Below are 41,505 nucleotides of genomic sequence, written 5' to 3'. Positions count from 1 at the left end.
TTATACCCGGAACCACTTCAAACTCTATGCCATGCTGTGCCAAAAAGAGGGCTTCCTCTCCACCCCTTCCAAAGACGAAGGGGTCTCCACCTTTTAGCCTTACTACTACCTCTTTGCTATATGCATACTCAAGCAAAAGCTCGTTTATCCTTTCCTGCTCTATGAGATGTTTTCCATCCTCCTTTCCCACATAGACAAGCTCGCAGTCAGGCTTTGCGAGTAAAAGCACTTCTGGGTTTACGAGCCTGTCGTATAGGATAACATCTGCAGACCTTATGAGCCTGTAGGCTTTAAGTGTTAAAAGCTCCAAGTCTCCAGGTCCTGCCCCTACGAGATAGACCTTACCCATGGTTAATACCTCTGTTTATGAGGTTTATTGCCACCAAGAGCAGGAGGAAGGATATTAGAAATCTTATAGGCTTTGGATTTATCTTCCTTGTTAGGTAGGTGCCAAGCCACACACCAAGAAGACCACCAAAAGACATGGGAATAAAAACCTCTGGGTTTATGTTACTCCCAAGGAAGTGGAAAAGACTACCAAAAGAAGAACAAGCTAAGCCGAAAGCTATATCCACACCCACAGCCCTTGAAGGCTCAAGCCTTGTAAAGTAAAGGAGTAAGACCATGCCAAGGGCACCAGCACCCGCTGATGTAAAACCTACCTCAAGCCCGATGAAAAAGCAGGCAAAGGGCAAAAGGAATCTATACCTTGTAAGGTCAAGCCTTTTATTTCTCAAGGTGGTAAAAAGGTTAAGGGCTATGCTAAGAAGGATAGTAAAGCCTATAATAAGGAAGAGGACATTTTTCAGACCCTTTTCATGAGAAAGGAAAGATAGTAGAAAGGAGCCAAGAAGGACACCAGGCACACCGCCAGAAAGCATAAGGAAAAGGGTTTTGTAATCTATATTTTTATAGAGGGCATGAAAGACAAAGGCTGGAAACTTCACAAAAGCTGAAAAACTGAGGGCTGAGCCAACCGCCTTTGCCGGGTCAAGCCCCAGAAGGATTAAAAGCGGTGCGGTAAGCGTTCCAGCTCCTACACCTGTCAAGCCTATGGCTAAGGCTATAAAAAAGCCAGAGAGTGCATACTCAAACATTAGAACCTCCAAGTCTTATAGGTATTGTGAAGCCAAGAGCTTCAGATAACTCTTTTACCTCCTCCTGAAGCCTTCTCATGCCTTCCCTGTGAAGCTTTGAGTCTTCTTCGGAAGGTAGGGATATAAAACATGGCTTTTCTTCAAGTAAGGCTAACCAAAGGTATGAGCCAAGATCTTTTATCATGGCAGGCTTTTTGTTAAAACTGCCTTCCTTCCAGCCTCTTTTCTCAAGCTCCTCTTTGAGCAGGTTTATATCCACAACCTCAAGAACCCTTATCGCCATCTCTTGCCTCCCTTAAGAGTTTGTCCGCAATCTTTTCAAAGCCTCCCGTTTCTATACTGCAGTGCATTCCACACTCCTTTGGTGCGTCCTTTTCCCACCACCACCTTCCAGCCCTTGGGTCTTCAAAGGGTGCAACAGCCTTCGTACAAGGCTCACAACCTATGCTTCTATAACCCTTCTCGTAAAGTCTGTTGTAAGGAACATAGTTTCTCTTTATGTATTCCCAAACATCCCTTTCTGTCCAGTCAGCAAGGGGGTTTATCTTCACTATCTGCCCGTGGTCATGGTCCATCTCAATCTTCATTATGTTGTGCCTGCTTGCCCACTGCTCGCGCCTGAGACCCGTTATCCAAGCATCTACGCAGGACAAAGCTCTGATTAGAGGTCTTACCTTCCTCACATGACAGCAGAGGTGCCTCAACTCAACGGATTTATAAAAGCAGTTAATACCATGCTCACCCACGAGCTTCTCCACATCTTCCGCCTTAGGGAAATAAACCTCTATACTTATGCAGTACCTCTCCTCCACCTCTTGGGCAAGCCTGTAAGTCTCTTCGTGGAGCCTGCCCGTATCCACCATAAAGACCCTCACCTCCGGGTTTATCCTCCAAGCCATATCTAAAAGCACCATATCCTCAACCTGACCGCTCCAAGCTATATAAAGCCTTGGATGGAAGTTTTCCAAAGCCCAGGCTATAAGTTCCTGAGGTGTCTTGTCCTCAAAGTCTATGGCAAGCTCGTGAAGCTCAAGCTCATCAAAGGAAGGGGCACCACCCGCCAGAGCTGGATAGAGCATAAGCTCATCGCCTTCTTTAAGTTTTGTTTCCAAACCCTGCAGGTAAGAGACATCTTCCTCGTTTAAAAAGACCTTTACAAAGGGCTTTAGCTCTCCCTTTTGGTCAAAAAGTCTTCCCTTAAAGCCTTCAAACTCCCTTTCAAGGCTTTCAAGGGCCTCCCTGACTGTTTTTGCGCTTAGCTCCACCTCCGAAAGACCTCCAGAAAAACGTGTGAGAGGTCCAAATATACGCACCTTTACAAGCCTTTTTTCAACCTCCACCATGACATCCTTACCCTCCATAAGGCTTAAAAGCTCCTCATCGCTCTTTTTATTCAAAAACTCATGAAAGTCTTCAAACCCAGAGTTTTTAAAGGAAAGAAGGAGGTTTTTCAAATAGACCTTTACCCTTTCTAAGGGTAGCTTTTTGGCTATTATCTTTCCTATGTTTGCCCTTTTTCCATACCCACCCCTTAAAACAAGGTTGTAGGTGGTTTCCACCGAGCCATCTGGATGCCTTGTGTGTGTTGCCTGAAGGCCTATATCGTTTAGCCAGTGGTGGGCACAGGCATGGGGGCATCCATCAACGCCTATGCTAATACCCTCAAGCCTTCCAAGCTCACCTTCTAAGTAATCAAGTATCTCAAGTAGAGCATCCTTCGCAGGACCCACCGAGTAGTTGCAGAAAGGGTCGCTGGTGCAGGCTACGGATATAGCCCTTGTTTCGCTCACATCCACTTCAAAACCAAGCCCTTTTACCACTTCCTTAACCCTTTGCAGGTCTTCCTCCCTTATGTTTGCCAGCAGGATATTCTGCCTTTGAGAGAGCCTAACAGAGAGGTTAAGCTCTTGAGCAAGTTCTGAGAGGCTTAAAAGCTGGCTTCCCTTTACCCTTCCCGCCTGCACGGGAATGCCAAAGTAATAAAAACCTCCCTGCTTCTGCCTTCCTATGCCTGTATGGAAGTATCTTTTTACAGGTTCTGGCTCCTTTTCCAATTCCTCTGGTCTAAAGCTCAGCCTTTCCAAAAGCCTTTCCCTTATTCCTTCAACACCGAGCCTATCCACCATGTATTTAAACCTTGCCTTTACGAAGGATTTTCTGTTTTCATCCTCCTCGCTCCAGAGCTCTACCAAAGCCATCGCCACCTCACAGACCCTATCCTTTTCCACAAAAATACCAAGCTTTCTTGCAAGCCTTGGTGTAGAAGAAAGACCACCGCCAACCCAAACCGCAAAGCCCTCCTTACCCTTATGAATTGTTCCTACAAAGGCAAGGTCGTGCATCTCTGGCATGTTGCAGTGATAGGGACAGGCTGAAAGGGTTATCTTAAACTTTCTTGGAAGGTTAAAGTATTCTCTGTTTTCAGGGTCATGGAAGAAGTTTTCAAGCTCATAAAGGGTTTTTCTAACATCAAAAAGCTCCTTTTCTTCAAGCCCACATAAGGGGCAGGTGGTTATGTTCCTGACTGTGTCACCACAGGCACCTACAGGAAAGAGACCTGCTTCTCTTAGCCTTTCAAAAACCTCAGGAAGGTGTTCAAGCCTTATGTAATGAAGCTGTAGATCCTGTCTTAAGGTTATTTCCGCATAGTCGTTAAACCTTTTTGCCAGCTCACCCAATACATGGAGCTGCCTTGGCTCTAAAATACCCCCAGGCACTTTTACCCTAAGAAGGAAGTATCCCATCCTTGGCTTGTCATGGTAAAGCCCATACCACTGGAGCCTTACAAGGTCCTCCTCCGGCGTGTTCTCATAGCCTTGCTTTATAATCTTGGGAAGCTCCTCAATTATATCCAAAGGATGCTTTTCAGCCTTTAGCTTCTCTCTTGGGTTTTTTCCCACAAGCTCTTCCTTCATGCGAGCACCTCCTACCTTGAATATGCAAGTTATGTGCCAATTTGAGATGTCTTTCCAAAGATTGAAAAGTTGTTAAATATTGATACTTATCATGTATAATGAATAAACAATTTTGTATATTCTTTAAACATGAAAAGGCTTCTATACACGAGGGACTTGTCCCTCTCAGTGGAGGGCTTTGAAAAGGTTGAGGAACTTCCTGAGGAACTTGCAGGAACTTTAGTTTTGGTAGATATAGATACAGTAGGGCTTTCGTGCCTTCCGGACCTTAAAGAAGGTGGTAATGTGCCTGTGGCTATAACATCTAAGGGCATACCCGGATACACTATAAAGCTCGTAAGTTTGGGCTTTTATGATGTATTTTTAAAGCCAGTTGATAGACGCAGGCTAAACAAACTTATTGCAGACTTAGAAGGTGGTTTAAGGGATGATGATAATATCATACCTCTTGCTGAAGGTGAAGATATGTCAGGAGACCTTTGTAAAGAACTTTGTTCCATAATAGGAAATCCCGAAGGTAGGATGAAAGAAGTCCTTTTGAAGATAGGTAAGGCTTCAGCTCTTGATGTACCGGTGCTCCTTCTCGGTGAAACAGGTGTAGGTAAGGAGATATTCGCTAAAGCTCTCTGGAAGACTTCCAAAAGGTGGAACGCTCCTTTTGTTGCTGTTAACTGCACAGCCATACCTCCGGAGCTTCTTGAAGCTGAACTTTTTGGATACGAAAAAGGAGCTTTTACCGGAGCTGTATCCTCAAAGGAAGGGCTTATAGAATCCGCAAGAGGCGGTGTGCTTTTTCTTGATGAGGTTGGGGACCTCCCCCTTCATATACAGCCTAAGCTTTTGAGGGTCCTACAGGAGAAAAAGCTAAGGAGACTCGGAAGTACAAAAGAGATCCATTGCGACTTCAGGCTCGTATGCGCTACCAATAAGGATATAAGGAAGCTCGTAAAGGAAGGATTTTTTAGAGAGGATCTCTACTACAGGATAAGTACAGTTGAAATATACATACCACCTCTAAGAGAAAGAAGGGAAGACATTCCCATCCTAATAAACTGCATACTGAGTAATATCTCTAAGGAAACTGGCAGAAGGATTGCAGGTTATACGGAAGGATTTTTAAGGAAGGCTCTAAACTACAGCTGGCCAGGTAATGTTAGGGAACTTGAGAACGCTTTAAAAAGGGCTATGGTTTTATGCAGAGGGGATATTCTCAAAGAAAAAGACCTGGATGTTGAATCGGGCGAATACGTTCCTCAAAATTTTGAAGATGTCTTAAGGGATGAGGTAAAAAAGCTTCTTAGGGGAGGGGAAGAAGGTTTATATTACAAACTAATGGGAAAAGTTTCCCGAATCATAGCTGAGGAAGCCTTTAATTTTTTTGAAGAAAACTACTCAAGAACCGCAAGATACCTTGGTATAAACAGGATCACCCTCAAAAGGATACTACAAGGGTTATCAAATCCGGAAAAAACGTTCAGCTTCTTCCAAAAGTAAGAGATTCTTCATCGCTCTTTCCTTGCTTTTTTGATCAAATCTTCCGGCTAAAAACCTTTCCACCATTATCCTTAGCTTATCCCTTTTTTCACCAGATAGGAGTTTATCATCTTTCCAGACCTCTTCTTTCGCAAAATCAAGTACCAAATCACCCTCATTTATTATCCATCTCCTTGAAGGTTCAGGATGTTCCCAGGCGACCTTCAAAATGAAAGGTACTCCATCAGCCTCACCTTTTAGCTCCCATACGTGGTTCACATCCATTTTTTTTAACTCAATGCTTTTAAAAAACAGCTGAAGGAGGTAAAGGTCATGCCATGCGAGATCCCAAAGAGGCGATATATAACCCTTTCCCTTACCAAATCTTTCAATGTTTAAGCTCTTTACATCTTTTGGAAAATATTGTAGGCAAGAGGAGAAGGTTTCCACCTCCGACACGTAAAGATTTGGATAACTGTATATCTCTTTGAATTCTTCATAATTCAGTGCTGGAGGTTTTTCAAGAAGTACAGGAATACCTCTTTTTAAAAAGATTCTTGATAAGCTAACATGCTCGGAGGGCTCTACAGCTATTATAACCGCCTTAATCTCCTCTTTCACATCACCTATATGACAATAAAAGGGATACTTATCAGTAGCCTTTTTGGGATCTCTATCGCACAGTATTGGAGATTCGCCGAGTTCTTCCAGCTTGAGCAGATACTTTTTACCCATATTCCCGAAACCTACAAGTAAGACATGCATAACGTATAGTATAACGTTTAATCTCTAAAGAGCTTTGCCATTTATATCTCCTTTGAAAAAGAGAGCCTTCTGGCGGGATTGTCGTAAAATATTACCGATGGATCTGGTGGTAAAGTTTGGTGGAACATCTGTAGGTGGTCTTGAAAGGATAGAAAACGCTGCAAAAAGGGTTATAGAAAAGGTAAAACAGGGGTACAAGGTTGTTGTTGTATCTTCCGCAATGGCTGGTGAAACTGATAGGCTTATAAACTTAGCTAAACAGATAGATCCCTTCCCACCTGAGAGGGAAATGGACATGCTCGTGTCCACAGGCGAGCAACAAGCTGTAGCTCTCTTTGCTATCACACTGAATAAACTTGGTTATCCAGCGATGAGCCTTTGCGGTTGGCAGGTGCCTATAATTACTGACCACGTACACACGAAAGCGAAAGTGTTGAAGGTAGGTCTTCAAAGGATAAGAAACATCATAAACGAAGGTTACATACCGATAGTTGCGGGTTTTCAAGGTGTTACCGATAACTGGGAGATCACAACCCTTGGGAGGGGTGGATCTGACCTGTCTGCCGTGGTTCTCGCTCATGCTCTCAGTGCGGATTGTGAGATATACACGGATGTAGAAGGTGTCTTTACTGCTGATCCCAGAATAGTCCCCAAAGCAAAAAAAATATCTCGCATATCTTACGAAGAGATGCTTGAGATGGCTTCCTTAGGTGCTAAGGTGATGCAGGCAAGGAGTATAGAGTTCGCTATGAAGTACAATGTAAGAATCCATGTCAGGAGTTCCTTCTCGGATAAAGAAGGAACATGGATACTGCCGGAGGAGGAAGTCATGGAAAAGGTAGCGGTAAGAGCTATAACCTTAGAAATGAAAGAGTCAAGGATCACCGTAGTAAGGGTACCTGACAGACCAGGCATAGCTTACAGTATATTCAAAGCGCTCGGAGACGCTCACATAGTTGTGGATATGATAGTTCAAAATGTTTCCCATCAAGGATACACAGATCTTTCCTTTACGGTAAATAAAAATGATGCTAAGCGTGCGGAAGATATAGTAAAAAAAGTAGCTACGGAAATAGGCGCTCAGGAAGTGGTCAGAGATGATAACGTGGCAAAAATCTCCGTTGTAGGTATAGGTATGAAAAGCTCATACGGCACAGCGGCAAAGATGTTTGAAGTACTATACAAAAACAACATAAATATAATGGCTATATCCACATCGGAGATAAAGATCTCGTGTCTGATCGAAAGCAAATACGGTGAGCTTGCGGTCAGAGAACTTCATCAGGCTTTTGTAGAAGAGGGGGAAGAGGTCAAAGTTATAAATGAGACTTGATAAGGGGCTTATATCAAGAGCCTTTGAAAGGTTCAGAAATATAAAAATACTCGTGGTAGGGGATATTATCCTTGACAGGTATATATTCGGTAAAGTGGAACGTATATCTCCAGAGGCTCCGGTTCCTGTGGTGGAAGTAGAAAAGGAAGAGTTTCGGCTTGGAGGCGCGGGAAACGTAGCCAGTAATCTTTCAAATCTTGGGATAAGGGTTTACCTATGCGGTGTGGTTGGTAATGATTATGCAGGTCATGTAGTAAGTGGACTTCTCAAAGAGAAAGGTATTCACGATATTACGATAGAAGATAGGCACAGACCAACAACTCAAAAGGCTCGTGTTGTTGCAGTATCTCAACAGCTTCTACGTATAGATAACGAAAGCAAGGAGAAAATAGAGGGGAGAGTTTTAGAGGATCTTCTTGAGAGGCTTGATGTGGATGTGGACGCGGTGGTAGTTTCGGATTACGCAAAGGGTGTGGTATGTAAAGAACTTATGGACAGAATAAGGAGTAAAGGTGTCTTTTTTTCGGTTGATCCCAGACCAAAGAACAAATACCTATATATAGGTGCAGATCTTATGACACCCAATGAAAAGGAGGCAAGACAAATGCAGGAAGAGGAGAGCCTTCAAAGTCTCGGCTGGAAGTTAAAAAACAGCCTCAGATTGAAGACGCTCGTTGTAACGCTCGGATCAAGGGGTATGGCTCTTTTTGACAGAGAGTTCAAAGTATTCCCCGCAAGAGCAAAACAGGTCTACGATGTTACCGGTGCAGGCGATACAGTTATAGCAGTGCTTACAGCAGGCGTGTTGGCAGGTCTTGATTGGGAAGAAGCGTGCGAGCTTGCCAACGTATGCGCTGGTATAGTGGTAGGCAAACTCGGAACAGCAAGCCCAAGTTTTGAGGAAATTATTGAGTACGTGGAGGAAGATGTAAAAATTCGGGGTGAGGGGACTTGAACCCCTGACTTCTGGCTCCCAAAGCCAGCGCTCTACCACCTGAGCTACACCCCGTGATTAAGCCTTTGATACCATCTCCTTTTGATGTATGTAAGCTATCAGATCCCTGAGCCTACACGAGTATCCCCACTCGTTGTCGTACCATGCGACTACATGTACCATGTCTTCAATCACTTGGGTGAGACTCGCGTCAAATATAGCTGAATGTGGGTTTCCTATTATATCTTGTGATACTATAGGTTCTTCCGTATACTGAAGGATGCCCTTTAAGTCATTTTGGGAAGCCTCTTTGAAAGTTAAGTTTACCTCTTCCACATTCAAAGGCTTTTTGTTCACTATAACAGTTAGATCTATTATTGAACCATCCGGAACAGGTACTCTTCTTGCGGTACCATCAAGTTTACCCTTGAGTTCGGGTAATACCTCACCTATAGCTTTTGCCGCACCTGTAGTCGTGGGTATTATATTCATTCCAGCTGCTCTTGCCCTTCTCAAATCTTTATGAGGCAAGTCAAGTACCCTTTGATCATTAGTGTAGGCATGAACTGTCACCATATAGCCATATTTGACCCCAAAATGTCTGTGGAGAACTTTCAAGGTCGGTGCAAGGCAGTTGGTAGTGCATGAAGCATTCGAGATGATTCTGTGCTTTTCCGGATCATATATGTCTTCGTTTACTCCAAGTACTATGGTAATATCTGGATTCTTCGCTGGAGCCGATATGATAACTCTCTTTACTGTGTCTCTCAAGTGAAGCTGTGCCTTTTCCCTGCTTGTAAACGCACCAGTCGATTCTAAAACTATATCTACGCCCAGATCTCCCCAAGGTATTTCGGAGGGGTCCTTATAAGAGAAAACCTTAATTTTCGCATTGTCAACGTATATATCCTCTTTATCAGCACTTACATATCCGGAGAATATGCCATGTACAGAATCGTATTTCAGAAGATGCGCGAGAGTTCTTGTATCTGTAAGATCGTTGATAGCCACTATCTGTATATCTTCCCTTCCGTAACATGCTCTAAGGAAAGACCTTCCTATCCTGCCAAAACCGTTTATACCCACCCTTACACTCATAAGATTAATTATATTATGAGAAAACGCTGGGTGAGAAGTTCCCTTTTCACATAACCCTCCTATTACTTAACAAAAGCGGGCAGAACAGTTTATCCTGTACGCCATAACCACATCTATCTGACGAGCAAATAACTACGCTACTATCTCTTCTGACCGGCTTGCCTACCCTAAGGCTTGCTAAAATGCTTCTTGAATCAAGCCAGCATTACAAGGAAAGGACAAAGTGAGCTACCATGAAGTGATTAAGGCAATTATAAACTTAGCGGGTAGCGTACTGGTATATATGTGCTTACCTGCTTGTATGCCTATGATATCGGTTATAGCTTTTAGCGTATTATAAGTATATCTTATAATTACCATAAAAATTTTTTATTTGACAAATATCAATATATATTTCATCATATTATTGAACGAATATTCAATTAAGGAGGTTAATTATGGAGACTTTTTGGGAGACCTTCAAAAGGCACGGAGTTAGCAGGAGGGATTTTTTAAAATTTGCCACTACCATAACAGGTATAATGGGTCTGTCACCCTCCATGATACCTCAGGTGGTAAAAGCTTTAGAAACCAAGCCTAGAGTACCAGTCTTGTGGATTCACGGTCTTGAGTGTACCTGCTGTTCGGAATCTTTCATAAGATCAGCCACACCGCTTGCCTCGGATGTGGTGCTTTCCATGATATCCCTTGAGTACGATGATACGCTTTCAGCAGCTGCAGGAGAAGCCCTTGAAAGACATAGGGAGGAAATTATCAAAAAATACTGGGGAAACTATATCCTCGCGGTTGAGGGAAACCCACCGCTCGGTGAAGATGGCATGTACTGTGTAGTGGGTGGAAAGGCTTTTCTTGAAAATCTCAAAGAGTCTGCGAAAGGTGCAAAAGCTGTAATAGCGTGGGGTTCATGCGCCAGTTGGGGATGCGTCCAGGCAGCAAAACCCAACCCGACAACGGCAGTTCCCATACACAAGGTGATATCGGACAAGCCTATAATAAAAGTTCCAGGCTGTCCTCCCATAGCTGAAGTTATGACTGGTGTTATCATGTATCTTGTTCTTTTTGATTCTATACCACCTCTTGATTCTCAGGGAAGACCTAAGCAGTTTTACGGTAATCGTATACACGATACGTGCTACAGAAGAGCCTTTTTCAATGCAGGTCAGTTTGTGGAGAAGTTTGATGACGATGGAGCTAAAAAGGGATGGTGTCTTTACAAGATGGGATGCAGAGGACCTACGACATACAACTCTTGCGGAAACATACGTTGGTACAACGGTCTCTCTTATCCTATTCAAGCTGGTCACGGTTGTATAGGCTGTGCTGAAGAGGATTTCTGGGACAAAAGCCCCTTTTATCAGAGGCTTACAACTATTCCATTACCTAACGTTGAAGCAAGCCCTGACAAGGTTGGAGCTGTTGTTACAGCAGCGGCAGCTGCTGGTGCAATTGCTCACGGTGTGATTTCCAAGATCAGATCCAAATAAATAAAGGAGGTAAAAGCATGGCAAGGGTGGTAGTTGATCCAGTAACAAGAATTGAGGGACACCTGAGGATTGAGCTTATTGTGGATGAGAAGTCAGGGAAGGTTCAGGATGCTGTGTCCTCAGGTACTATGTGGAGAGGTATTGAACTCATACTGCGCGGAAGAGACCCAAGGGATGCCTGGGCTTTTGCTCAAAGGATATGTGGAGTATGTACATCTATTCACGCTTACGCATCCGTAAAGTGCATAGAGGATGCCCTTGAAATCCAGATTCCCAAAAACGCAAACTATATCAGAAACATCATGTATGGCTCTCTGCAGGTGCATGACCACTTGGTACATTTTTACCACCTTCATGCCCTTGACTGGGTTTCTCCTGTGGAAGCTTTAAAAGCTGATCCGGTTCAAACTGCAGTACTTCAAAACCAGCTCCTTGAAAAATATGGAGCAATTGCAGAACTTATGCCGGACCCGATAGGACATAGAGCTTATCCCAAAAAGTTCCCTAAAGCGACGCCTGGGTATTTTAGAGCCTTCCAAGAAAAGATAAAGAAGATAGTGGAAAGTGGACAGCTTGGTATATTTGCCGCTCACTGGTGGGATCACCCTGATTACAAACTGTTACCTCCGGAAGTTCACCTTATGGCTGTTGCCCACTATCTTAACATGCTTGATGTCCAAAGGGAACTCTTTATTCCTCAAGTTATTTTCGGAGGTAAAAATCCCCATCCTCATTACTTGGTGGGTGGGATGACCTGTTCCATATCCATGAACGATATGAACGCTCCGATAAACACGGAAAGGCTTGCGGTAGTTGAGGATGCCATATACACTCAGGCTGAAGCGGTGAATCTATTTTACCTTATTGATCTTTTAGCTATAGGGCACATATACGCACAGAAAGGGCAGGTTTACGGTGGAGGACTTGCAAAGAAGAGGACATTAGGATACGGTGAGTTTCCCGATGAGCCTTACAAAGGTATAAAGACAGGAGATTATCACAGCAAGATACTTTACCACTGCAACGGTGTTGTAGAAAATTTTGCGGAAGGTGTGGACAAAGCTAAGTATTACCCTCTTGTAGGCAAGGATTTTGCGGACCCTGGCATTATACAGGAGTTTGTAGCTCATTCCTGGTACAAGTATCCTGACGAGACAAAGGGACTGCATCCTTGGGATGGCATCACCGAACCCAATTATACAGGACCAAAAGAAGGGACAAAGACCCAGTGGAAGTACCTTGACGAACAGGGCAAGTACTCTTGGATAAAGTCTCCAAGATGGAGAGGAAAACCTTGCGAGGTGGGACCTCTGGCAAGGTATATAGTGGTCTATACCGGAGTAAAGCAAGGTCATATAAAGCCGAGCTGGATGGATGAAATGGTGGTCAAGCAGATAGATTTAGTATCTAAGGTGCTTGATATACCTCCTCATGTATGGCTACCTACAACAGTAGGAAGAACCGCTGCAAGGGGACTTGAAGCGCAGTTGGGTGTTTCAGCAAATCTTTACTTTTTGAAAAAACTTTACGACAATATAAAGGCTGGAGACACATCCGTTGCAAATATGGAAAAGTGGGATCCTTCTACATGGCCAAAAGAAGCGAAAGGTGTAGGTATAACAGATGCACCAAGAGGTGCCCTTGGCCACTGGGTGATAATAAAAGACGGAAAGATAGCTAATTATCAATGCGTAGTTCCAACTACATGGAACGGTTCACCAAGAGATCCTATGGGAGGGCAGGGTGCTTTTGAAGAATGTATGAAAGATACGCCTATTAAGGTCGTGGATAAACCCCTTGAAGTTCTGAGGGGTATACACTCCTTTGATCCTTGCCTTGCTTGTTCTACCCATCTTTACAACACCGAAGGGCAAGAAATAGTTGAAGTGAAAGTGCAAGGTGCTAATGTATGTTACTGAAGGAGGTTTTAATATGAGAGAGATTGAGGCGAAGAAGGTGTATATTTTCAGTCCGGGTTTGAGAATATGGCACTGGGTGAACTTCCTTACCATAATAACCCTTTTTATCACAGGACTATATATAGGAAACCCTTTCTTTCTCGGACCTGTAGGTGTAGAAGCAACATACGCATACAAGGAAGGCATAACTATGGACTTCATAAGAAAGATACACTTTATAGCAGGTTATGTCCTTCTCGCTTCTTTTATCTTTAGGGTGATCATATCGCTGTTTAACAAGAGAGATAGGCTTCTCTTTCCCGCTATCTGGAGGAGAGATTATTGGATGGGACTGAAAGAGATCACTTTAAAGTACATCTTTGTGATGAAAGAAGGTGAAGGTCAAGAGTATGTTAGGAACGCTTGTGCTAGAACAGTTTATCCATTAGTTTATCTGGCAATATTTGTAATGATAGCGACAGGTTTTGCCATGTACGGTATGTCCAGCCCAGGAAGTTTTTGGTCTTCCCTTTTGGGATGGATCCTTGGCTTTCTTGGTGGAGAATTTATGGTACACATGTGGCATCATTGGCTCGCGTGGCTTATAATCGTCTTTGCAGTTTTACACGTTTATCTTGTGATCAGAGAAGAAGCTCTCAAAAAGAACGGAGAACTTTCCTCCATGTTCAGCGGTTATAAAGTATTTGAGAAAGAACCAGTTGATTTGAAGGATGTGGAGTGATGAGGACGCTCGTGCTGGGTGTAGGAAACGTACTTTTATCGGACGAAGGCATGGGCATAAAAGCTGTAGAAGAACTAAAAAGGAGATACTCCTTCAACACGGAGGTGGAGCTTTTAGATGGTGGAACTTTAGGCTTAGATCTTCTCTACTTTTTGGAAGGTACTGACAGATTGTTGATAATTGACGCGGTGCTTGGGGGGAACCCCCCGGGCTTTATTTACAAGTTCAGGGGTGATGAAGTAAAGACTTACTTTAGGAGAAAAGTTTCCGCTCATGAGATAGGTATTCAAGAAGTTTTGGCGGTAGCTGAAATAACGGGTAGGTATCCCGAAGAGATAGTTGTGATAGGTATGGAACCAGAAAGTCTTGACATATCCTTAGAGCTTTCTCAAACTGTGAGGAATAACTTTGATAAGCTTTTGAATGAGGTATTGGATCAATTGAGAGAATGGGGTATAGAGGTCAAGCATGCAAAAGATCTGTCTTGATCAATTACAAAAGCTGAAAGAAAGAAGGATGAGTTTCGTGCTTTATGTAAGGTCGGAACTAAAGAGGGATAAGATAAAGGAGATTTTTGATACAGACATAGTTGTTCCGGAACTTGAAAAAGTTTTCGGTCATAAGATAGAATTTTTCTCCATATGCGCGGATGAAAATATGAAAATACTGGAAGATTTTAGACTGCCATCTTTGGTGATCTTTAAAAACGGTGAATGTGTGGAAGTTATGGATGGTATAAAAGCATGGAACGAATACGTAGAGAGGTTTATATCATGCTTATGAATGCCCCAGCTATACTGAACGAAATACTCCATGCTCTCAAAGACCTTTACGAAAAAGGCAAGGAACACATCATATACATTAACAAAATACCCATAACCGAAGAAGATAGGATAGCCATACTTGACACTTTAGGTGAAGGTCAGGTAAAGATAAGGCTTGAGTCAAAGACACAGCCCGCTGAATGGAGAGAGACAGGCATATACGGTGTGTGGATAGGTGTATTCTTTGATAGGGATAACAAACCCATTTTAGAAACTATTGAAATAACCGCATTTCCACGCATGGCATCTTCTCAGAGAGAGGATATGGAAGAATCCATCAGGATACTTGAGGATAGATTAAAAATTTTGTTTCAAAGGGAACTATAGACAGCCTGTCCTAAACATAACCCGCCATCATTAGGTGGTACCCTTTGGTGTGTGTGAACTTTAAAGCCCCTCTCCGTAAGAAGCTCTTTGATTTTGCTCACAAGGGGATCATTTTGCATAACACCACCAGATAAACACACATTCTCAATGCCTACCCTCAAAGATACCTCAAGGCAAACTTTCGCAAGGGTGTTTATAAATCTTGAAGGTATTTTCTCACGATCTGTGTCTTTTATGAGATCATAGAACATAGGTCTCCAATCTATATGTGATCTTTCCAGACTAAAGGTGTAATGATCCCTTACTAAAGGATTATAGAGATCTTCTATCATCATGGCGGCTTGACCTTCGTAAGAGAGGGTGTGTCTCACACCTATGATGGAAGCAACAGCATCAAAAAGCCTACCCACTGAACTTGAGTAAGGAGAGTTTATTCCCTTGATCCATACATTATAAAGATTCGCAAGTTCCATATTTGTAAAGGATCTTACCGTTTCTATTTCCATATCAAAGACCTCTTTACCGTAAAGCTCAAAAAGTACAGAAAGAGCTACCCTTCTGGGTTCTTTGACAGCCTTTTCCCCACCTATCAATCTGAAGGGTTTTATGTGAAAAACCCTGTCGTAATTTCCGTAATTGCAAACCATGAATTCACCACCCCAGAGGGTTCCGTCCTCGCCGTAACCGGTACCATCCCATGCTATTCCCAAAACATCCTCTTTTATACCCCTTTCAGCCATGCACGAAAGTATGTGCGCATAGTGGTGTTGTACTTTTATTATGGGTATCCCTTTAGCTTGAGAGAATACTTCTCCCCATCGGGTAGTTTCGTATCTCGGATGCATATCGCACACAACAACATCAGGTTCAAACTCATAAAGCTCCATAAGATCAAAAACCATACATTCAAAACTTTTGAGCGTTTCTATATTTTCCACATCACCTATATGCTGACTGAGTATTACAGTATCATCAAAACCTATAGCGAAGGTGTTTTTCAACATACCTCCAAGAGCTAAAACTTTTCTGCTGAGTTTAAAGGGAAGTTTTATCGGCATAGGAGCGTATCCCCTTGATCTTCTTACGGGAAGCGCTACTCCTCCAACTACCTTAACAACGGAGTCATCACACCTCCTCTTTATGTCCCTGTTGTGTATGAGGATCATATCCGCAAAAGCTGAGAGCCTTTCAAGAGCTTCTTCGTTGTCTTTTACTATAGGCTCGTCGGATAGGTTACCGGATGTGGCTATCAAAGGAAAGTCAAGGGAACTCAAAATTATGTGATGAAGAGGTGAATAAGGCAGAAAAGCTCCTATCCTTTTAAGTGCCGGTGCCACCGAAGGTGCAAGCTCTTTACGCTTTTTTATTAAAACTATAGGTCTTTCGGGAGACAAAAGTAGTGCCTTTTCAAATTCTGTTGGTTCAGCATAGAGATTTACCTGCTGTATATCTCTGAACATAACCGCAAAAGGTTTTTCTGATCTTTTTTTCCTCTTTCTTAGGAGTTTAACGGTATCTTCTTTTGTTGCATCGCACATAAGATGAAAGCCTCCTATCCCTTTTACCGCCACTATAAGACCATCCCTTAAAGCTTTGATGAGGAGTCTCAGCGCTTCATTACGTTCACCTAATAGTCTGCGGTCACTTCCGTAAAGACTAAGCCATGGTCCACACATGTGACAGGCATTAGGCTGGGCGTGGAATCTTCTATTTGCAGGATCTTCATACTCTTTGTGACAATTCTCACACATAGTAAAGAGCTTCATAGTCGTATGAGGTCTATCGTAAGGAAGTTTTTCAATTATGGTAAATCTCGGTCCACAGTTGGTACAGTTTATAAAGGGATATAGGTATCTTCTATCGGCTGGATCAAAAAGTTCCCTCAAACATTCATCGCAAGTAGCTATGTCAGGTAACACCAGTACCTCTTTTCTCCCTTCACCCTTACTCTTTCTTATCTCAAAAGTGTTGTATCCTGCATCATCAAGGTACTCAATCTCTTGTGAGTATATGTGGGACAGAGGTGGTTTTTCCTCACTCAATCGCAACAAGAATTTCTGCAAAACTTCCTCCTTGCCCTCAACCTCTATCTCAACGCCTGAGGAGTCATTTATCACCCACCCTTTGAGTCCAAGCTCAGTAGCTATACGATAAACGAATGGTCTAAAGCCTACCCCTTGAACTGCACCTTTCAGATTTATTTTAAGTCTCATCTTCACACTCCAATTCAAGGCTTTTTAGAAGCATATCCTGACCGCCCGTAATTTGCGTGTCTGTAGAGCCACAAACTGGACAAAGGATGTTGAGCTGATCCTTTTCGCTTTCCGTATGGCATTCTTTGCACTTGATTTTCAACCTCTCCAGCTCAACCACGAATAAGGCATCTTCCGCAACGGTTCCTTCTTTGAAAGTGTTGAAGGCAAGCTCAAGAAGGTGAGGTTCTACACCGGAAAGTATACCTAAGCTCACAACTACCTTTGTAACCTTCTTAGCCCTATTTTCTTGTGCGTATTGCTCTATGAGTTCTATAAGACTCTGAACTATGGAAAATTCATGCATATCAGCATATCCTCGGCAGAAGCTCACCAGCAGGGGGATCAAGTACCCTGTGTGTACCGTAAAAAGTTCGGAGGATAACCTTAGGAGAACCTTCCACCGGAATAGCCTTGCCAATTATCCGAGCATCTTCCCCGTCAGGATGATTTCTAATTACGTTGAGTACCTTTTCCGCATCCTTTTCGGGAAGAGCTATAACGACCCTACCTTCACAGGCGAGGTGGTAAGGTTCAAGACCCAAAAGTTCGCAAAGCCCAACAACTGGTTCTTTAATAGGTATGTTTTCCTCGTCAATTAAGAAAGATACACGCGAACTTATCGCCCATTCGTATAAAACCGCTGAAAGCCCGCCCCTTGTTGGATCTCTCATGGCATGTATCTCCACGCCGGATTTAATGATCTTTTCTATAAGATCCCATAAACTCCTACAATCACTCTCAAGTTCCACATCCATTTGAATACCTTCCCTTTGAGCGAGTATGCAGGCACCATGCTCACCTATTCCACCAGATACAATTATTACATCCCCAGCCTTTACGTTACTGCAAGAGATACCTTCGTAAAGCACTTTACCTATACCGGATGCGCTTATAAAAAGACCGTCTACGTTACCTCGCGGGACTACTTTTGTGTCACCAGCAACCACAAGCACGCCAGACTTTTGTGCTTCTTCTTTCATGCTGATCACTATACTCTCAAGTTCTTCGTAAGGGAAACCTTCCTCTATGATGAATCCTAAGGACATATAAATGGGCTTTGCTCCCATAACGGATAGATCGTTTACCGTTCCCGCAACTGCAAGTTTTCCTATATTCCCGCCTTTGAAAAAGATAGGATTTACGGTAAAGGAATCTGTGGTAAAAGCTATTTTTGAATCTACCTCAAGCAAAGCCGCATCTTCAAGTTTATTAAGATACTCGTTGGATAGGTGTCTCAAAAAAACTTCTTTTATAAGCCTCCATGTATCTTCCCCACCACCACCATGTGAGAGAAGAACCCTCTTCATATTATACCTCCTCCTAATGAGTTGTACATACGGAACAAGCATCAAAGCTTCTCAAAACCATCTCCGCATGTATGGGATTTTTCAAGCCGATCATAGCTCTTTCGGCTACACCTAAATATCTTTCACACCTGGGTCCTAAGTTCCACACCGACGGGGTTATAATGTCATACTTGATCACAGTACCTTTTTCTATACGCACGTTATGTATGAGGGTACCTCTTGCCGCTTCAACTATACCTATGCCTTCACCTGTAACCTTTTCCGGTTTTTGATGGAGGGTGTAGTAAGATGGTTCTTTTATAAGGGCGTATAGGTAAAGAAGTTTCTCCCTTGTGGCATCTATAAGTTCCCAGATCTCAAGAAGACGGGAAAGTACTCTAACCATATAACTATCTCTGTAGATTTTGTAAAGCCTCTTGATGAAGGGATTACCTGAAAGAAATTGCCGAGATAATGGTCCTGTTTCATAAGGTAGTCCATTGTAACGTACCACTTTTGCACCTGAGTATGGAGAAATATCAGTCTCTTTTATCTTTGATATGTTCAAGGAACATAACTTCTTTTCTCCTGTGAAGTGACCTGGACTTATACAAGGAAATACTTCACCCCCTGTTAAGAATCTTCCGTAAGATAAACCTATCTTGTCAAGCCCATACTTGGCGCAAAGTTCTGCAAAGAGTTTCACATCACCTTTTAGTTCTTCCCAATAGCCAAACTTTTTAGAGGATTGAAAACTCTCCATACTCATACCAACTGTTTCTTCAAGAAAGAAATCCGTAACTTTATCAAGTATAGATAAAGCCTTTGAAAGATCAGCGTTCGTAAAATTTGATGTGATGCCTCCGGGAACAGCGTAAGAAGAGTGCGGCCATTGACCGCCGAATATGGCTATTATCTTGACAGCTTCCGACGCGATACTTATGGCGCTTTTCCACTTTTTACCCCTAAAAGGTTCAAATTCTTCAAGTTTCTCACCGAGTCTTATAAAGTCCGGCATCACGAAGAGGTAAAACCACTTTATGTGATTTTGTACCATCTCTATCATCAGCGTTATGTCCCTCACGAGTTTTGCTTTCTGGGATAGTTTTACCTGTCCTATAGCATCTTCAAGAGCTTTTACACACGCCATTAAATGAGCATGCCCACATATACCGCATACCCTGGGTGTTATCGCAAGTGCGTCCATAAAGGGTCTTCCCTCAAGTACCCTTTCAATACCCCTTGAGCTTGCTACTCTTACCTTGGCATCATAAATATGTCCATCCTTCCAAATAAGCTCAAGCTCAGCTGTACCTTCTACTCTTGCAAGCAGTCTTTTCTCAACCTTCAATTTTTAACCTCTCTGGTGCAAAAACTTTTGCAATACCTGAGAGCATTATGTAGCCTCTCTTTGATACACCTATGGGCAACTCTGCTGGTAAACCTGCAAATTGCTTAGTTTCAAAAAGTCCCACTCTGGGAAAATCAAACTCAGTACAACCAAAACATGGTGTACCAGCTCTGGTTTTTGAGTTAACACCATTCCAGAGTATTATGTTGCACGAAGAATATGTCATCGGACCCCTACATCCGTAGTTATAAAATAAACAGCCCTTTTTAGAACCTAAGCTTTCCGGTTCTATCTTCCACTCAAAATACTCATTTCGTGTGCATCCCCAATGTGTCAAACTCGAGTAAAACTCTTTTGGTCTTCCGTAGTTGTCAAGCTCAGGTTTTATACCCTTAGACAAGCTCCTTATGACCCCAACTATCCATTCGGGATGAGCTGGACAGCCCGATACATTTATGACTGGAAGCCCGCCCTTTGAGATAAAGTCCTTTCCCAAAAGCCCTCCCGCTTCTTTAAACCTGTATTGAAGCCCAAAGACCCTATAATCTTTTAAAGCGGGTATGTTACCATAGGAGGCACAGCTACCAACAGCCATAACGTAATCCGCGATGTAGCAAAGTTCTCTTATCTTTTTGTCATCTCCCCTTACAGCACCCTCAATTACAAGGAGGTTCACCTTCATAGCCCCTTTTAACACCTCACTTAAGATCTCCTCCTCATCTCCTACAGATAGGGAGGGATGAAACAGAAAGTTTACTTCCTTGAGGAGAGAGTCAAAGGTTTCACAGTTTAAAAGGGAATGAGTGTTACCGCAACATGAAAGTCTCTGTAGCCAAAGTACGTTCATTTCGCAACCCTTTTGTAGATCCTCAATTTAAACTTCAGGTAGTCTATCCAATTCTCTATACCTTCCCCAGTCTTTGCGGACAGTGTTATAAAATCCATGTTAGGCTTTAGTTTCCTTGCCGAGCTTACTGCCTTATCCACGGAAAAATCCACATAAGGTAAAAGGTCTATCTTCGTTATTAACATGAGATCAGCGCATCTGAACATTACCGGATACTTCTCTGGCTTGTCTTCCCCTTCAGTCACTGATAGGAGAACTACGTTAAGGTGCGCTCCTACATCGTAAGATGCAGGACACACGAGATTTCCTACATTTTCTATAAAAACCACATCAAGCTCTTCCAAAGGTAGGTGATGAATACCTTCGTGAACCATAAAGGCATCAAGATGGCAAGCATTTCCCGTGGTTATCTGGTAAGCTGGTGCGCCTTTCGCCTTTATCCTTTGAGCGTCTCTATTAGTTTCAAGATCTCCTTCTATGACTCCTATCCTAAGCTCATCGCTTACAAACTCTATAGTTTTTTCAAGGAGACTTGTTTTTCCAGCTCCGGGCGAGCTCATCAAGTTTATACAGTAAACACCGTACTCTTGGAAATGCTCCCTGTTTTCCTGAGCTTGCTTGTCATTGGCATCAAGTATTTTGGTAAACACCTCAATAGTCTTTTTATCCTCCGAATGCTGAACGTGCTGGTGATTTACCGAACAACCACACTCTCTGCACATGGTAATCCTCCGAATAGTTATTCATTCTTTAAATATACACCGTAAAAGTAGAAGGACAAGATATAATATTCTCATGCATGTGCTGGTTCGTGTGTTTCTAAAAGAGAGCGAGGAGTTTGAAAGTGAACCTCTTTATTCTAGGATCTTAAAAGTATTGCAAGATAAAGGTGTAGGTGGAGCAACTGTATTAAAAGGCATTTTAGGATATGGAACTACCGGACATTATCATTATGAAGGTATTGAGGTTATGTCTTACGATCTTCCTGTAGTAATAGAGTTTGTTGATGAGGAGGAGAAAGTGGAAGGGATTTTGGAAGAAGTGAGCAAGTATTTGAAAAGTGGACTCATAAGCCTGGAGAAGGCTCAGATATGGGTTTGGCAATAGCTATAGCTTTGGGAGGTGCTTTAGGCTCAATTTTTAGATACTATCTTTCCAAATTTTTACAGGATAAAGTGGGTATAGATTTCCCCTTTGGAACACTCGTGGTAAATCTCATTGCGTGCTTTTTGATAGGTTTTTTCTTCTCTTATTTTGTTGAAAAACTTGCAGTATCACCCGCTATCAGAGCCTTCCTGATAACAGGTTTTCTTGGAGGCTTTTCTACGTTTTCCACTTTTTCTTACGAGAGTTACAATCTCTTCATGAACGGTGAGGTTTTTAAAGGTATGTTTTACATTTTCTTGAGTGTTTTTGTGGGTATTTTTGTAACGCTTTTGGGTTATAATACAGGAAGAGTACTATGAAGTGCGAAGAAGCGCTTTTAGTTCGTATCTTTTTTGGTGAAAATGACAAGTACGAGGGGAAACCACTTTATAAATACATAACTGAATTTTGCAAAAGTAAAAATATAGCAGGTGTTACTGTCTTTAGAGGCATATTAGGTTACGGAAAGTCATCAGTAATACACAAAGCTGGTCTTTTCAAGTTATCTTCTGACCTTCCAATAGTTGTTGAGATAATAGATTGTGAAGAGAACATAAAGGCTGTACTTCCGGAAATTGCAAAGTTTATAAGCGGTGGACTTATAACCTTAGAAAAGGTTAAGATACTTAGAGCTCCTTAACCTATGTTATTCTAAAAATATGAGGAATACTGATCTTTTTGAAATGGCAAAAAGATACATGCCCGGGGGCGTAAGCTCTCCGGTAAGAGCCTTTAAGGCTGTAGGTGGGAATCCCATAGTTGTGGAAAAGGCTAAGGGTTCAAAAATATGGGATGTGGAAGGTAAAGAGTACATAGACTTTCTTTGCTCATGGGGTCCACTCATATTGGGACATTCTCACCCTTTAGTAGTTGAAGCCATATTCCAACAGGCACAGAAAGGGCTTTCTTATGGACTTACTAACGTGCATGAAATCACTCTTTCCCAAATGGTTTGTCAACTTGTGCCTTCCATTGAAAAGGTGAGGTTCGTATCTTCAGGTACCGAAGCTACCATGTCAGCTATAAGGTTAGCCAGAGCTTACACCAAAAGAAAGTATGTAGTTAAGTTTGACGGTTGTTATCATGGACATTACGACAGTCTTTTGGTGAGCGGTGGTTCGGGAGTTGCTACCTTTGGAGTTCCTGGCACCGCAGGTGTTCCGGAAGAATTAGCTAAACTGACATTGGTGCTTCCATACAATGACCATTTGGCTGTTAAAGAAGCATTTAATAAATATGGGGAGGATATAGCTTGTGTAATAGTTGAGCCTGTTGCGGGAAATATGGGAGTTGTAGTTCCTGATTTTGAGTTTCTTAAGGTACTTCGCAAAGAAACAGAAAAGTACGGAGCCTTGCTCATATTTGATGAAGTCATAACAGGCTTTAGAGTTTCATTGGGTGGCGCTCAGGAACTTTTCGGTATAAATCCAGATATTACGTGTCTTGGGAAAATACTTGGTGGAGGGATGCCCTTAGGTGCTTATGGAGGTAGAGAGGAGATAATGGACTTGGTATCACCGCAAGGTTTTGTCTATCAGGCAGGCACACTTTCCGGAAACCCTCTCTCTATGGTGGCTGGTATAAAGACCATTGAAATGCTAACAAAGGAAAAACCTTACAGTTACTTGGAACTTCTTACCAAGAAACTGGTCGATGGCATATCCGAACTTTTAAAAGAGAAAGGTATTCCGCATAGGATAAATTGGATAGCTTCCATGTTTACTTTATTTTTTACAAGAGGTGATGTGAGAGACTTTAAAAGTGCTAAAGCTTCTGACGTAGATATGTTTGGAAAGTTTTTCAGAGCATTGCTTGGTCAAGGAATCCTTATACCACCTTCCCAGTTTGAAGCGTGGTTTTTAAGTCTTGCTCACACTCAAGAGGATATAGATATAGCACTTGAAAAGATAAAAAAAGCTTTGGGATCACTGTAAAAGATCTTTATAAACGTAGTAATTGTATAGTACACGCTTTACATATTCCCTTGTTTCTTTAAAAGGTATAGTTTCAATAAAGAGATAAGGATCATCGTAAGACTTCCAAGACCTTACTTTGTTTTCTCCAGCGTTGTAGCTCGCAAGAACCTTAACAAGATCACCGCTCCATATCTCGTAAAGATACTTTAGATAAGCGGTTCCTAAAAACACGTTAATTTTCGGATCTAATACATTTTGAAGCTCCATACCCAACTTATTAGCCATCCACCTTGCGGTGCTATCCATGAGTTGCATCAGACCCTTAGCTCCTGATATGGATACAGCGAAGGGATCAAAAAGACTCTCTTGCCTCATAACAGCCCACACAAGCTGAGAACTAACTCCGTACCTTTCAGATGCTTCGTAAACATACTCTCTGTAAGGTAATGGGAATGCCACGGAATTGTATACATCTGACCTACTTCCGTATTTTCTCAATGCAAGCCTTATAGCAAGAAAGGGATCAAATCTGGATATAGCTATAATATCCGTAGGCGAAAGAAGATCTATCCTTTTGAAAGCTTCAAGTCTTGAGTAGTAGTAAAAACCAGCATCCCTTATAGCTTTTATAACGTTAGCCTGTAGAGGGATACCGCCATCTGAAAAGACACGTCTGAGTACCCTGTGAGCTATAGATTCACCTACTTTAAGTTTTGCAACAGCTGAGTAAAACCCGTCGCCTTTTGTAGCTTCCACCAAATACCTCAAACCCGCATCCTCCCTCCCTTCCATAACATAAGACCTATAAACCCAAAAGCATGACTGAGAGATCTCGCTTTCATTACTCGCAAAGTAGTAAGCTCTTATGAAGTTGTGTATAGAATCTTCGTAATCTCCCACTATAAAACTCACAAGACCTAAATTGAAAAATTTTTTATAGCTGTCAGTCATAAGAGATATGTATTCTTTGGCTTTTTGGTAATCTCCTTTGTAAAGGTAGTGTCTTCCTACGAGAAAGAGTACACTGTTCCTTATAGGATCGCTTCTTAGCTTCAAGATAGTTTCCCTAATTTTGTCCTCTTTATCTTCTTTTATATATATACCTACGAGTGGAAGCTTTCCCCTTTCATCATCGCATGATTGAAAGGTTTCTTCAGCCCTTTCCTTATCACCAGCATGCATGTATGCCAATCCCACATAATAACAGGCTTTTTTTTCTCTTACTCCTGAAAGTACCCTCAATGCATCGTAATAGTATCTGTGTCTTATCAGCTTTTGAGCAACTCCTATAGCCTCATCATCATCCAGATCAACACTTCCTATGAAATCCCTAAAAAGAGTTGGATCCAAAAGAAGAGCTTTCTTCTTGTCAAGGTCAAGATCTTTCCAAAGTTCCGCATACTTGCTGAGAAGATCTGGTTTTAATCTACTCAAGTTTATGCTCTCCAAATAACTCCTCGCACTCTTGAGATCCCCTCTGGCGTATGCATCTTCCGAAAGCATGAGCTTTAGATCCTCCAAAAAGACAGCATCAGGATAGCTTTTTAAGATATCTCTTCCTATCTTTTCGTCCCTACTTTTGAGATATTCGGAAAGGAGCTTATACTCTTGTGGTAGAATATCCTGAGAGATGGATAGCCTCGGAGAAAAGGCGAATAAAAAGATCAGAAAGAAAAATACTTTCTCATGAACTCTCCCCATTGTCCACCTTCAATACCCTTACCTTACCGCTGGCTATATCTTCAATAGCTTGGAAGGTTTTTTTCACGAGATCCCCTTTTGTTTTGTCCTTTACGAATATATCTTCACCGTATTGCATAAGTTGTTCTACCCTTTTAGCTGCAGCATGCACAAGCTCATACCTTGAAGATACGAGCTTTAATGCCATCTCCACGTTAGGTCTCCTACTCATGAAAAACCTCCTCTGTTAAATTATTACTTTACTTCCAAAACTTGAGGTATCAGTAACCCGTAACCCATTTGCTGCCAATGAATTAACTCCGTGAGAGCAGAAGGTACAAGCGTTACGAAAGGATAAAAATCCTTCTCCGAGTATCCGTAAAACTGCCTTGCCGCCATGGAGCAAACTGTGAACTTCACGCCGTAAAAACTTAGACTCTCTATCCTCTCTACTATGCTTTCGTACTTCTTTCTATTCTCTTTGGCGAATACAGGAAGCTCCCTACCGTGAGATACAACAACTATATCTATATCCTCAGGAGAATAGTTGTAAGGTGGGTTGGAAAGTACGTACACCAAGTTAGATACCCAACCCAAAGCCGGACCTATCTTTTCAGGATTATCAAAGTAAAATTCTACCACAGCCTTAAATGGTTTAGTGTACTGTGTCTGTATAAATTTGGCACCCTCAGCCCCAAAGGATACGCAAAGGATCAGCAAAAGGGTGAAGATAACTCTTGCGTACATACTTTATAATTATAATTCCAAAGTTGCCATGCTGGAAATAGAAGCTCATGAGCTTTACAATCTTGAAGATAAGGTACTTGTAGACGTAAGAAGTCCTTCTGAGTATAACGAGTTTCACATACCTGGTGCCATAAACTTACCCATCTTTGAAGATGAGGAAAAGAAGATCATAGGCTTCATATACAGAACTCAAGGCACACAAAAAGCTAAGGATTTTGGATATTCAATAGCTCAAAGTAAACTCGCAAGGATCTTTGATAGTTTCAGAAAACTAAAAGACAACCATCGGTATGTGATAGTTTATTGCTGGAGGGGAGGTATGAGAAGTCAGGAACTTTGTAAAGCTTTATCTTCAGCGGGTATACAGGTTATAAGACTAAAGGGTGGATACAGAGCTTACAGGCAGTTTATACTGCAAGATATCCAAAACAGGCTACGGGGTGTAAACTTCCTCGTTCTTACTGGAAAAACTGGTGTAGGGAAAAGCAAGATCCTGAGATTACTGAAGATGGAGGGCTTACCTGTAATTGATCTTGAAGATCTCGCCCAGGATAGAGGTTCTGTATTCGGTAAGGTAGGCAAGAAGACAAAAGTTTCCCAAAAGATGTTTGATGCTCTATTGTACGAGAGTTTGAGAGGTATAAACTGTGATTATGCTTTTATTGAGGACGAAAGCAGATGTGTAGGGAACATACATCTGCCAGATGTTCTATGGAGCAAAAAAGAGGAAGGTGTATTCATAGAGCTGGAAAACAGCATGGAAAACAGAGTTAAAAATATACTTGAGGAATATACAAAAGTGGAAGGGTGGGAGGAAGAAGTGAGGCAATCCCTTGAAAGGATAAAAAAGTATTTGGGTGAAAGTGACTATACCGAGGCGTTAAATATGCTAAAAAACAAAAAGTATGAAACTCTCGTAAAATTCCTCATAGAGACCCACTACGACAGAAGGTATAGGGTGAGCAAGAAACCTATTTATACGATTAATTGTAGCGATATACAAAGGTGCAAGGCGGAACTTATAAAAATTTTTGATACATACTCTAAAATTTGTCCCTCAAGCTTTCCAAGATAATATCCTTTATTTCATCCTCATTTTGGTCTCGCAGTATCCTTTTAGCAAAAAGGAATCTCTTTTCCCAATAAGGTTCATCTATTTTGCTTATGATGATACCTTGAGTAGTGGAGGCATGTATCATTTTCCCATCACCTAAATATATGCCTACATGCGAGGGATAACTTGCGTAGGTTGCAAAAAAGAGTAAATCCCCAGGTTTTAAGTCCTGCTTTTTTACAGGGATACCGTAATTTGCCTGTTCTCTTGCCGATCTGGGAAGATTTATACCGTTTATTAGAAAAACCTTCTGTACGAAAGCCGAGCAGTCCATTGCTTGAGAGCTTTCCGAACCGAATTTGTATCTTCTATCTATGAGTGATAGTGCGGTAATAACCACTTCGTCCTCTTTTGAACTTTCTGGAAAGGCAAAAGACATATACACAGAGGATAACATCCACACTATTAGAGTTATAACACCCACCATCTTAAACTCCCCCACATAAAATGTTACTATTTAAAAAATTATATGTCAATAAATAAACTAAACTATCCTACTTGCTTAGAAAGAAAACTCTCAATAGCCATTGACATAGATGAGGATTCGCCTTATCTTTTGCCAATAACTTTAAAGTAGTGGAGGTTGTAAGATGCTACCTGCAGACCTTATAGACCTTATAAAGAGCTTAGGTGTATTTCCTGTGGTGCTTGGAACAGCTGACACAGAGGGTAATGTACATCTGACCTTCATAACCTGGGTGTATCCTATCAATGAGAAGACTCTACGTATTGCTCTCAGCTCCGGATCTAAAAGTGCAAAGAACCTACAAGAGAGAGGCAAAGCATGCGTTATGCTTTTCTCACCCAACAAAGCTCTCACATGCTATGGCAACGTACGGATGGTTCTTGAAAGGATAGAGGATGTAAAATTCCCCGTGTCCGTGTTTGAACTTCATATAGATAAAGTTGAGGACAATCTCTTTCCCGGTGGTACCGTAACGGGTATAATACCCTTTGCGCACACAGGTAATGTGGAAAAAATGGTCGAGCTTGACAGTACGGTTATAGAGGCTATGAGGCGAGCATGAAAAAAGTAGTTGAAGTTGAAAGTCTCTATCTTAGTATAGGTGATAGACAGATACTCAAGAACATAGATTTTGAAGTTTTTGAGGGGGAGATATTCACCATAATAGGTGGGAGCGGGAGCGGGAAAACATCTATAACCAAATGTATAGTAGGTCTGTGGAAACCCACCAGTGGTAGAGTGGTGGTGTTCGGGAAGGATATAAACACACTCAATATCACGGAGCTTGATATTTTAAGGAAGAATATAGGATACGTATTTCAGGGTGCGGCACTCTTTGATAGTCTGAAGGTTTGGGAAAACGTGGGTTTTTATTATCTGGAACGTACTAATATGAGCGAGAAAGAAGTAAAGGATCTTGCTCTTGAAAAACTAAAGCTGGTTGGTCTCAATGAAGATGTTCTTGACCTCTATCCTTCTGAGCTTTCGGGAGGTATGAAAAAGAGAGTAGGTATAGCCAGAGCTATAGCAACTGACCCAAGACTCGTCATATACGATGAGCCTACATCGGGCCTTGATCCTATAACCAGTAGAATGATAGATGAACTTATACTTTCTCTGAGGGAAAGAACCGGCACTACTTCCATAGTTGTATCTCACGATCTGGTCTCCGCCTTTGGTATATCTGACAGACTTATGGTTTTAAAAGATGGTGAGATGGCGCAGATAGGAACTCCTCAAGATATACTATCATCAAATGTGCCTTTTGTAAGAGAGTTTCTAAAGAAAGGTTTGGGAGACCTTTCTAAGGTGAAAACTGCAGCCTTTTAAACTGGTTTTCCATAACGAGGAAAAAAGCTGATGGGAGCATGGACACATCTCTAATCTTTAAACCTGTTTTTTCAAAATATTCCTCCACAAAGTTCTTGATTTCACCCACACCTATACCAACTATAGGAAATTTACCCTTTAACTGCCTTATCAGATCTTTTAGGGGTTCACCTCTCAGACCCTTTGTAGGTTCGCCATCTGAAAAGATGATCATAACACCGCGAATGGAGTTCTTCTTGCAGAATATTTCAAGATCCTCGCCTGACACAAGCAGGGCTTTTTCTATGTTTGTCCCACCGCCGAGAAGATCTTCAAGCCTCACTATCTTTGCGCGTGAAGCTATGTAATCTTCCTCAAAGGATTTTATACTAAACACTTTTTCGCTAAAAGTATCTATGGAAAAGGGCATTTTCATATCGTTTAGCACCTCGCTGAAAAGCAAAAGAGATTTTACCGCATTTTCTATTTTGTCTTCCTTTTTCATAGAAGAGGAAATATCTAAAAGCAGTTTAAAAGCAAGCTGTTTTTTTTCAGGTAGTAGCCTCCTTTGATATATGAGTCCTCTTTTCGTTGGTATTTCCATGTGTATCCTTCTGTAATCTATGCGTCTTCCGTGCGGATATCCCCAAATCCACCCTTCTTCACTCTCAGGAAGAAGTCTTTGGAATCTTTTCTTCATGGATTCCACAAAAGGCATTACGCTTCTCATAATGGTGTGATACCTTCTGAATTCCTCTTGATTTAGTCCGAACTCTCTCCTGTATCTTCTATCTTTTTCAGACTCCTCTTTAAAATCACCTTTAATCGAACCTGAACCTTCCGAAGCATTTTCTTCCCACCCTTTGAGTATGAAGGACAAAAATCCTCTGTGTTCCATTTCTATTTGTAATGTTTTTGGAAGAAAGTGGGAGAGAAACTCCATATCTTTTTCGAGTAGGCTCATGTAAGACATCTGCTTAATATAGTCTCTCATCCAGTCTGGAAAACTCTTCAGCTTTTTGAGTATCTCGCGCCTTATTTCTTGAGGGATCTCCCCGGATATACGGAAGCTCTTAATCAATTCCTGTTCCTCTTTGGGTAGTTTTTTGAGTATGTCTGTCATTATCCTACCTTTATGCCCTTCTTTCCTCTTTCCAGACGCCTCTTCAATGAGCATATCTATATAATTGAGTTCTGATGACTCTTCTATACATACCCTGTACTTACCAAATACATCCTCCATAAGAAGGGAATAAGCTTGCTGACTATCTGCGGCTAAGTAATCTTTAAGAAAGCTCTCAAGGGATAAAACGAGCCTGCGAACAGTTGGGTGCACCTCCTCAGGATTTGAAAGCCATAGCTTCAAAAACCCTAAAGCGAACTCGTGATAAGGGTAAATATCCCTTAAGCTTGCGAGTATCTCTTCGTATCTGCGCTTTAAAATATACCTGCTGTCAGGGTGGTCCTTAAGGATACGTTCATCAGCTTTAATAGACTCAAGCACAGCATAAAGCACAACGAAGGCAGTTGGTTGGTAACCGAATCTGAAAAACTCCCTCTGCCCAGCCCTCCATATGGGAAGGTCAGCGTTTAGAAGGTAGCTTATCTCGTGTCTTACTGAATTCACTATGTATTCCTCACTCTTTCTTAAAAGATCCGGTATGCTAAAGACCACACCTAAGGGTTTTTTGACGTGCGATGGTATGTCCTGCAGTTCCCCCCTTGCCCACATTTCCAATAAAGGTAGAAACTTGGGATCGTAACCTGCACCCCACCCTTCGTAACTTGCTTGAACTATGAGATCAAACTCTCCTTCTAATAGGCTACCAATAGCCTTCCATCTTTCCTTCATCCATTATAAAGTTAGTTTAATCTAAAATAAAGTCAGGTGGTAATATGGAAGGCAGGGATCTATCCATTAAGAGGCTGAGGAATAACGCCTTACTCGTTTATATACTTTATATGGCTGGACTGTTCATCGGGTTTATTCCGATCGTAGCAGGTGTTATAGTAGCATACATCAAGAGGGAAGATGCTAAAGGTACTTACATTGAGTCCCACTTTAACTATCAGATAAAAACTTTTTGGATCACCTTAATAGTAGGCATTCTTGGAATATTAACTATACCTGTCTTTATAGGTTTTGTAGTACTTTCTGCTATGTTCATTTATTATATGTACCGTGTTATAAAAGGGATAGTATACTTAAATGATGAGAAGCCTCTTTAACAAAAAACAGCAAGAAGCTCCATCTTCTATAAGATGGAGTAGGTCACTCTCCCGAAGGACAGGTGATAAAATCTTTTTATGCTGAGCTTTAGTTTGGAAGATGTAAAGGAACTTTCAAAGAACTACAGTGTTATACCATTATTTACCGAGGTTCTTGCTGATACGGAAACCCCACTCTCTCTTTTCCTCAAGTTAAGAAAGGAAGGACAGTACAACATCCTTCTGGAAAGTGCTGAGGGAGGTACAAAATGGGGGAGATACTCTTTTATAATAAGGTCATCCTCTTTTACCTTCAAATACAGAAAGGGGTACGGTGAGATATTTAAAAGGGGTAAGGTATGGTGTTTTGAGAGTAAGGATCCTCTCAATATACTCAGAACACTTACGAAAAGTTTCACTCCTTATAGGGATAATAGGTTACCACGCTTTTGGGGAGGGTTTGTAGGATACATAAGTTATGACATAGTAAAATACTACGAACCTGTAAAGGACGAAAAACCCGATACCATCGGGATTTATGACATATTTATGGTACTTACCGATCTTGTGATAATACATGATAACCTTACGGGTAAGATAAAGATCCTTTCTCCTTTGTTTACAGACACGGATATTGAGAAAGAATATGAGAAGGCAAAGGCGAGCATACAATCCGTAAAGGAGGATATATTTAGAAAGTACGTTTTTCCGGTAAACTACAGGGACAAGGAGCCTGATCTGTCTCAGTGGCATTGCAACATGAGTAAGGAAGAGTTTAAAGAGGTTGTAATTAAAGCAAAAGAATACATAGCTTCAGGTGATGTTATTCAAGTTGTACCATCCGTGAGATTTAGTAAGGCGTTTAGGGGAAAACCTGAAGACATATATAGGGTGCTTAGATTTTTGAATCCCTCACCTTACATGTACTATCTGGATTTAGGTCATATAAAAGTTATAGGATCTTCACCTGAGGTGCTTGTAAGACTTGAGGAAGGGAAAATACAGACGAGACCTATAGCAGGAACGAGAAGGAGAGGGCAGACGGAAGAAGAAGATAGAGCATTGGAAGAGGATCTTTTGAGAGACGAAAAGGAGCGTGCGGAACACCTAATGCTCGTTGATCTTGCAAGAAACGATATAGGAAGAGTATCCAAACCGGGAAGCGTAAAGGTAAAAGACTTTATGAGGGTGGAAAGATACTCTCACGTGATGCATATAGTAAGCGATGTTATAGGTGAACTGCAGGATGGTTTGGATGCTGTAGATGTTATCAAGGCTACCTTTCCTGCTGGAACAGTATCTGGCGCTCCAAAAGTCAGAGCCATGCAGATCATAGAAGAACTGGAGCCAGAGAGGAGAGGTGTGTACGCAGGTTCTGTAGGCTACATATCCTTCCAAGGCAATATGGATATGGCGATAGCAATAAGAACGGCTGTATTGAGAGGAGAAGAAGTTTTCATTCAAGCTGGTGCAGGTATAGTGGCAGATTCTCAGCCAGAAAAGGAATGGTGGGAAAGTGTAAATAAGGCAAAGGCTCTTATGAAAGCTGTCAGTATAGCGGAAGATCAGGAAACATAAAGAGACAGCGGTTTTATACCATAGTTTTTCATGATCTCATGCTTTATCATGAGTTTAAAAAGCTCTTCGTTCTCTCTAAATTGGGAGTATTTTCTAAGAATTTTATTTTTTTTCTCTTTTGGCATAGCTTCCCAGAGCCTTTTTACCAATACATTTTCAATAGATATTAATATATTCTCAGCCTGTGCTTCATCCTTTGGTTCTATTTTGGGAAGATTTGCATCCTTTAAGAGATGTTTAACACTTTCCAACTTTTCCTTGTATATTTTAAGCCAATTCATTTTTACTTGCCTTCCTCTTTTGAGTGCGTATCTTTCGTACGCTCTTTTTACATATTCAAAAGAGAAAAACAGCGGCGTTTTTGACCTTTTTTCTGGAGAGATACTCAGATAAAACTCTTCTATGCCTTCTTTTACAACCTCCAGGGGATATTCCGCATCTTCCAGAAACTTCAAAAACCATATCTCCCTCGGTGATAAAAAGAAAACCTCCTTCAGAGAAAGAATGCTGTCTTTGAGTTCTCTGTAATAGCTCATCCTTTTATGTTCTCCACAAGTTTGAGAAGATCTCTATGATTCAAAAGCGTTCTAAAGCCTTCTCCACTAAAGTGAGTTCTTGTACCATCTGTGAGGAAAATTATCTTTTTCAGTGTAGGTAGGTTGCTTACTTTTAACCTTTCTCCTATTGCAGAAAGTGTGTAAAAGCCCACAGTTTGTTTCTTTGCCTCCTCCTTTATTCTTTTGAGGAGTTTTAGACTATTTTGACTTAGGATGATCCTATCTTTCAGCTCCCATACTTTATCTACGAGCTTTTCATCCCAGAGCTTACCGATCCACAAAGGTCCAGCATAGAGCATTTTATTTGTGCAAATTGGACAGAACTCTTTCATACTTTCCAAGCGCGCAACTTCCCTATACAGACAGTTTGAACAGTATGTGATGTATCCAAGATTTTTCAATACTTCATCAGCTCTCCTTGCACCTAACTCCTTTTTGAAGAAGACTTTAAAGTGATGCTTGTGAGAGTAACAAAATATAGGTATAATGGCAAAATCCATTTTAGCTCCTTCTTCTACAACCTTTTTTATGAGTATCCTTATACCTACTTCGTGGTAAAATTCAGCTTCAAGCAACGGTTTTGAACCGTATCTTCTTATACACGTCAAAGGATAAGTTCCAGAAAGCACCGCGGTGTCTGTCGCGGAAACACCTAAAAGACCGGATCTCTTCACGGGGAGAATCCCACTCTCTAAGAATGTTACAGGCGATCCAAAAGGATCTATATCCACATAGTCACATCCCTTCAGCTTTCTCAAAAGCAAAGAGGCATCTTCCGAATAGAATTCTATTTTAGAACCATCAGCACCATTTATCTCTATAAGTCTTTTAAATTCCTCCAAAGCTTTTAGGTTTATATCGTTGTATATGACTTTGGATGCCCCTGCCTCAAGGAGAAACCTAAGACTCCTCACACCGCTTGCGCCCATTGGATCACATACAACAGCACCTTCACCGACAAAAGCTAAAACGATCAAAAGACTCATATCCCTGTTTACAACCATATCAGGGTTGTAAAAGACAGGCATACGCGAGGATATAACCTGAGGTAGCTTTATATCAAGAAAGACTTTTCCCTCTCTTATCATGCTATTTTGTAGCTTTTTACTGTATCTACAAGGAGTTTAACCTTTTGAAAATCCATATCAGGCATAAGCCCATGTCCGAGGTTAAAGATATACTTCGTCTTTCTCGGGATACACCTGAGAAGTTCAAGTACCTTCCTCTGTATTGTGTCTTCATCGGTGTATAACACGCTCGGATCAAGATTTCCTTGAAAAGCTTTTTTAATGTCCTTCATAGCACCGACCATATCAACAGTCCAGTCAACAGAGATAGCATCTACGGGAAGATCCTCCAAGACGTGCAGAAAAGAACCAGAACCTCTGTAAAAATAAATGAGTGGTACATCAAACTGTTTTTTTATTCCCTCAAAAAGTTTCCTTAGGTACGTTTCCGCATAATCTTTGTAGTCCTCATAAGGAAGGTACATAGCCCAGCTGTCAAAAATCTGGATGATGTCCGCACCGGCGAGAACCTGCCCTTTAACATACTCAAGTAGGTTTTCCACAAGCAGATTCATCAAGGTGTGGTATCCTTCTCCTTTCCACATGTATAACTTGGTGTTCTTCACTTCTTTCCCTGATCCACCCTCTATCATGTATGAGAGTAAGGTAAAAGGCGCACCGCAGAACCCTATAATCGGGACCTCCTTTTGAGCAGATTTAACACCTTTTATTATCTCATTGACAAACTCCACGGAGTTATAAGATATCCTCTTGAGGCTTTTGATATTCCCATTCCAGAAAATTGTGGGACCTTCCCCATTCTTAAACTCAACAGAAACACCCATAGGCTCAAGGGGGACAAGTATATCCGAGAATATTATCAAAGCATCAACACCCAGAAGTTCAAGGGGGAGAAGACTTACCTTAATAGCCAGTTCTACATTTTTACAGAAGCTTAAAAAGTCTCTCTCCTTTTTCCTTAATTCCCTATATTCCTTCATATACCTTCCTGCTTGACGCATAAGCCACACAGGAAATCTCTCTAAGATTTCCCCTCTTAAACTTTTCAAAAGAGGACTGTCTTTCATAGAAAAAAATGATAACACAATGACTTCTTGAACTTGTCTGAAGAGTTAGCTATGCATAAAATATTCAGTATGAGAAAGTTAGTTCCTATATTTATCCTTTTGATGATAACACTTTTTTCCTGTAAAACGAGCAAAAGCCAAAGTTCCGCAGAGATAAAAGATATAACACCTAAGGGTGAACACAATCTCCTAATAGTGGAGAGTGAGAGCTGTATTTATTGCAAGCAGTTGGATAAAGACATGCGCAGTGATGAAAGGTTAAAGAAGGCTCTTGCGGGTATAGATGTATACAAGCTACTTTATGAAAGTAACGCAAAGGTCAGATACAAGTTCGGTAAGGAAGAGGGTGTAAGTGAAGAAAATCAGATTGCAAAGATGTTGGGTGTAAATTCTTTCCCTTACCTTCTCTTTTACGACAGAAAGGGTGACATAGTCCTCAGCATCCCCGGTTATTTAGAACCTGAAACTTTTGCGTGCGTTTTGGACTACGTTAAGGATAACGAATATACAAGGAAAAAGCTTCAGGAATATCTGAAAGAGAGGAAATGCGCCTGAAGCTTTTCATTTTTGATCTTGACGGAACACTTATAGACTCTCACTTAGATATAGGCATGTGTGTAAACAGCGTACTTCGTGATCTGGGAAAAGATGAGGTGTGTCCTGAAGATATAAAGAAATTGATCGGAGGTGGAGCGAGAAAGCTTATAGAGAAGCTTTTTCCAGACAATGAGGTGGAAATTGCTCTGAAGCTTTTTAGGAAATATTACAGGGAGAACCCGGTAGTTTACACGAGGTCTTACGAAGGTATCAAAGAGGTTTTGACGTACCTTAAGGCAGAAGGAAATTACCTTGCTGTTGTAACCAACAAGATGGAAGATCTTTCTGTTGAAATACTTAGAAGACTAAATCTTTCCCAGTACTTTGACATTATAGTAGGCGGAGACACTTTTCCAGAAAAAAAACCTTCCCCATTGCCTGTAAGAAAAGTGTTGGACTCTTTGAATGTGGACAATGAGCATGCCATAATGATAGGTGATACGGATGCCGATGTGCGTGCAGGTAAAGATGCAGGTGTCTGGACAGCACTTGCAACATGGGGTTATGTAAGATTGGATGGTGTAAAACCCGACTTTATTCTTTCAAAACCAGCGGATATCATAAATCTAACCGAAAAAGTTTAACCCTTGACCTTTCTCCTTTTATCAGTTTTACACGGTTTTTGGGTATGCCAAAGTGTTCGGAAAGAAGCTCAGCTATCCTTTCGTTAGCTCTCCCCTCTTGCGGAGGCTCTTTAGTCGCAACTTCATACAAACTGTCAGCAATTACCTTCACATACTCCTTTTTTGCTTTAGGTTTTGCTCTCACCTCAATTATCATTCCTCTGATATCTCTCTGGATACTTTATAAGTTATCGTGTAGAGTACCACAAAACCATCTATACCATGTTCTCTCGCGTGAGTAACCTTCACATCTTTAACGGTTCCCCCTTCTTGTTCTATACCTGAAATAACCTCGTTGAGTCTCTGTGTTATCTCTTTGGTAGTTCCTTCAAGGTCTATAACCAAACACCTGAGCTTTTCCATACCACCATTATAGAGATTGTTAGGGTCTTATTTTATGATCTTTATCATAACGATAAAACGTAATCTCTACAGTCAGTTTTATAATTTTCCTATGATCGTGTATCTGTTTGATCTTGTATATGTTCTCACCCAGAAGGAAATAAAGGTCAGGTACAAAAATAGCGTATTTGGGTATTTTTGGTCTGTTATGCATCCCCTTGCCTTCGCTTTAATGTTTTACTTAGCCTTTAAAGTTTTTATGAAAGTTAGACTGGAGGACTATCCTCTCTTTTTAATAACGGGATTGTTCCCTTGGCAGTGGTTTTCTAACTCGGTAAGCTCTTCCCTTTTTGTGCTTATGGATAACGCTTCTCTTATAAAAAAGCTTAACTTTCCCAGAGAGCTTATACCTCTCTCGTCAGTTATAAATCACTCTTTGCACTTTCTCCTATCATTGCCGGTCATATTACTTTTTATGTATTTTTATGATAAAAGTCCGAGTCTTTGGTTTGTCTTATATTTGATATGCCTTTTTTTGCCACAATTTATGATTAACTACGGTGTATCCCTTGTGGTTTCTTCTCTGCATCTTTTTTTTCGTGATTTAGATAGGCTGGTGAGTATACTTCTTACCCTTTTGTTTTACTTGACACCCGTCATTTACAGTGAGGATATGATACCGCATAATTACAGATACATACTCTATCTCAATCCTATATCCGGACTCTTGATAAACTGGAGAAGATTATTCTTGGATGAGCCTCTTGACATTCACTTTATGTTGCTAAGCTATTTCTACGCTTTCGTTATATTTCTTTCAGGTTACGCACTTTTTAAGAAGCTGTCTTGGAAGTTCGCAGAGGTTTTGTAATGAACCAAACGGTCATCATTTTTGAAAGGGTAAGTAAGTCTTATCCTTTTTATTCTCACATGACCGCAGGATTAAAAAAGTTCTTACTGACTCTACCTTCATCCCTCAGGGAGCTGAGAAATCGTCACTTTGAAGCTCTCAGAGATGTATCCTTTGAGGTCTATAAAGGTGAAACATTTGGGATAATAGGTAAAAACGGTGCGGGTAAAAGTACCATACTGGGTTTGATAGCAGGTGTAATAAAGCCCACAAAGGGTAAAATTACAGTCAGGGGGAAAGTTTACCCACTTTTGGAGCTTGGTGCGGGATTCCACAAAGAGTTGACAGGTAGGGAAAATATAATCCTCAACGGTGTTCTTATGGGTATGACGAGAAAAGAAGTTATGAAAAAAATGGACAGCATAATAGAATTTTCGGAACTGGGTGAATTTATTGACCAACCCCTAAGGACTTATTCCTCAGGTATGGTAGCGAGACTTGCCTTTTCCGTAGTGGCGCATCTTGATCCTGACATACTCCTCATAGATGAGGTTCTGGCTGTGGGTGACGTAAATTTTCAGAAGAAATGCCTGAAAAAAATGAAAGAGTTTAAGGATAAGGGAGTTACTATGATCTTTGTCTCGCACTCTATTGAGGAAATAAGAAGCGTGTGTGACAGGGTAATGTGGATAGACAATCACACTATACGTGAGATGGGAAAAACGGAAGAAGTTTTGGAAAAGTATATTTGTGATAGCACTAAGGTCTTTACAGAAAGCTCACCCTAATCTAAAATGGTGGTATGAATTTTGCGGAACATTTACCTTTCCCTCTTTGGGAAGGTTTGTTGAGGCTTTCTCTCTCCTTTATTGCTGGATCTCTCATTGGGTTGGAGAGAGAAAAGAGAAGACAACCGGCAGGTTTTCGGACTCACTCTGTCCTTGCACTCGGCTCTGCTCTTATGAGCATACTTTCTCTGTATATACCTTACTCGTACGGTCAAGGGACAGGCGTTGATCCTTCAAGGATAGCTTCCCAAGTTATAACTGGTATAGGGTTTCTTGGCGCAGGCGCTATCATAAGGATAGGTGTTTCCATAAAAGGTCTTACCACAGCGGCAAGCCTTTGGACAACAGCCGGTATAGGTCTTTCCATAGGTGCGGGTATGTATCTTTTATCTGTGTTTGCGTTCCTACTTTTACTTCTTACCCTTTCCATAATGAGCAAGATAGAGAGGGAATTTATCAACACAGGTAACAGGTATGTAATAGATATAACTATTGATTATGTGGAAGATCCTATATCTTACTTGAGGGATCTTATAGGTAACTTTAGATTACGGAAGATATCAAAAATAAATGGTGGATTTCAGATAAGCGTAGAAAGTGAGCTTACGCAAGAGATGAAATACATACTTCTAAATAAACTCCTAAAAGAAAAGAGTATCAGGAGTTTAGAAATATTGTAAAATACTCCTATATGAAACAGATAGACTTTATGGCTTTGAGGTTTTATGCGTATGTAATCTCTGCGGTTCTAGTGATCGTAAGCATCCTTTCACTTTACTGGAAAGGTCTCAATCTTGGACTTGACTTCACTGGAGGAACGGTAATAGAGGTAAGATACTTCCCAAAAGTTGACATAGGTAAAGTGAGAGAGGCTGTGGAAAAAGCAGGATTAAGCTCTGTGCAAGTTCAAGATACAGCTTCCGGTACTGTCTTAGTAAAACTCAAAATTGGAGAACCAAAGGAAAAAGCTCTTGATGCTCTCAGAAAGCTCGGGAATGCAGAAATAGTAAGTATGGAAACCATAGGTGGAGTTATAAGCAGTGAACTTAGGAAAAAAGCCATGTGGTCACTTCTCGTAGCTATAGGTGGAATACTCCTTTATTTAGGATACAGGTTTGAACCCGTATGGTCTCTTAGCGGTATAATCGCTCTCGCTCACGATGTGCTTGTAGTTATAGGCGCTTACTCTCTTACGCAGAAGGAGATAAATCTTGATGTAGTGGCTTCCTTTCTTATAGTTGCTGGTTACTCTGTATCAGACACAGTTGTGGTTTTTGACAGGATAAGGGAGAACTTGAAGATTAGAAAGACAGCAGACCTTAAACAGATAATAAATTTGTCAATAAATCAAACTTTAGCGAGAACTCTTATGACCTCTATGACAGTTTTTGTAGTGGCTTTTGCCTTATTCCTCTTGGGCGGTCCTGTTTTGTCTAATATAATGTTTGCCTTTGTTATAGGTATAGCTGTTGGTACTCTGTCTTCCATATTTGTTGCAAGTGCTTTAATGCTGGATATAAAAAGAAAGTTTTTTAAAGTGGGGCTTCAAAAAGCTTAAATTGGGCATGCCACATCAACAACACAAATATAACACAAATATAAAAGAACTATACCCTATATTCAAATTCCACACGGTACATTAACAACCTTATCATCAGTCATCAACGCAATCTGCTGTTCTCGATTCAAATTCCACACGGTACATTAACAACAAAAACGACCCCCGCCATTACCACCTCTACCTCTACGATTCAAATTCCACACGGTACATTAACAACAGCATTTTCTCCCACCATTCCCGCTTGTAAGAGAAAACATTCAAATTCCACACGGTACATTAACAACATGAATACGACAAGGAGCATTTAAAATTCCATAATGATTCAAATTCCACACGGTACATTAACAACAAATGATGTTATTTATAGTGATGACAGAATTAGTCGCATTCAAATTCCACACGGTACATTAACAACCCAGTTCACCACACGGAAGAAGTGTATCCAAATACGGATTCAAATTCCACACGGTACATTAACAACTTCTGGACAAAAAGGTGCTGGCTGTGGACTCTGAAAATTCAAATTCCACACGGTACATTAACAACGAAGACAAAGAAGAAGGGAAGAAGTTGCAACACCTGAATTCAAATTCCACACGGTACATTAACAACATACACGGAAGGCACGGACTACGAAATAGATTATGAGGATTCAAATTCCACACGGTACATTAACAACTGAGCAACATAGTGCTAAACCAAGAAGCAGTTGAGAATTCAAATTCCACACGGTACATTAACAACATACAGACCCGAGCGCCCATAACTTCGACGCGGTAAAATTCAAATTCCACACGGTACATTAACAACTTTGACCCCGATAATACACAATCAAACACTACATCACATTCAAATTCCACACGGTACATTAACAACCGTGGGTCCACAGATGCAACCATTTACAAAAACATCATTCAAATTCCACACGGTACATTAACAACCCCCGGGTTTAATACCTGACCGTTTGGATTATTAACATTCAAATTCCACACGGTACATTAACAACCATAACCACCTGCTACATAAAAACTCACAAGATTGACATTCAAATTCCACACGGTACATTAACAACAAGTTTGCACTGATATTAGACGAGGCGAGCAGGTTCAAAAATAATTCAAATTCCACACGGTACATTAACAACTCTACGCTTATCCTTTTGATCTCCCCGTCTTTTTCCGTATTCAAATTCCACACGGTACATTAACAACGGACATATCGGATGTAAAGCCTGTATCTTTTGAGGGAATTCAAATTCCACACGGTACATTAACAACGAGGGTTTATAAGGCTTGTGGGG

Annotated in this window: 46 protein-coding genes, 1 tRNA gene, 1 pseudogene and 1 CRISPR repeat array; of the genes and pseudogenes, 24 read left to right on the top strand and 24 right to left on the bottom strand. The window is 41.2% G+C overall.

The window, feature by feature from the left end:
• The 5 genes and pseudogenes from ABWK04_05625 to ABWK04_05605 all read right to left on the bottom strand — a co-directional run.
• Window positions 1–349 (bottom strand): SAM-dependent methyltransferase (locus tag ABWK04_05625; protein MEZ0361363.1); only part of this gene is annotated, 349 nt, incomplete at its 3' end.
• Entirely contained in the window at window positions 342–1,097 is a 756-nt protein-coding gene (locus ABWK04_05620; protein MEZ0361362.1) for a sulfite exporter TauE/SafE family protein, read from the bottom strand. The genes ABWK04_05620 and ABWK04_05625, both read right to left, overlap by 8 nt.
• Window positions 1,090–1,380 carry a hypothetical protein gene (locus ABWK04_05615; GenBank protein MEZ0361361.1) on the bottom strand — a complete coding sequence of 97 codons (291 nt, stop codon included), beginning with the start codon at window positions 1,378–1,380 and terminating at the stop codon, window positions 1,090–1,092. Before ABWK04_05615 ends, ABWK04_05620 begins: the two co-directional genes overlap by 8 nt.
• Window positions 1,361–2,176 carry a phosphoadenylyl-sulfate reductase gene (locus tag ABWK04_05610; protein MEZ0361360.1) on the bottom strand — a complete coding sequence of 272 codons (816 nt, stop codon included), beginning with the start codon at window positions 2,174–2,176 and terminating at the stop codon, window positions 1,361–1,363. Before ABWK04_05610 ends, ABWK04_05615 begins: the two co-directional genes overlap by 20 nt.
• Window positions 2,162–3,841, bottom strand: a pseudogene (locus ABWK04_05605) (MoaD/ThiS family protein). Before ABWK04_05605 ends, ABWK04_05610 begins: the two are co-directional and overlap by 15 nt.
• Window positions 3,842–4,141: 300 nt before the next feature.
• Between ABWK04_05605 and ABWK04_05600 the strand changes: the two are divergent.
• Window positions 4,142–5,506: a sigma-54 dependent transcriptional regulator gene (locus ABWK04_05600; protein MEZ0361359.1), complete on the top strand. Its 1,365-nt coding sequence runs from the start codon at window positions 4,142–4,144 to the stop codon at window positions 5,504–5,506.
• Here the strand turns inward: ABWK04_05600 and ABWK04_05595 are convergent.
• Window positions 5,468–6,250, bottom strand: coding sequence for a Gfo/Idh/MocA family oxidoreductase (locus ABWK04_05595; GenBank protein ID MEZ0361358.1), 783 nt, complete (start codon window positions 6,248–6,250; stop codon window positions 5,468–5,470). The two genes, ABWK04_05600 and ABWK04_05595, sit on opposite strands and share 39 nt — an antisense overlap.
• Before the next feature lie 97 nt (window positions 6,251–6,347).
• On the opposite strand from ABWK04_05595, the gene ABWK04_05590 reads away from it, so the two are divergent.
• A complete protein-coding gene (locus ABWK04_05590; protein MEZ0361357.1) occupies window positions 6,348–7,583 on the top strand; it encodes an aspartate kinase in 1,236 nt (411 codons plus the stop codon).
• Complete coding sequence (rfaE1, locus tag ABWK04_05585) at window positions 7,573–8,538, top strand: D-glycero-beta-D-manno-heptose-7-phosphate kinase (GenBank protein ID MEZ0361356.1); 966 nt, start codon at window positions 7,573–7,575, stop codon at window positions 8,536–8,538. Before ABWK04_05590 ends, rfaE1 begins: the two co-directional genes overlap by 11 nt.
• Here the strand turns inward: rfaE1 and ABWK04_05580 are convergent.
• Window positions 8,520–8,592, bottom strand: a tRNA-Pro gene (locus ABWK04_05580). The two genes, rfaE1 and ABWK04_05580, sit on opposite strands and share 19 nt — an antisense overlap.
• Before the next feature lie 3 nt (window positions 8,593–8,595).
• Window positions 8,596–9,615: a type I glyceraldehyde-3-phosphate dehydrogenase gene (gap, locus tag ABWK04_05575; protein ID MEZ0361355.1), complete on the bottom strand. Its 1,020-nt coding sequence runs from the start codon at window positions 9,613–9,615 to the stop codon at window positions 8,596–8,598.
• A 437-nt stretch (window positions 9,616–10,052) separates the two neighbouring features.
• Between gap and ABWK04_05570 the strand changes: the two genes are divergently transcribed.
• The 6 genes from ABWK04_05570 to ABWK04_05545 are packed head-to-tail and all read left to right on the top strand — an operon-like array spanning window position 10,053 to window position 14,890.
• Window positions 10,053–11,099 (top strand): hydrogenase small subunit, encoded by a 1,047-nt coding sequence (locus ABWK04_05570; GenBank protein MEZ0361354.1) that lies wholly within the window; start codon window positions 10,053–10,055, stop codon window positions 11,097–11,099.
• Between the two features lie 17 nt (window positions 11,100–11,116).
• Complete coding sequence (locus tag ABWK04_05565) at window positions 11,117–13,018, top strand: nickel-dependent hydrogenase large subunit (protein ID MEZ0361353.1); 1,902 nt, start codon at window positions 11,117–11,119, stop codon at window positions 13,016–13,018.
• Window positions 13,019–13,031: 13 nt separating this feature from the next.
• Window positions 13,032–13,739 (top strand): Ni/Fe-hydrogenase, b-type cytochrome subunit, encoded by a 708-nt coding sequence (gene cybH / locus ABWK04_05560; protein MEZ0361352.1) that lies wholly within the window; start codon window positions 13,032–13,034, stop codon window positions 13,737–13,739.
• Window positions 13,739–14,227, top strand: coding sequence for a HyaD/HybD family hydrogenase maturation endopeptidase (locus ABWK04_05555; protein MEZ0361351.1), 489 nt, complete (start codon window positions 13,739–13,741; stop codon window positions 14,225–14,227). The genes cybH and ABWK04_05555 overlap by 1 nt, the downstream gene beginning before the upstream one ends.
• On the top strand, window positions 14,208–14,522 hold the full coding sequence (locus ABWK04_05550; GenBank protein MEZ0361350.1) for a thioredoxin: 315 nt from the start codon (window positions 14,208–14,210) through the stop codon (window positions 14,520–14,522). Before ABWK04_05555 ends, ABWK04_05550 begins: the two co-directional genes overlap by 20 nt.
• A complete protein-coding gene (locus tag ABWK04_05545; protein MEZ0361349.1) occupies window positions 14,513–14,890 on the top strand; it encodes a hydrogenase expression/formation protein in 378 nt (125 codons plus the stop codon). Before ABWK04_05550 ends, ABWK04_05545 begins: the two co-directional genes overlap by 10 nt.
• Here ABWK04_05545 and hypF read toward each other — a convergent pair.
• Genes hypF through hypB form a run of 6 tightly spaced genes read right to left on the bottom strand, consistent with a single transcriptional unit; the run spans window position 14,875 to window position 21,351 of the window.
• Entirely contained in the window at window positions 14,875–17,103 is a 2,229-nt protein-coding gene (gene hypF / locus ABWK04_05540) for a carbamoyltransferase HypF (GenBank protein ID MEZ0361348.1), read from the bottom strand. The genes ABWK04_05545 and hypF overlap by 16 nt on opposite strands.
• Window positions 17,093–17,449, bottom strand: a complete 357-nt coding sequence (gene hypA, locus ABWK04_05535; protein ID MEZ0361347.1) for a hydrogenase maturation nickel metallochaperone HypA — start codon at window positions 17,447–17,449, stop codon at window positions 17,093–17,095. The genes hypF and hypA overlap by 11 nt, the downstream gene beginning before the upstream one ends.
• A 1-nt stretch (window position 17,450) precedes the next feature.
• On the bottom strand, window positions 17,451–18,452 hold the full coding sequence (hypE, locus tag ABWK04_05530) for a hydrogenase expression/formation protein HypE (GenBank protein ID MEZ0361346.1): 1,002 nt from the start codon (window positions 18,450–18,452) through the stop codon (window positions 17,451–17,453).
• A gap of 13 nt (window positions 18,453–18,465) precedes the next feature.
• A complete protein-coding gene (locus ABWK04_05525) occupies window positions 18,466–19,782 on the bottom strand; it encodes a nickel-dependent hydrogenase large subunit (protein ID MEZ0361345.1) in 1,317 nt (438 codons plus the stop codon).
• Window positions 19,772–20,629 (bottom strand): Ni/Fe hydrogenase, encoded by an 858-nt coding sequence (locus ABWK04_05520; GenBank protein ID MEZ0361344.1) that lies wholly within the window; start codon window positions 20,627–20,629, stop codon window positions 19,772–19,774. The genes ABWK04_05525 and ABWK04_05520 overlap by 11 nt, the downstream gene beginning before the upstream one ends.
• Complete coding sequence (gene hypB, locus ABWK04_05515) at window positions 20,626–21,351, bottom strand: hydrogenase nickel incorporation protein HypB (protein ID MEZ0361343.1); 726 nt, start codon at window positions 21,349–21,351, stop codon at window positions 20,626–20,628. The genes ABWK04_05520 and hypB overlap by 4 nt, the downstream gene beginning before the upstream one ends.
• A 73-nt stretch (window positions 21,352–21,424) precedes the next feature.
• Between hypB and ABWK04_05510 the strand changes: the two genes are divergently transcribed.
• The 4 genes from ABWK04_05510 to hemL are packed head-to-tail and all read left to right on the top strand — an operon-like array spanning window position 21,425 to window position 23,709.
• Window positions 21,425–21,736 (top strand): DUF190 domain-containing protein, encoded by a 312-nt coding sequence (locus tag ABWK04_05510; GenBank protein MEZ0361342.1) that lies wholly within the window; start codon window positions 21,425–21,427, stop codon window positions 21,734–21,736.
• The gene (crcB, locus tag ABWK04_05505; GenBank protein ID MEZ0361341.1) at window positions 21,721–22,095 is read left to right on the top strand and encodes a fluoride efflux transporter CrcB; all 375 of its coding nucleotides are present in this window, start codon (window positions 21,721–21,723) and stop codon (window positions 22,093–22,095) included. The genes ABWK04_05510 and crcB overlap by 16 nt, the downstream gene beginning before the upstream one ends.
• Window positions 22,092–22,415 (top strand): DUF190 domain-containing protein, encoded by a 324-nt coding sequence (locus ABWK04_05500; GenBank protein ID MEZ0361340.1) that lies wholly within the window; start codon window positions 22,092–22,094, stop codon window positions 22,413–22,415. The genes crcB and ABWK04_05500 overlap by 4 nt, the downstream gene beginning before the upstream one ends.
• 19 nt (window positions 22,416–22,434) lie before the next feature.
• Window positions 22,435–23,709 (top strand): glutamate-1-semialdehyde 2,1-aminomutase, encoded by a 1,275-nt coding sequence (hemL, locus tag ABWK04_05495; protein MEZ0361339.1) that lies wholly within the window; start codon window positions 22,435–22,437, stop codon window positions 23,707–23,709.
• Here hemL and ABWK04_05490 read toward each other — a convergent pair.
• From ABWK04_05490 to ABWK04_05480, 3 genes are read right to left on the bottom strand one after another with little or no spacing between them, the layout of a single operon-like run.
• Complete coding sequence (locus ABWK04_05490) at window positions 23,701–25,392, bottom strand: transglycosylase SLT domain-containing protein (protein MEZ0361338.1); 1,692 nt, start codon at window positions 25,390–25,392, stop codon at window positions 23,701–23,703. The two genes, hemL and ABWK04_05490, sit on opposite strands and share 9 nt — an antisense overlap.
• Window positions 25,376–25,603, bottom strand: coding sequence for a DNA-directed RNA polymerase subunit omega (gene rpoZ / locus ABWK04_05485; protein ID MEZ0361337.1), 228 nt, complete (start codon window positions 25,601–25,603; stop codon window positions 25,376–25,378). The genes ABWK04_05490 and rpoZ overlap by 17 nt, the downstream gene beginning before the upstream one ends.
• Window positions 25,604–25,626: 23 nt before the next feature.
• Window positions 25,627–26,118 carry a DsrE family protein gene (locus ABWK04_05480; protein MEZ0361336.1) on the bottom strand — a complete coding sequence of 164 codons (492 nt, stop codon included), beginning with the start codon at window positions 26,116–26,118 and terminating at the stop codon, window positions 25,627–25,629.
• Between the two features lie 28 nt (window positions 26,119–26,146).
• Here ABWK04_05480 and mnmH point away from each other — a divergent pair, with 28 nt between their 5' ends.
• Window positions 26,147–27,193 (top strand): tRNA 2-selenouridine(34) synthase MnmH, encoded by a 1,047-nt coding sequence (mnmH, locus tag ABWK04_05475; GenBank protein ID MEZ0361335.1) that lies wholly within the window; start codon window positions 26,147–26,149, stop codon window positions 27,191–27,193.
• Here mnmH and ABWK04_05470 read toward each other — a convergent pair.
• Complete coding sequence (locus ABWK04_05470; protein MEZ0361334.1) at window positions 27,162–27,659, bottom strand: C40 family peptidase; 498 nt, start codon at window positions 27,657–27,659, stop codon at window positions 27,162–27,164. The two genes, mnmH and ABWK04_05470, sit on opposite strands and share 32 nt — an antisense overlap.
• A gap of 163 nt (window positions 27,660–27,822) precedes the next feature.
• Here ABWK04_05470 and ABWK04_05465 point away from each other — a divergent pair, with 163 nt between their 5' ends.
• Window positions 27,823–28,260 carry a pyridoxamine 5'-phosphate oxidase family protein gene (locus tag ABWK04_05465; GenBank protein ID MEZ0361333.1) on the top strand — a complete coding sequence of 146 codons (438 nt, stop codon included), beginning with the start codon at window positions 27,823–27,825 and terminating at the stop codon, window positions 28,258–28,260.
• Window positions 28,257–29,027 carry an ATP-binding cassette domain-containing protein gene (locus tag ABWK04_05460; GenBank protein MEZ0361332.1) on the top strand — a complete coding sequence of 257 codons (771 nt, stop codon included), beginning with the start codon at window positions 28,257–28,259 and terminating at the stop codon, window positions 29,025–29,027. The genes ABWK04_05465 and ABWK04_05460 overlap by 4 nt, the downstream gene beginning before the upstream one ends.
• Here the strand turns inward: ABWK04_05460 and ABWK04_05455 are convergent.
• Complete coding sequence (locus tag ABWK04_05455; protein MEZ0361331.1) at window positions 29,002–30,858, bottom strand: vWA domain-containing protein; 1,857 nt, start codon at window positions 30,856–30,858, stop codon at window positions 29,002–29,004. The genes ABWK04_05460 and ABWK04_05455 overlap by 26 nt on opposite strands.
• Before the next feature lie 44 nt (window positions 30,859–30,902).
• Between ABWK04_05455 and ABWK04_05450 the strand changes: the two genes are divergently transcribed.
• Together ABWK04_05450 and trpE are read left to right on the top strand one after the other, a co-directional pair.
• On the top strand, window positions 30,903–31,235 hold the full coding sequence (locus ABWK04_05450) for a DUF4870 domain-containing protein (GenBank protein MEZ0361330.1): 333 nt from the start codon (window positions 30,903–30,905) through the stop codon (window positions 31,233–31,235).
• A gap of 78 nt (window positions 31,236–31,313) precedes the next feature.
• Entirely contained in the window at window positions 31,314–32,792 is a 1,479-nt protein-coding gene (gene trpE, locus ABWK04_05445) for an anthranilate synthase component I (protein ID MEZ0361329.1), read from the top strand.
• Here the strand turns inward: trpE and ABWK04_05440 are convergent.
• Genes ABWK04_05440 through hemE form a run of 3 tightly spaced genes read right to left on the bottom strand, consistent with a single transcriptional unit; the run spans window position 32,780 to window position 35,444 of the window.
• Window positions 32,780–33,328 (bottom strand): hypothetical protein, encoded by a 549-nt coding sequence (locus ABWK04_05440; GenBank protein MEZ0361328.1) that lies wholly within the window; start codon window positions 33,326–33,328, stop codon window positions 32,780–32,782. The two genes, trpE and ABWK04_05440, sit on opposite strands and share 13 nt — an antisense overlap.
• Entirely contained in the window at window positions 33,325–34,437 is a 1,113-nt protein-coding gene (locus ABWK04_05435; protein MEZ0361327.1) for a tRNA (guanine(26)-N(2))-dimethyltransferase, read from the bottom strand. Before ABWK04_05435 ends, ABWK04_05440 begins: the two co-directional genes overlap by 4 nt.
• Entirely contained in the window at window positions 34,434–35,444 is a 1,011-nt protein-coding gene (gene hemE / locus ABWK04_05430) for a uroporphyrinogen decarboxylase (GenBank protein ID MEZ0361326.1), read from the bottom strand. Before hemE ends, ABWK04_05435 begins: the two co-directional genes overlap by 4 nt.
• A 69-nt stretch (window positions 35,445–35,513) precedes the next feature.
• Between hemE and ABWK04_05425 the strand changes: the two genes are divergently transcribed.
• The gene (locus ABWK04_05425; GenBank protein MEZ0361325.1) at window positions 35,514–35,999 is read left to right on the top strand and encodes a thioredoxin fold domain-containing protein; all 486 of its coding nucleotides are present in this window, start codon (window positions 35,514–35,516) and stop codon (window positions 35,997–35,999) included.
• Complete coding sequence (locus ABWK04_05420; GenBank protein ID MEZ0361324.1) at window positions 35,990–36,625, top strand: HAD-IA family hydrolase; 636 nt, start codon at window positions 35,990–35,992, stop codon at window positions 36,623–36,625. Before ABWK04_05425 ends, ABWK04_05420 begins: the two co-directional genes overlap by 10 nt.
• Here ABWK04_05420 and ABWK04_05415 read toward each other — a convergent pair.
• The gene (locus tag ABWK04_05415; protein MEZ0361323.1) at window positions 36,600–36,821 is read right to left on the bottom strand and encodes a DUF167 domain-containing protein; all 222 of its coding nucleotides are present in this window, start codon (window positions 36,819–36,821) and stop codon (window positions 36,600–36,602) included. The two genes, ABWK04_05420 and ABWK04_05415, sit on opposite strands and share 26 nt — an antisense overlap.
• Window positions 36,818–37,027 (bottom strand): hypothetical protein, encoded by a 210-nt coding sequence (locus tag ABWK04_05410; GenBank protein MEZ0361322.1) that lies wholly within the window; start codon window positions 37,025–37,027, stop codon window positions 36,818–36,820. The genes ABWK04_05415 and ABWK04_05410 overlap by 4 nt, the downstream gene beginning before the upstream one ends.
• 91 nt (window positions 37,028–37,118) lie before the next feature.
• Between ABWK04_05410 and ABWK04_05405 the strand changes: the two genes are divergently transcribed.
• From ABWK04_05405 to secF, 4 genes are read left to right on the top strand one after another with little or no spacing between them, the layout of a single operon-like run.
• A complete protein-coding gene (locus ABWK04_05405) occupies window positions 37,119–37,877 on the top strand; it encodes an ABC transporter permease (GenBank protein MEZ0361321.1) in 759 nt (252 codons plus the stop codon).
• Window positions 37,877–38,644 carry an ABC transporter ATP-binding protein gene (locus tag ABWK04_05400; GenBank protein ID MEZ0361320.1) on the top strand — a complete coding sequence of 256 codons (768 nt, stop codon included), beginning with the start codon at window positions 37,877–37,879 and terminating at the stop codon, window positions 38,642–38,644. The genes ABWK04_05405 and ABWK04_05400 overlap by 1 nt, the downstream gene beginning before the upstream one ends.
• 14 nt (window positions 38,645–38,658) lie before the next feature.
• Window positions 38,659–39,324: an MgtC/SapB family protein gene (locus ABWK04_05395; GenBank protein MEZ0361319.1), complete on the top strand. Its 666-nt coding sequence runs from the start codon at window positions 38,659–38,661 to the stop codon at window positions 39,322–39,324.
• An 11-nt stretch (window positions 39,325–39,335) separates the two neighbouring features.
• Window positions 39,336–40,202 carry a protein translocase subunit SecF gene (gene secF, locus ABWK04_05390; GenBank protein MEZ0361318.1) on the top strand — a complete coding sequence of 289 codons (867 nt, stop codon included), beginning with the start codon at window positions 39,336–39,338 and terminating at the stop codon, window positions 40,200–40,202.
• A gap of 60 nt (window positions 40,203–40,262) precedes the next feature.
• Window positions 40,263–41,482: a CRISPR direct-repeat array (repeat unit 29 nt; unit sequence ATTCAAATTCCACACGGTACATTAACAAC).
• Window positions 41,483–41,505: the final 23 nt, after the last annotated feature.

The organism is Hydrogenobacter sp. (assembly GCA_041287335.1).
Classification (GTDB): Bacteria; Aquificota; Aquificia; order Aquificales; family Aquificaceae; genus Hydrogenobacter.
This window is presented reverse-complemented; position numbering and strand designations above follow the sequence as displayed.

Coding starts and splice junctions, on each gene's coding strand:
- ABWK04_05620 (MEZ0361362.1), bottom strand. CDS start 1,097: ATGTTTGAGTATGCACTCTCTGGCTTTTTTATAGCCTTAGCCATAGGC.
- ABWK04_05615 (MEZ0361361.1), bottom strand. CDS start 1,380: ATGGCGATAAGGGTTCTTGAGGTTGTGGATATAAACCTGCTCAAAGAG.
- ABWK04_05610 (MEZ0361360.1), bottom strand. CDS start 2,176: ATGCTCTATCCAGCTCTGGCGGGTGGTGCCCCTTCCTTTGATGAGCTT.
- ABWK04_05600 (MEZ0361359.1), top strand. CDS start 4,142: ATGAAAAGGCTTCTATACACGAGGGACTTGTCCCTCTCAGTGGAGGGC.
- ABWK04_05595 (MEZ0361358.1), bottom strand. CDS start 6,250: ATGCATGTCTTACTTGTAGGTTTCGGGAATATGGGTAAAAAGTATCTG.
- ABWK04_05590 (MEZ0361357.1), top strand. CDS start 6,348: ATGGATCTGGTGGTAAAGTTTGGTGGAACATCTGTAGGTGGTCTTGAA.
- rfaE1 (MEZ0361356.1), top strand. CDS start 7,573: ATGAGACTTGATAAGGGGCTTATATCAAGAGCCTTTGAAAGGTTCAGA.
- gap (MEZ0361355.1), bottom strand. CDS start 9,615: ATGAGTGTAAGGGTGGGTATAAACGGTTTTGGCAGGATAGGAAGGTCT.
- ABWK04_05570 (MEZ0361354.1), top strand. CDS start 10,053: ATGGAGACTTTTTGGGAGACCTTCAAAAGGCACGGAGTTAGCAGGAGG.
- ABWK04_05565 (MEZ0361353.1), top strand. CDS start 11,117: ATGGCAAGGGTGGTAGTTGATCCAGTAACAAGAATTGAGGGACACCTG.
- cybH (MEZ0361352.1), top strand. CDS start 13,032: ATGAGAGAGATTGAGGCGAAGAAGGTGTATATTTTCAGTCCGGGTTTG.
- ABWK04_05555 (MEZ0361351.1), top strand. CDS start 13,739: ATGAGGACGCTCGTGCTGGGTGTAGGAAACGTACTTTTATCGGACGAA.
- ABWK04_05550 (MEZ0361350.1), top strand. CDS start 14,208: ATGCAAAAGATCTGTCTTGATCAATTACAAAAGCTGAAAGAAAGAAGG.
- ABWK04_05545 (MEZ0361349.1), top strand. CDS start 14,513: ATGCTTATGAATGCCCCAGCTATACTGAACGAAATACTCCATGCTCTC.
- hypF (MEZ0361348.1), bottom strand. CDS start 17,103: ATGAGACTTAAAATAAATCTGAAAGGTGCAGTTCAAGGGGTAGGCTTT.
- hypA (MEZ0361347.1), bottom strand. CDS start 17,449: ATGCATGAATTTTCCATAGTTCAGAGTCTTATAGAACTCATAGAGCAA.
- hypE (MEZ0361346.1), bottom strand. CDS start 18,452: ATGAAGAGGGTTCTTCTCTCACATGGTGGTGGTGGGGAAGATACATGG.
- ABWK04_05520 (MEZ0361344.1), bottom strand. CDS start 20,629: ATGAACGTACTTTGGCTACAGAGACTTTCATGTTGCGGTAACACTCAT.
- hypB (MEZ0361343.1), bottom strand. CDS start 21,351: ATGTGCAGAGAGTGTGGTTGTTCGGTAAATCACCAGCACGTTCAGCAT.
- ABWK04_05510 (MEZ0361342.1), top strand. CDS start 21,425: ATGCATGTGCTGGTTCGTGTGTTTCTAAAAGAGAGCGAGGAGTTTGAA.
- crcB (MEZ0361341.1), top strand. CDS start 21,721: ATGGGTTTGGCAATAGCTATAGCTTTGGGAGGTGCTTTAGGCTCAATT.
- ABWK04_05500 (MEZ0361340.1), top strand. CDS start 22,092: ATGAAGTGCGAAGAAGCGCTTTTAGTTCGTATCTTTTTTGGTGAAAAT.
- hemL (MEZ0361339.1), top strand. CDS start 22,435: ATGAGGAATACTGATCTTTTTGAAATGGCAAAAAGATACATGCCCGGG.
- ABWK04_05490 (MEZ0361338.1), bottom strand. CDS start 25,392: ATGGGGAGAGTTCATGAGAAAGTATTTTTCTTTCTGATCTTTTTATTC.
- rpoZ (MEZ0361337.1), bottom strand. CDS start 25,603: ATGAGTAGGAGACCTAACGTGGAGATGGCATTAAAGCTCGTATCTTCA.
- ABWK04_05480 (MEZ0361336.1), bottom strand. CDS start 26,118: ATGTACGCAAGAGTTATCTTCACCCTTTTGCTGATCCTTTGCGTATCC.
- mnmH (MEZ0361335.1), top strand. CDS start 26,147: ATGCTGGAAATAGAAGCTCATGAGCTTTACAATCTTGAAGATAAGGTA.
- ABWK04_05470 (MEZ0361334.1), bottom strand. CDS start 27,659: ATGGTGGGTGTTATAACTCTAATAGTGTGGATGTTATCCTCTGTGTAT.
- ABWK04_05465 (MEZ0361333.1), top strand. CDS start 27,823: ATGCTACCTGCAGACCTTATAGACCTTATAAAGAGCTTAGGTGTATTT.
- ABWK04_05460 (MEZ0361332.1), top strand. CDS start 28,257: ATGAAAAAAGTAGTTGAAGTTGAAAGTCTCTATCTTAGTATAGGTGAT.
- ABWK04_05455 (MEZ0361331.1), bottom strand. CDS start 30,858: ATGAAGGAAAGATGGAAGGCTATTGGTAGCCTATTAGAAGGAGAGTTT.
- ABWK04_05450 (MEZ0361330.1), top strand. CDS start 30,903: ATGGAAGGCAGGGATCTATCCATTAAGAGGCTGAGGAATAACGCCTTA.
- trpE (MEZ0361329.1), top strand. CDS start 31,314: ATGCTGAGCTTTAGTTTGGAAGATGTAAAGGAACTTTCAAAGAACTAC.
- ABWK04_05440 (MEZ0361328.1), bottom strand. CDS start 33,328: ATGAGCTATTACAGAGAACTCAAAGACAGCATTCTTTCTCTGAAGGAG.
- ABWK04_05435 (MEZ0361327.1), bottom strand. CDS start 34,437: ATGATAAGAGAGGGAAAAGTCTTTCTTGATATAAAGCTACCTCAGGTT.
- hemE (MEZ0361326.1), bottom strand. CDS start 35,444: ATGAAAGACAGTCCTCTTTTGAAAAGTTTAAGAGGGGAAATCTTAGAG.
- ABWK04_05425 (MEZ0361325.1), top strand. CDS start 35,514: ATGAGAAAGTTAGTTCCTATATTTATCCTTTTGATGATAACACTTTTT.
- ABWK04_05420 (MEZ0361324.1), top strand. CDS start 35,990: ATGCGCCTGAAGCTTTTCATTTTTGATCTTGACGGAACACTTATAGAC.
- ABWK04_05415 (MEZ0361323.1), bottom strand. CDS start 36,821: ATGATAATTGAGGTGAGAGCAAAACCTAAAGCAAAAAAGGAGTATGTG.
- ABWK04_05410 (MEZ0361322.1), bottom strand. CDS start 37,027: ATGGAAAAGCTCAGGTGTTTGGTTATAGACCTTGAAGGAACTACCAAA.
- ABWK04_05405 (MEZ0361321.1), top strand. CDS start 37,119: ATGATCGTGTATCTGTTTGATCTTGTATATGTTCTCACCCAGAAGGAA.
- ABWK04_05400 (MEZ0361320.1), top strand. CDS start 37,877: ATGAACCAAACGGTCATCATTTTTGAAAGGGTAAGTAAGTCTTATCCT.
- ABWK04_05395 (MEZ0361319.1), top strand. CDS start 38,659: ATGAATTTTGCGGAACATTTACCTTTCCCTCTTTGGGAAGGTTTGTTG.
- secF (MEZ0361318.1), top strand. CDS start 39,336: ATGAAACAGATAGACTTTATGGCTTTGAGGTTTTATGCGTATGTAATC.